This window comes from Alteromonas lipotrueae, assembly GCF_019249215.1.
GTDB classification, from domain to species: Bacteria; Pseudomonadota; Gammaproteobacteria; order Enterobacterales; family Alteromonadaceae; genus Alteromonas; species Alteromonas lipotrueae.
Window position 1 is genome coordinate 57,672 of record NZ_JAESDI010000014.1, and the last position, 57,671, is coordinate 115,342.

Below are 57,671 nucleotides of genomic sequence, written 5' to 3' on the forward strand. Positions count from 1 at the left end.
GCGCAGCATAAACAATACTGCCGTTGAATGTGTATTTTGATAATATTCGCGCAGCTTCCAGTGTGCCAGCTACGCCCGATGCATTATCGTTTGCGCCAGGTGAGTCTGATGTGAAATCCATCACATCAGATACGCGAGAATCTATATCACCAGACATCATCACGTAACGTTCTGGATCGGTACTGCCGCGTTGAATAGCAATAACGCTTACTACCTCGACAGGGTCGGGTATACGTTTTTCACCGCTAATGGTTTCAGACTGAAAATACACGTCTAAGCAACCACCACATTCGGCTGATATCTTTTCAAACTCAGCCTTAATCCAGCGCCTTGCGGCCCCTATGCCTCGGGTATCTGATTCGGTTTCCGATAAGGTATGTCGGGTTCCAAAATTCACAAGGGTGGTGATATCGCTTTCAATGCGCTTTGGGGAAATGTCTTCGGCTATTTTGTATAAGGCTTGTTGTTGTTCATTTTGCGCTTGCGCTGTAAAGGTCAAGGAAAGTGGTAATACTGCTAGCGCTGAAATTTTTACGAATGTCGGAATGCTTTTTATCATTGTTTTCTCCATCTCTTTTTTATCACCATACTGGATACGAGAGAAAGCAACAAATAGCCTTAACGTGTGGAGAAGTTAATTGTCGAATTAAAAGGTGTATTAAGAATAGCCTCTTCAAAAAGAGGCTATTGCCAAAGGTGAAAGTAATTTGCTAACTATCTTGCTATATAAAGGGCACCAAATGAAGAATTACTCCAATCAGATAAAGATTCAAGATAATCAGTTGTATTTAGTACGTCTTCTACTCGCAGATACAAGAACCCTGACTCTATTTCCTGTGTTATGTCTAAATCTAGTTCGAAAGGTAAAACAACATCATCAAAATTCAGCGTATCAAGAATGCTCATTGAACCTTGAGCGGGAGTGGTCAAGCTGAAAGAAAATTCACCACCTGAACTGAAATACAGGTAAACATTGTCGGCACCGGTATTGGAGAAATCATAATCGTCGCCTGAAAGCATATCTTGAGCGGCTTCAAGGAATGGGGTTGGTTCCATCACGGTAAAATCGACGACGCCTGCATAATCTGAATCGACCGAAACACCAGACACCATGTCCATCCAAACGAAACCTTCTATGTCATCAAAAAGTATCTCATCATAGGTTGTTTCTTGAAATGTAAGATAGGTTTCCAAGTTTTCGCTTTCGCTGTAAATAGGTAAACTTTGCGGTAAAAAGGCGAGTGAGTCAGCGCCTTTGTAAAAATCAAAAGAGTGTAAATCTTCAATCTGGCTAGAACTTGATACGCGGTAAACGCTTTCAGTAAATACAGGTGTATTGGTGACTAAATAAGGAACGTTTGTATTAAGGTGTGCATCTGATAGCGAAATAGTATTCGTGCTATCAACGTCATAATCAGATATCTGAGTGCTGTACACCTCTATTTCTTGGTACGGCTGGCCGTTAATGGGAGTTGAAATAACGACTGCTAAACTAGGCCATTCGCCATCAACCGTTCTACACACTTCGGCTTCAGCCACGTCGTCAATGCTAGATAAATACGTTTGCTCATTAGTATTGGCCGCAGATGCACGCACATTAACACTGCCTGATGCCGTAAATTCACTGATATCAAAAGTGACACTCTCGCATTCACATTGAGTCACATTATCATCGGCACCGGGAAAGGAGATCATATTAAGAATTTTATCGGCAGTAACCGACACGTAGGTTTTTACTTCAGGAAAGCGGCCATTGTCGCCGATTGAGAAAGTAATTGAGCTGAAAGTGGCTACATCACCATAGTCTATCGTAATATCGCCATTTTCATCGGCTTCATAGACTTCTACAGCGTCGCCTGATGCATCATGCCGTACGATAACCGCTTCAGGTTGGGGAGTAACAGTGCCGCACTTCGATGTGTAAGAGGCGTTAACAATATATTCAAATGATGAGTTTCCGCCACCAGAGCCGCCGGATGGAGGCGTTTGAGTGTCTGGGGTACTATCGCTACCACCGCAGCCAATCAAGCCCATCGCGGCTGAAGCAACAAGAAGATTTTTGGCGTTAAACATGATTTACTCCTACATACGTTAAGAAAAGGCGCAAGCAAAAGCAAAAACAAACAATTAAGGTGCCAATGCTTCTTGCTAGGCCAAAAAGGGCTATCCCGCCCTTTGGATACCGATTATAACAAAGCAACTCGTTGAGCAGTCAGTGGAAAGGTGCTCAACGCTTTGTTAATCAATTTTCATACTATCTCTATATGTACAGAGCCACCATTTTAAAATGTAACAATATGTATGTATGTTTAAATAAACGCGAAGGCATCGCCAAATAGATTTTCTACTTTTAAGCCGCGAACGGTAAAGTCTTCACGTACGGTTTTAGCCATTTCAAAACGTCCAGCAACATACACTTGCATGTGTTCGAAGTCTGTATGGTCGGCTAATACTGCATGGTGAACCCATCCTGTTCTACCTTTCCAGTCGTCTTCGGCAAATTCCACTACAGGTACAAAGGTAAAGTTATCGTGCTTGGCAGCGAGTGCATTTAGCGCTTCTGATAGATATAAATCACCGGCATGACGGCCTCCCCAATAAAGGGTAATAGGCGTTTTATCACCGCTGTTCAGATGCTGCTGTAAGATAGAGTAGGTATAGGAAAAGCCTGTGCCGCCAGCGATTAGTACCATCGGCAAGCCGTTTGATTGCAAAAAGGCTTCACCGTTATTTACGCTAAGACTAATTTCGCCTTCTTCTTTCATACGACTCAATACTTCACCGGCAAAAGTATTGCCAGGCTCTGCGCCAATGTGAAGTTCAATGCGTGAATTATCATAGGCGGCATTGGCAATAGAGAAGGGGCGCTTGTCTTTTTCGCCCATATCAATAAGTGCGTACTGGCCTGCTTGAAAGGCAACTGGCGCGGGAGGTGTTAATTCAATTTTGTATACTACGTCGGTTAACGGCGTGATGCTGGCAACCTTACATTTAATTTCTGACATGTAATCTCTTCTTACGTTTGCTGTTAGCGTTTCGCCGTTGGTAAGTCCATGATACCAAGTTCATCCCAGATATCATCCACCCGTTTTTTCACGTCTTCGTCCATCACAATGGGTTCGCCCCATTCACGGTCGGTTTCACCGGGCATTTTATTGGTGGCGTCCATCCCCATCTTCGACCCAAGGCCAGACACTGGCGAAGCAAAATCTAAATAGTCGATGGGAGTATTTTCAATCATAACCGTATCGCGGGCCGGATCCATACGCGTGGTAATCGCCCAAATTACGTCGTTCCAGTCGCGGGCGTTTACGTCGTCATCGCACACTATCACAAACTTGGTGTACATGAACTGTCGTAAAAACGACCATACACCCATCATTACGCGCTTAGCATGACCCGGATATTGTTTTTTCATGGTAACCACAGCCATGCGGTAAGAACACCCTTCTGGCGGTAGGTAAAAGTCTACAATTTCTGGAAACTGCTTTTGCAAAATAGGTACGAATACTTCGTTTAATGCTACGCCTAAAATAGCTGGCTCATCAGGCGGGCGACCGGTATACGTTGAATGGTAAATAGGATCTTTACGATGGGTAATATGGGTTACCGTAAACACAGGGAAGTCATCAACTTCGTTGTAGTAACCCGTATGATCGCCGTAAGGCCCTTCGGGCGCGACTTCGTCTTGTGCAATATAACCTTCCAGAACAATTTCAGCACTCGCGGGTACTTGCAGGTCGTTACTTATCGATTTAACCACTTCGGTTTTATCGCCTCGTAACAACCCTGCAAAGGCATATTCGGAAAGGGTGTCAGGCACAGGAGTAACGGCACCTAAAATAGTGGCCGGATCGGCCCCTAGTGCTACGCTTACTGGATAGGGCTTTCCTGGGTGAGTTTGGCACCATTCACGAAAATCGAGCGCACCACCACGGTGAGATAACCAACGCATAATAAGCTTGTTCTTACCGATAACCTGCTGGCGATAGATACCTAGGTTCTGGCGGTTTTTATGCGGGCCTTTGGTCACACTTAAACCCCACGTAATAAGCGGCGCGGCATCACCGGGCCAGCAACGCTGGATAGGCAGTTTACCTAAATCGACATCATCACCGGTTAGTACGACTTCTTGGCAAGGTGCTTTTTTTACGACCTTGGCGGGCATATTCAGTACCTGTTTAAAAACAGGCAATTTTTGCCATAAATCCTTTAGTCCTTTAGGTGGTTCGGGTTCTTTTAAATAGGCCAGTAATTCGCCCACTTCTCGAAGTGCCGCAACCGACTCTTGCCCCATTCCCATTGCCACACGTTCTGGTGTGCCAAATAAGTTGGCCAATACAGGCATGCTATGGTTTTTAGGGTTTTCAAATAATAGCGCAGGGCCACCGGCACGTAGTGTGCGGTCAGCTATTTCGGTCATTTCTAAATCGGTATCGATTGGCTGGCTAATGCGAACCAATTCACCTTTGGCTTCCAACTGGTGAATAAAGTCACGTAAATCTTTGTACTTCATTTGAACAGGGGGTATCCGCAGACTAAAGTTAGGAACAAGAATATACTATTTCGACACAAAGTCCGATCAGTTCAGTGGGCTAAAAGGGTGGCTTCTCAGATTTTAGCGGCGTATGTTGATAAAATAATCTGGACACCCTGAGTAAATGGTAGTCTGATAGCGTTAGTGCGGTTGAACTTCAAGTAGTTGAACTGTCTATACAAAAGAGTGAATAACAATAATACCCTTTTTTGCCTAAGGTGAGTGTATGACAATATTTGACCAGGACATGCTCGACGAACTTAACTTATTAGTTAAGTTTCCTACAGACAGTTTATTACAAGGCCTAAAAATACATCACGATGCCAGCCAATCAATGGTGAATGCCGCATCAAGACTTTATACAAAGGGTTTGATTACTCAGCCTGATGGCGGTTACCTTACCGATTTAGGAATAGATTTGGCCGATCACTCCCGCCATCTACAGTCCGCGCTGTGTAACCGCAAAAGCAGCCACTAGCGAATACGGGCTTGAAGCGGGGCTGCCACAAAGCCCCGTTAAATTACCATTAAGTATTCGCTGTAATGGCCGATAATTAAACATAGCCAATAAGGCCTAGATGCAATAGCGTTATATACATACCGTTATTTGTTTCCCCGCCTTTATATCTGAACGATTTAAAAGTGTTACTTTTAAACATTAATTTCTAAACAAAGAAGCCATTGATATGAAATTGTATTCACTGCCCACAATTTGTTTATTGCTTTCTTCGCTTTTCAGCGCAGCGGTGTTGGCTGAAGGGGAAACTATTGATGAAATTCGTGCGGTGCAGTTATACGATCAAAATGCGCTTATCGATATGATTAATGCCAATACCCACTTAGATAAAGTGGTCACTGATAGATGTCAGCTGGTGCAAGACATAGAAGCCCGTGCCGATATACTTAAAGTGCCCGCGTATCAGTTTTTATGGGGTGACATGTTAGCGTGGGGTGTGTGTGTCGACGCAGAGCCCGCTCGAGGTATGACTCACATTGAAGACGCAGCAAATCAAGGCTTTCCAGCTGCTTTAGAACAGCTTGGCCGTTATTACGCCAATGGTACATTGGTGCAACAAGACAAAGAAAGAGCGGTGGTGTATTTGCGAGAAGCCGCGGCAATGAAAAGCTTAAAGGCGCAATTGCAGTTAGTTGAATTGTTTCTAGACGGCTACGGTAGCCCCTATGATTATCAAGATGCTTACCAATGGCTGCACAATTCAGTCACTAACGACAAAGCGCAACATCAAAAAATAGCCAGTTACTTAAGCAAGCTTGAACAGCTAATGCACCCTAAAGCAGTACGCGCAGCAAAACGCCCATTGGACAGCTAATCCACTTAGGCTAGCAATCACTGGTAGCACGTTCGCTCGCCATTAAGCACGTTCGCTAAAAAGTATATGGCGCGCTCGAAAACTTCCCCCACTGCAACAATGCTTGAGCAAATTCACTTCGCCCGCAATTCATTTAAACTGCAATATAGTTCGTCCGCAATTCACTTAAACCGCAATATAGTGCGACTTTAATAAATTAAGATCGCAAGAAAAAACATCCAGTAGGCTATCAATAGCCTCTTACTCCAATCCAACACATTCATTGTGTACTTATATACGTGCATGATATTTATTGGGTTTTGAAACATGTTGTCATAAAACTGCCTCTTACCTGTCACCTTCGCTTCATCATTTCGTCTTATAACAAGATTAGATTCATCTGCTTTGCAGAGCTCTGACCACTACTGCAATAAACCATGAAAAAACACACTCAATCAAGCGCACAACACACTAACGAAATATTCATTAAGGGACAGACACATGTTTTCAAAAACCCTATTAGCCAGCGCTATTTTTAGTGCATTGGCCGCTCCAACATTTGCTAATACAGATTCACCAGCAGATGAGAAAGACTACATTGAAGAAATTACTGTTACTGCTCAAATGCGTGAGCAATCGATAATGGATGTTCCGGTAACCATGGATGTAATTTCAGGCGACTTTCTAGAACGCACTAACATTATGGAACTTGATGAGCTATCTCGCGTTTTGCCAAACGTGCAAATACAAGAACAAGCGGTAAGCCTGCCTTCATTTAATATTCGTGGCGTTACAGACGACGGATCTTCCGTTTCGGCCACGCCACGTATCTCCGTATATCAAGATGGCTTCGATATCAGTAAGAAAACCGTATCAAGTGTGGCGCTTTACGATATTGCTCGCGTTGAAGTATTAAAAGGCCCGCAGCCCACACTATTTGGTGTTGCCGCGGCTAACGGTGCTATCAGTATTCACTCTCACTTGCCTACCAATGAAAAGGAAGCAACGGTTCAGGTAGGTTACGACACTGAGTCGGGTAAAGAAGCCGAGTTCATGTTCAATACACCTATTAATGACAATCATAGCGTGCGTATTGCGGGCTTATATCGTGAGATGGACGGTATTGTAGAAAACAATGCGTGTTCTGAAGACAGTTATTATGGCAACGCCGACATGATTGACCATTTAGGCAATACCGTACCCTGTAACAGCGAAGACTTACAAGGCATATCAGTGCAGGCCCTTCGTGGTACATGGAAGGCCAGCTACGATAACTTTGAAATAATCGCCCGTGCTTCAATGGAATATAACGACCAACCGGGTATTGCCTTTAAATCAGGTTCAATTGCCCCTAATGGCGGCGATACCAGCCCGTTTACGGCTGCTGAATTTAGTATGGGGAGCGAGCTTGGCATTGAGCGTACGCTGCAGGCCTACGATATTTCACTAGATTACGATATTAGCAACAGCTTAATGTTTCATGGCGATGCGTATTATAAAGACGTAGAAGTGAGTGAAGGGTTTGATGCCGATGGTTCAGCCCTTAGAATTCAAGATGCATACTTCGATAACGATGCAACACTAAGCGGTGGATCTATGCGCTTGGTTTATGATTCGGGCGAAAAGCTGGTGGCTTTTGTGGGCGCCTCTGTAAGCCAAGATGATTCGATACTGCCGTATTACGTTATGGTAGACCCGTTTGTACGTGGCACCTTCGACGCGGTAAAAGCTCAACTAGAAGCCTCAACCAATATTCCGTTAAATCAAAATATTGCTACCGATGCCTCGCTTGAAGAAATTGAAGCTTTGCGTGCTATGTTAGTGTCTTCATTGTTTAATGCCGACGGCACGCCAATTTCAAGTGCAGACTTTCCCTCAACTATTATTCAAGGCCCTTATATTTTTGAGGCAGAGCTAGATATCACGTCTTATGTGGCTGAGGTATCTTACTTTGTGACTGACAAGGTGAATGTGACCGCTGGTGTACGTTATATTGATGAATCACGCTATACCAAAAACACCTATACATTAGATTCAGGCACATTTGAATTTGAGGGTGAAGGCGACTTCGACGATACGCTACCTCGCTTTGCCGTTAGTTATGACATGAACGATAGCTGGAATTTTTACGCAAACTACGCGCGCGGCCGTCGCTCACCCGTAGTTAATGCGGATTTTTCTGGGGTATCGACAACCAAAGCTGAAATTGTTGATAGCTACGATTTAGGGGTTAAATACCAAAGTAACAATTTCACTTTCTCAGGCGCGATTTTTACGTATGAATATAGTGATTATCAACAGTCTTATACTGATCCTGAAACTTTGCAATCCATTACCGTAACTGTGGGTGATTCAACCATGTCGGGCATTGAAGGCATGGGAACTTACCATTACAGCGATACGTTATCGATAACCGGTAGTATCGGCTTCCTAGACGCAGAGTTTGCTGATGAAACGGCTGATGGTAGTCCATTCCAGTATGCCGGAAATAAGTTTCGTCTAGCACCTGAGGTGAGTGGTGCTATTAATATTAATAAGGAATTTGAAGTTCAGAACTGGTTAGTGAATGTGAATTGGCTAACGAGCTTCCAGTCTGAAGTATTCTTTGAAAGCAGTAACTACCCTGGTTTGTCGCAAGATACTCATTCATTGACAGATATCTCTGTACAGTTTTCACAAGAAGCAAGCAGCTTTGCGTATGAAGTGTATTTAGAAAATGCCTTCGATAAAGAGTATGTGATTGATGCTGGTAATACCGGCGGTGGTTTAGGTATTCCTACTTATGTTCGCGGTATGCCGCGCATTGCAGGCGTGCGTTTCTACTATAGCTACTAATATCGGTAGCTTTTCAATAATAAAAAATCCCGTTTCGCTTTTGGCGGTAACGGGATTTTTTTTGTCTTGGTGCTAGGTGGCAAGTAACGCGGCTAGCGCTTTACTAGTCTCAATCCAGCCACTACTTACTTTTTTTACTTAGCCTCTACTCGGCCACTAAACAGGCCTTCGTCAGGCCTCAATGACAAACTCATGACTATTTACTGTGCTGGCAGACGTGGATTTAATGGAATCTACATAACGCCACGTGGCAACCGCCTGTTTTTCAGTAAAAGATACCGTTAAATATCCCCGCTGATGCAAATTGCAATATGCTAAATCATCGATAAGTACAGGAAGATCTTCCGCCATGGTTGTCGCAGCGTCAGCATCCATTTTCAAATAATGCTCCATACCCGGCGATGAGACACTGGATGTGGCCAGCTCTGTTGCCACCGCTGTGCCATCTTGCAAGGTTAAGGTGTTATGCCACGCATTGTGCGTGTCGCCTGCTAACGCGATCACAGGTTTATTTAATTGTTGCACTGCCGTTAGCAATTGTTCCCTTTCTACCGGATAGCCATCCCAGGCATCAAGGTTGTATGGCATGGCAGCGGCTAGCAGCTTTTCTTCTTGTGCTGAAATGGTTTCTCCGGCTAGCTTTCTGCGTTTGCTATTTGCAAGGGCGTGCACATGAGCAGGAATTTTTTCAAAAGGGACACCATTAAAGATAGAGGCAGGAAACATCATGCGGCCAATTAAAAGCTGCTGCCCTAATACTTGCCATTTCGCTTTGCTATTGTTCATGGCCGTATTAAGCCATGTTCGTTGAGCAGCACCCAGTAAGCCTCGTTCTGGCGCACTAATCGCCTTGGTAAATCCGGGTAAATCAAAAGCCTCGGAATCGGGCGCATCAGGGTCGCGAAAGTCGCTATAGGCTAATTGCTTGTCTCGCGCGAGAACACGGGTATCTAGCATGTATAGGTCAACTAAGTCGCCAAAGGTAAACTGGCGGTATATTTCTAATCTGCTTTCGCCAAAGGTAGGTCGAATGGGTAGCCACTCATAATAGGCCTGCACCGCCGCGGCCCTGCGCGCATAAAAATCCCCTTCATCTTCTTGATGATTTTCTGCGCCATCTTTGTAGGTGTCGTTAGTGATTTCATGATCGTCCCACACCACAATAAAAGGCTTAGCACGGTGTAAATCTAATAAACCTTGGTCGTTACGATAGAGCGCGTAGCGTTTACGGTAATCTTCAAGAGTATAAAGCTCGGTGTCGTTGTCTTTAGCAAACGTGCGGCCTAATTCTTTAGCATGCTCGGTGGCATAGCCTTCGCCATCATATTCGTAAATGTAGTCGCCTAGATGTAATACAAAATCAATATTCTGTTGTGTCGCAGCATCAGCATACGGCGTAAAAAAGCCCGCAGGGTAGTTAGAACATGAAAACACCCCGAACATTACCTGGCTTACGTTGTCTTTCGGCAAGGTTAATGTTGTACCTACTTCGCTCATGTTATTTGCGCTTTTAAAACGATAGTAATAGCGGGTGGCTGGATTCAAACCGGTGACATCAACTTTAACGGTATAGTCTCGTGATTGCTTGGCCTCGGCAATATCACTGGCAACAAGAGTACTAAAATCTTTTGAAGTTGATACTTCCCATAAAATGTTGGCGTTTGCTGCGCTTTTGTCGGGCAAAGCGCGGGTCCAAAGTATAACGCTATTATGCAGTGGGTCGCCGCTTGCAACCCCATGAGTGAAGCTGGCACTATCTTGAGGCTTTTTAGTAGAAACACAGCCGGCTAAGCCCGTTGAAATGGCAACACTGGCACCGGCGATAGAACTTAATTTAATAAAAGAACGTCTGTCCATAAGGCGTGTCCGTAAACGTTATTTTTTTAGTGATTGAGAACTAAAGATATATCGAAAGAGTATGACACTGGCATGGCAGTTTTATAACGCAATGTTTTGTGTAGATTGCTGTTATACTGTGCGTAAATCGAACGCTTTAAAATTGCCACCCCTTGAACAGGGCAACAGTGTTTGAAAAATGAATAAACTAACGAGGCGACAGAACAACTCTATGAGTGATGATCCGCATTATCAGCGCGAGAAAGAAAAGTACGAAAATCCGGTAGCAAGCCGGGAGTTTTTGATGAGTTTATTGAAAGAAGAAGACAGACCTATGTCTTTTCTTGAAATATGTACGGGAGTGAATGCCGAAGAAGAAGATGCTCGCATTGGCATTCAGCGCCGCCTTCGCGCTATGGAGCGAGAAGGGCAAGTTCAGTTCACCCGTCAAAAGAAGTATATTCTTCAAGATCAAGATGAGTTGTTCCGCGGTAAAGTGATTGGCCACCGAGATGGCTACGGCTTTTTGCGCCCCGAAGATAAAAGCGGTGATCTGTTCATTAGTGCAGGCCAAATGAAACTGTTTTTACATGACGATATTGTAGAAGCGCGAGTAAGCGGTACTGACCGTCGCGGTCGTAAAGAAGCCTTTATTACGCAAGTGGTAGAGCCGCGTTCAGAGCCTATTGTTGGTCGCTACTTTGTAGAGCAAGGGTTTGGCATGGTTGTGCCAGATGACAGCCGTCTACAGTATGAAATTGTTATTCCCCCTGAACATGTAAACGGCGCCCGTATGGGGCAAATAGTGGTGGTTGAGCTTACGCAGCGCCCACGTCGTAAAATGAGCCCAGTGGGTAAAATTGTTGAAGTACTAGGTGAACATATGGCGCCTGGTATGGAAATAGAGATGGCGCTTCGCACCTTTGATATTCCGCACCAATGGCCAAAAGGCGTTACCAAACAGGTTAAAAGCCTTACCGAGCAAGTGCCCGATGAAGCAAAAGAAGGGCGAATCGATTTACGTCAGCTTCCACTTGTTACCATCGATGGTGAAGACGCTCGTGATTTTGATGATGCCGTATATTGTGAACCGTTAGATGATGGTGGTTGGCAACTATGGGTAGCCATTGCGGATGTCAGTTACTACGTACGAAATGGTACTGCATTAGACGATGAAGCCCAGCAACGGGGCAACTCGGTGTATTTCCCCGAGCAAGTTATTCCTATGCTACCGGAAGTGCTGTCTAACGGCTTGTGTTCACTGAACCCAGAAGTTGATCGCTTGTGTATGGTGTGCGAGATGACCATTACCGCCCAAGGTAAGTTAGATACTTATCAGTTCTATGAAGCCGTAATGAACTCTCACGCTCGTTTAACTTACACCAAGGTATGGAAAATACTGCAAGGCGACAAAGACCTTCATCAACGATATGAAGCACAAGTGCCGCATTTGCGTGATCTTCACGACTTATATCGTTCGCTGAAAAAAGCCCGTCAGCACCGTGGTGCTATTGAGTTTGAAACCCAAGAAAGTAAGTTTGTATTTAACGCCCAGCGTAAAATTGAAAACATCGTGCCGCTTATCCGTAACGATGCCCACAAACTTATTGAAGAGTGCATGATTTTAGCTAACGTTAGTGCTGCACTAACACTGTCTGAAAATGAAGCACCTACACTATATCGTGTACACGATAAACCCGATGCCGATAGGCTGACAGCTTTCACCAGCTACTTAGCTGAAATAGGCGTGCCGCACAAAATTACCGATGAAGCCTTACCGGCAGATTTTACCGATGTGGTATTAAAAACCCGTGGTCGTCCTGACGAAGAGCTGATTCAAACCATGTTGCTTCGCTCAATGAAGCAGGCTATTTACGATGGCGATAACCTAGGTCACTTTGGCTTAGCCCTTGAAGCCTATGCGCACTTTACGTCGCCTATTCGTCGTTACCCAGACTTAGTGGTTCACCGTGCGCTGAAAGGTATTATTGCTAAGCAAAAAGGTAAAAATACGGTTTCAGGTGCGAAGAATTACACGGTTGAAGAAATTGAACAGCTAGGCGAACAATGCTCGATGACCGAACGTCGTGCCGACGACGCTACCCGTGATGTTGCTGATTGGCTTAAATGTGAATTCATGCTTGACCACGTTGGCGATACCTTTGAAGGCGTAGTCAGTTCAGTGACAAACTTTGGTTTGTTTATTCGCTTAACCGAATATCACATCGATGGCCTTGTGCATATCACCTCGCTAGATGATGATTTTTATCACTATGACCAAGTAAAGCAAATACTGGCAGGTGAGTCTGGACATCGTCAATTTAGACTAGGCGATACCGTAGAAGTGAAGGTGGCTGCGGTTAACCTTGATGAAAGAAAGATTGATTTATTGCTGGATAAGTCTATGCTGCGCGGCCCCGGCGGCAAGAAGGTTAAAGTAGCCAGTGCGAAGAAGCCGCCTAGAAATGCCAAGCGAGGCCCTAAAAAGGGCGCGCCAAAAGGCAAAGGGGCACCATCGCGTTCGAAGAAAGGGGATAAGCGTTAATGGCACAGCAAGAATGGTTATATGGTTTACATGCAATGCAGTCGGTTTTAGAACAAGAACCAGAGCGTGTAATGGAAGTTATGGTATTAAAAGGCCGTAACGACGAGCGTTTGACTAATATTGTTAATCAAGCACGTCGATTTGGTATATCAGTACAGTTTTGTCAGCGTAAAGCACTAGACGACAAAGTTAACGGCGAACAGCACCAAGGCGTGGTCGCCAGAGCGAAACCCGCTCGTGTAATGGATGAAGCTGACTTAGATAGAATCTTAGACAAAGAAAGTAAGCCCTTATTGCTTGTGCTTGACGGTATTACCGACCCGCATAACTTAGGTGCCTGTTTGCGTACCGCCGATGGCGCGGGTGTGCATGCAGTGGTAGTACCGAAAGATAAATCGGCCAGCCTTAACGGCACTGTGCGCAAAGTCGCGTGCGGAGCAGCGGAAGTTATCCCACTTATTCAAGTGACTAACTTGGCGCGTACGTTAAAGCACCTACAAGATAAAGGTTTATGGATTGTGGGCACAGCGGGCGAAACCGACAAAACCCTTTACGATATAAAACTAGATGGCCCAACCGCACTAGTAATGGGCGCTGAAGGTAAAGGCATGCGCAGGCTTACCAAAGAGACCTGTGATGAATTAGTGAAGTTACCAATGGCAGGTAGTGTAAGTAGCTTGAATGTATCGGTAGCTACTGGTGTTTGCTTGTACGAGATAGTGCGCCAACGTGGCTAATTAGCTCATTTCGTCGCTAAACAATTATTCATTACACATGTAAGCCGTTAACCTAACCGTAAGCGGCTTTTTCATTTCTGAAACACGTTAGGGCAGAGATAAGTTTGACTTAAGTTATTTTTAAGTTTTTCTAATTTCTGAATTAACATTTACTTACAAATTGGTGCTTTACACTTAAATATCACGCCCTGCCTGCATTTGCCAAAATTCCAACGCTACTAAAGCACAATCCAATCTGCAACTTACGTATATATTTTCAACATAAGGAACGTAACGTAATACTTAACTCGTTGATTCAATGCTTAATAGTTAATTGGTGCGTATTGGGTGTATTACCTAATGCCATGATAAAAGGCATGTGGGCCGTTGGCGAATTCGAGCATGGAGTGCTTTCGTAGGAAGTAGCGTTTGCCCTGAATGTCTATTAATAACAACGAAGTTTCAAAAACGCTGTAAAGCGTTGAAACACGACAAGACAGACAACAGGAAATAACAGTGAATATGAAACACACAAGTATATCAGCCATTGCCCTTGCAGTATCTGTAGGGTTGGTCAGTCACGCTGCAACAGCAGCAATAACAAAAAATGCGACAGCGATAAACACCACCAATGCACCAGTAAAAGTTGAAGAAAAAGCATCGCTTCAATCTTTACTCGGCAAAAGACTTGTAATAAAAGGTAAGTCTGCACAAGAAGAGCAGCGCTATATTATTAAATTCAAAGAAACATTAACTACAGATGTCATTAGCAATGCCAGTAGCAGTAAATCTGGCTCAGCTGAGCTAGTTCAAGCCACTAAATCTACTGTAAAGCGACCTTTTGAAGTGCAATCTGCCCGCAGTGAAATACAGAAGGTGGGGGGAGATGTTCGTAAAGAGCTTGGAAAACATCGCATGATGGCGGCGTCTTTAAGCCGAAATGCCCTGAATAAACTGCGTAACAATGCAAATGTAGAAAGTATTGAAGTAGATGTAAAACGCACACCTATGGCACAAACCACCCCTTACGGTTACACCATGGTACAAGCTAATCAGCTTTCGCAAGCAGATACTACCGCTCGACGTGTATGTGTTATCGACACGGGATACAACCTAGGGCATCCAGATTTACCTGGTACCAACGATGGTGTAACCGGCCAGGCGAATAATAGTGCCGTAGGGAATTGGTATAACGATGGTAACGGTCACGGTACTCATGTTGCCGGTACCATTGCCGCTTATGACAATAGTGAAGGGGTTGTTGGTGTTTATCCTGGCGTGAATCTACATATCGTTAAGATATTCAATGACAATGGCGATTGGACCTACGCCTCTGATCTTATTGACGCTATTTCACAGTGTCAAAGTGCCGGGGCTAACGTGGTAAATATGAGTTTAGGCGGTGGCAGCGCTTCAACGACAGAGCAAAACGCGATGCAAGATTTCACTGATGATGGCTTACTTCTGGTTGCCGCTGCAGGTAATGCAGGTACAAGCGCTAAGTCATATCCAGCCTCTTACGACGCAGTAATGTCGGTAGCCGCGGTTGATTCAAACGAAAATAGAGCAAGCTACAGTCAGTACAACGACCAAGTTGAAATAGCTGCACCGGGTAGTGCTGTTTATTCAACATACCCCACCGACACATATGCTTCTTTAAGTGGAACTTCAATGGCTACGCCTCACGTAGCGGGTGGTGCGGCCTTAGTGTGGAGTTATTTCCCTCAGTGCTCAAACACCCAAATACGTAATGCGTTGACATCTGCTGCCGAAGATAAGGGGGCAAATGGACGTGATAACTTATATGGTTTTGGCCTTATGCAACTTGAGGATGCTTACAGCTACCTGAATACTAACGGATGCGACGGCAGTGGCGGTTCAGATCCAGGTACCGACCCAACTGTTGAGCCGGTATCAGGTCAACTGACGGGACTATCTGCATCACAAAGTAATTGGAATCGTTATACGTGGACTATTCCTGAAGGCGTGACGACCATGACGGTACAAACGTCTGGCGGTAGTGGTGATGCAGACTTGTACATGAAGTTTGGGTCGCAGCCAGAAACCAGTGACTTTGATTGCCGCCCTTACGAGAATGGTAATAACGAAGTGTGTACGTTCCAAGCACCCGCTGCGGGTACGTGGCATATCGGAATTCGTGCTTACTCGACTTACAGTGGCGTAACGTTATCGTATTCCTATGAATAGTTAACCCACAAATAAAAAGCTCGCCCCTATTACCTTATGAACAGGTAATAGGGGCTTTTTTGTATAGAAAGACAAAAATACTTTTGTAGTGAATTGTCAGCTTTGTAAAGGCTGCGTAAAGGTGTGAACTATAACAAGCTTTGTAGTGCCATACGGCAGTATAGTTCACGCCTTTCTGGGCAGTGTAACTCCCTTCAAACAATCACGAATTTAGTAAGGACGTTCAGTATATGCAATTTCAATTTCCGGCTTGGTTACGAAACGTAGCTATCGGTCTGGTGGCAATTTCAGGGTTAGCTGCTTGTGGTGGCTCTGACAGCAGCTCCGATTACTCGTATGCTTATATACAATTCTATAATGCTTCGCCAAATGGTGCGAATGTAGAAATGCGAGAAGTCGATGGAGATAGCTTTGGCTCTGCGCAATTTGGTGATACTACTGCGATGTACTCAATGGACAACGGTGAAATTGAACTTGAGTTCATTCGCACCGACTCAGATGACCAAGAAGTGCTTATCGATACTTACACCGTTAATCTTAAGAACGGTGACAAGCACCTTATCGTTATGAGTGGCGATTTTGCATCACCGATTCTCAGCGATTACAGCTATACCCGTGAAACGCTAGAAGATCACTTCAGGTTATTCGCATTGTCTGTAACCATTGATGAAGGTTCTTACGACTTTTATTTAGCTGAGTCTGGCGACCCGTTTGAAGCTGCAAACTTCTTAGGTACGGTAACTGCATCTGAAATGATTGAGTTTGACTACTGGGATCCAGATGACGACAGCGACTACTTTGATGAAGATGAGTACACCATTTATTTAACCGAGCCAGGAAGCACTGAGGTGCTATTTGAATCACAGACACTAGACTTTGCGTACGAAACTGAATATCTACTCACAATGCGTGATGTAAGTGGCGCAATCCAGTCAGGTTTGGTTGTAGATACTATCTTGAATTCATCATCAGTGACAGCGTTAACCGACGTTGAAGCAGATTCACAGTACCGTATTTATAACTCGACAAATATTACCACTGCACTTGATGTGACCTTTGGTGGTAACACTGATGAAGAGGATGTTGCTTTTTCTCTGGATGCGGGGGAATTATCTGAATTCACTGAGATTGGGTATGGCGATTACCGCGTAACAGTAACGGATACATCTGGTGAGGCCACAACGCTAAGTAATAAGCTTATCACCTTGAACCAAGGTGAAAGTAAAGCAATTCTAATCTACGAAAAAGCGGGTGCACTTGGCGCGGTAACATTCGTAGAAAGTGGGCTGCCTCAAGCGTACGATAAAACAGTAAACTTCATTAACTTGGTTGAAGACTTTGATGATGTGGACTTCTATCTAGTGCGTAACGATGAAACTATCGATACCGCAGAATACGACCTGCAAAATCTAGAGTTTGGCGAAACGGACAGTGAAGTATTACCGTCTGATTACTACGAAATCATTGCCGTTTACGAAGATGATAATGAAGAACAAATTCTGCTAGATCGTACAGCCTTGTTCGGATTTAACGAAGAAGAGAACTATATTGTTACGGTAGAACCAGCAGATACCGCAACTGGCTATGAAATTAACATTTTGTATTAATCACTTATGTGCAAACAATACTAATTGTTAATGCTGGTCTGCTTTAAATACCGAGAGTTTCAGTTACCTTTAGAAAAGACTATTACTTTCCCGTAATGGTCTTTTTTGTCTCTAGGGCTTTTTAAGGGAGGGCTGAAAACCTCATGAGTGTAATTAAAGATCTTCACAAAATTACCACTGATGGTGCTTTGTCTTTCAGTGAAAAAGTGGCTCGATTACTCGAAATTGGCACTGAAGTTTTAGGCCTCGAAACCGGCATTGTTAGCTACGTGCATAACGGGACCTATACGGTGGTGCAGGCTATTTCTCCATTAAATGAAATTGTAAGCGGCGCTGAATTTCCGTTATCTAATACCTATTGTGCTGATACTGTAAATGCAAATGGTATCGTGGCCTACAACGACGTTGACGTTATGCCAGGCAATAGACATCCGTGCTATTCCCTCTACACATTAAAAAGCTACTTAGCCACCCCTATACATGTGAATGCTGCCTTATATGGCACACTGAACTTTTCTTCCACTACGTCGAAGACCGATGGGTTCACCGCTGTAGATTATGATTATTTGCTGTTACTTGCCGACTGGATAGGGGCAGAGGTGACACGTGAAGAAGCGTTAAGCGAAATCATTTCTCAGAAAGACGCATTAGAAGAACAAAACGCACTGCTTAATCAAATTACTGAATTGGCGGGGGTAGGTACGTGGGAGCTCGATTTAGAGACAGGTGCACTTACGTGGTCAGCGTCTTTGAAGCGCATGTTTCAAATCAACGACAAACAAGAAGTCACACCAGCACATGCACTTAAGTTTGTGGCAAATACAAAAGTGCGAAATGTCTACGAATCTAAAATGGAGGAAATTGCCAGAACCGGGAGCGACTGGGCTTACGAGTTCGAAATTATTACCGATGGCGGAGAAAAGCGGTGGTTAGAAAGTCGAGCACACCCCATCATGAAAAATGGAACCTGCCTTAAAATCATTGGCGCGACCCGAGATATAACTGAGCGTTTTAACACCACCCAATCTTTGAAACAAAAAACCGCTATTGCAGAACAAGCACTAAAAGCACGTAGTGAGTTTCTTGCGAACATGAGTCATGAAATACGAACCCCTATTCATGGTGTACAAGGCATGCTCGAAACCCTTTGCAGCACGTCTCTTAATGAAAAACAGAAAGAATATACACATGTCGCAATGCGTAGCTCGGAATCGTTGCTCAACATCGTGAATGATATTTTAGATTTTTCAAAAATTGATTCAGGCCATATGACCTATGATGTTGAGCCTGTAAACTTGAAAGAATTAATTGAGCAACAAGTTCCCATGTTTAGCCGCTTAGCCGATAAAAAGGGGATTGAATTTATCACCGAAACGGCGGCTGTTTCAGATACATTATTTCTCGCTGATTCATTAAGGCTAAGTCAGATACTGATGAACCTTTTGAATAATGCGGTGAAGTTCACTGAGAAAGGGTCAATTAAAATTAGTACGCGATGTACTAAGTATGGTGTGGGGCGCTTTAAGGTTAAGCTAATCGTTACCGATACGGGTATTGGTATTAGCGATGAACAGCAAAAAGTTATCTTTTCGCCATTCCTTCAGGCTGAAGAGTCGACACAGCGACGCTTTGGCGGCACAGGTTTAGGCTTGGCCATTGTGAATAATATTGTTGAGCATTATGACGGCAATGTAGAAGTATCAAGCGCGCTTGGGGAAGGGGCGCGATTTATCGTTACCATGACTCTCGATTGTGCAAATGCCGGCGTGTTGAAAGAAAAGACTATCGCAGCAAACAAGGCAAAGCCGCTTTGCAAAAAAGTGTTGTCAGAATCACGAGTGTTAGTCGTGGAAGATAACGAAATAAATCAGATAGTCATTAAAGAGCAATTAAAAGAAATTGGCGTGTCGGTAGAGCTAGCCAACAATGGTGCCTTAGGCCTAGCAAAGGTGAAAAGTGCGATAGCGCGGAAGAAGCCATACGATCTTATCTTCATGGATTGCCACATGCCGGTGATGGATGGGCTAGCTGCCACGAAAGAAATAAGGGCGCTAGGTGAAACAGTCCCTATCATTGCACTTACTGCAAACGCGATGAGTGGCGAAAAAGAAAAGTGTTTGAGAGCAGGAATGGATGACTTTATATCGAAACCTGCAGGCGTTACGCGGCTAGGTGACTGTATTAACTACCACTTGTCTCATAAACAGGAGAGGTTCAGAAATCCTGCTTGATAGCCAACATTTGGTTATCAGCCCCGACAATGCTGAGGCTTTTTTATGTGTACCTATAAAACCACAAGACAAACGATAAAATTCTGAGTATAATGCGCACAAGTTTCCGGCACATTTCGTGCGCCCCTCGCGCTTTTCATAAGCGATTTACTCAAATTCCCCATCGATTAAAAATAATCCAATTTAACGCTATCTCTAGCTCAAAATTTCTGTTATAGTTTCGCGCCCTTTTTATGGGGGTATGTATATAAATTCAACAATGTTTGTTGGGTTTAGCAGCAATAACGACTCGGCAGAGTCTCATAATAGAGCGGAGCACTAACATGATCCAAATGCAAACTAACCTGGACGTTGCAGATAACAGCGGCGCTCGCAGGGTTCAGTGTATTAAGGTTCTTGGTGGCTCGCATCGCCGTTATGCAGGTATCGGTGACATCATCAAAGTTACTGTGAAGGAAGCAATTCCTCGCGGTAAAGTTAAAAAAGGTGACGTACTGAATGCAGTGGTGGTGCGTACTAGAAAAGGCGTTCGTCGTGCAGATGGTTCATCCATTCGTTTTGACGGCAACGCAGCTGTTTTGCTTAACGCAAACAAGCAACCAATTGGTACGCGTATCTTTGGACCGGTAACCCGTGAGTTGAGAAGTGAAAACTTCATGAAAATCATCTCATTGGCCCCAGAGGTACTATAAGGAGTCACGATAATGGCTAATAAAATTCGTCGTGATGATGAAGTAGTCGTATTAGCGGGTAAAGACAAAGGCAAACAAGGCAAAGTCCTTAAAGTGCTTATTGCTGATAACCGTGTAATTATAGAAGGTGTTAATCTTATCAAGAAGCACACTAAGCCAAACCCACAATTGGGTGTAGCTGGTGGGATTGTTGAGAAAGAAGCTTCTATTCACGTTTCTAATGTTGCGATTGTTAACCCGGCAACGGGCAAAGCAGATCGCGTTGGTTTCCGTTTCGAAGATGAGAAGAAAGTTCGTTTCTTCAAATCTAACGGCGAACTTGTTTAATTATATTGGAGAGTACGATGGCGAAACTGCATGATTTCTATAAAGAAACAGTAGTAGCTGAACTTGCTAAGCAGTTCGGGTACAAAAGCGTCATGCAAGTCCCTCGGATTGAAAAAATCACTCTAAACATGGGTTTAGGTGAAGCAATTGCTGACAAGAAGGTGCTTGAGAATGCTCAAGCTGACATGGCGGCTATCGCCGGTCAGAAGCCGATTGTTACAGTTGCTAGAAGATCAGTAGCGGGCTTTAAAATCCGTGAAGGTTATCCGATTGGCTGTAAAGTAACCTTACGCGGCGAGCGTATGTGGGAATTCCTTGAGCGTTTGATTTCAATCGCTATCCCACGTGTTCGCGACTTCCGTGGTTTGAACCCTAAGTCATTCGACGGTCGTGGTAACTACAGCATGGGCGTGCGTGAGCAAATCATTTTCCCTGAAATCGATTTCGATAAAGTGGATAAAGTTCGTGGTATGGATATTACTATCACTACCAGTGCGGACTCAAATGAAGAAGCACGTGCTCTGCTGGACGCGTTCAACTTCCCATTTAAAAAGTAGGGTGTAGGGTTATGGCAAAAGAATCAATGAAGGCCCGTGAATTAAAGCGCGCTAAGCTAGTAGCTAAGTACGCAGAAAAACGTGCCGCACTTAAAGCGACTATCAGCGATGTTAACGTATCTGAAGAAGAGCGTTGGGACGCTGTTCTTAAGCTACAACAACTGCCACGTGACTCAAGTTCTTCACGTCAGCGTAACCGCTGCCGCGTAACTGGTCGTCCACATGGTTACCTTCGCAAATTCGGTCTTAGCCGTATCAAACTGCGTGAAGCAGCGATGCGCGGCGAAGTCCCTGGCCTTAAAAAAGCCAGCTGGTAAGGAGTAGCTGATAATGAGCATGCAAGATCCTATCGCGGATATGTTTACCCGCATCCGTAACGGCCAAATGGCAGAAAAAGTTTCTGTAGTTATGCCTTCTTCTAAACTTCGCGTAGCAATTTGTGAAGTATTAAAGTCTGAAGGTTATATTACTGACTTCGCTGCATCTGGTGACGTTAAGCCTGTTTTAGAAGTTACGCTTAAGTACTTCGAAGGCAAGCAAGTAATTGACACTATTGAGCGTGTAAGCCGCCCAGGTCTGCGAATCTATAAGAAAAAAGATGAGCTTCCTAAAGTAATGGGTGGATTGGGTGTCGCGATCGTGTCGACTTCTAAAGGTGTGATGACTGACCGTGCAGCGCGTAACGCTGGCATGGGCGGTGAGATCATCGGTTATGTAGCATAACGGAGGAGTTGAAATGTCACGAGTAGCAAAAGCCCCAGTAGACTTGGTTTCAGGTGTAGATATTTCTATCGCTGGCCAAGAAATTACCGCAAAAGGTAGTAAAGGCACTTTGACCCGCGTTTTTAACGACGCTGTAGAAGTTGTACAAGAAGAAAACCAACTGAAAGCACTTCCTCGTGAAGGTTTCGCTGACAGCTGGGCGCAAGCAGGTACTGCTCGCTCTCTTCTTAACGCAATGGTTCAAGGTGTTTCACAAGGTTTTGAGAAAAAGCTTCAGTTAAATGGTGTTGGTTACCGTGCGCAAGCACAAGGTAGCAAACTAAACCTGACGCTTGGTTTCTCTCACCCAGTAGTATACGAGATGCCTGAAGGCATTACCGTTGAAACGCCTACGCAAACTGAAATCGTCGTGAAAGGCGCCGATAAGCAGGTTGTAGGACAGGTTGCGGCGAACATTCGCGCTTACCGTCCACCAGAGCCTTACAAAGGCAAAGGTGTACGTTACGCTGACGAACATGTACGTCGTAAAGAAGCTAAGAAAAAGTAGGTGGGTGATACGATGGATAAGAAAACAGCTCGCATTCGTCGCGCTACACGCGCACGAGCAAAAATTCGTGAACTGGCCGCGCATCGCTTGGTAATTAACCGTACACCTCGCCACATCTATGCTCAGTTAATCGCTCCTAGCGGTTCTGAAGTATTAGCAGCGGCTTCTACTGTAGATAAAGAACTTGCAAAAGATCTTAAGTCAACAGGTAACGCTGAAGCAGCGGCGATAGTCGGTAAAGCAATTGCAGAACGCGCTAAAGAGAAAGGCATTGAAAAAGTGGCTTTCGATCGTAGTGGTTTTAAATACCACGGTCGCGTTAAGGCATTAGCTGATGCAGCTCGCGAAGCTGGCCTTCAGTTCTAGGAGTTTATAATGGCTAAACAAGAAGTTCAGAACGGTGAACTATTAGAGAAATTGATTGCTGTTAACCGCGTATCTAAAGTGGTTAAAGGTGGTCGTATCTTTAGTTTTACTGCATTGACAGTAGTGGGTGACGGTAATGGTCGCGTAGGTTTTGGTTACGGTAAAGCACGTGAAGTGCCTGCTGCAATTCAGAAAGCTATGGAAAAGGCACGTCGCAACATGGTTGACGTTGACCTTAACGGCCACACGTTACAGCACCCAATTAAAGGTCGTCACTCTGGCTCTAAAGTCTACATGCAACCAGCATCAGAAGGTACCGGTATCATCGCCGGCGGTGCAATGCGTGCAGTACTTGAAGTAGCTGGTGTACAGAACGTACTTTCAAAATGTTACGGTTCTACGAACCCAATCAACGTTGTTCGTGCAACAATCAACGCGCTGACAGAGATGAATTCTCCAGCGAAAGTTGCTGCGAAACGTGGATTGTCTGTATCAGAAATTTTGGGGTAATCAGACATGGCAACGATTAAAGTAAAGCAAACTAAAAGTGCGATTGGCCGTCTGCCAAAGCACAGAGCTACGCTTAAAGGTTTAGGCCTTCGTAAAATCAACCATGTTCGTGAACTGGAAGATACGCCAAGTGTACGCGGCATGATTCACCGTGTTAATTACATGGTCGAAATAGTCGAGGAGTAAGTTATGCGTTTAAATACTATTGCTCCTGCTCCAGGAGCTAAACATTCTGGTAAGCGTACTGGTCGTGGTATCGGTTCAGGTCTAGGTAAAACAGGTGGCGCAGGTCACAAAGGTCAAAAAAGCCGTTCAGGTGGCCGTGTTAAGCCAGGATTTGAAGGTGGTCAGATGCCACTTCAGCGTCGTCTTCCGAAATTCGGTTTCACATCACGTAAGAGCTTCGTTACTGACGAAGTAACTCTTGCAGAAATCGCAAAGGTTGATGGTGATACAGCATCTCTAGAAACTTTAAAAGCAGCTGGTCTTGTGAAAAAAGAGATTCAGTTCGTTAAAGTTATCAAGAGCGGTGAAGTATCACGCGCTGTTACAGTAAGCGGTTTAAAGGTTACTAAAGGCGCTAAAGAAGCGATTGAAGCTGCTGGCGGTAAAGTAGAGGAATAAGCTAGATGGCTAAACCAGGATTGGATTCAGGCGCGAAAAGCGGCTTGAGTGAGCTTAAAGCAAGATTGTTGTTCGTACTCGGTGCGATTGTTGTATTCAGATTAGGTTCTTATGTTCCTATTCCGGGCATCGATCCAGCTGTACTTGCTGACTTGTTCGAGCAACAGAAAGGTACCATTGTAGAAATGTTTAACATGTTCTCCGGTGGTGCGCTTGAGCGTGCATCCGTTCTGGCTTTGGGCATCATGCCATACATTACTGCATCAATTATTATGCAGTTGCTCTCGGTGGTTCATCCACCGATGATAGAGCTTAAAAAAGAAGGCGAAGCAGGTCGTCGTAAAATTAGTCAGTACACACGTTATCTAACGTTGGTATTGGCTATCTTCCAATCAATTGGAATATCGACGGGTCTGCCTAACCTAATTAATGGACTGGTATTGAACCCTGGCTTCGGATTCTACTTTACGGCAGTAGTGAGCTTGGTCACAGGAACGATGTTCCTAATGTGGTTAGGTGAGCAAATTACTGAACGAGGTATCGGTAACGGTATTTCTATATTGATATTTGCTGGTATTGTTGCCGGTCTACCAACAGCGATAGGTCAGACGGCAGAACAAGCAAGACAAGGCGACATTAACCTGTTGTTCTTGTTGTTGATGGCTGTGATTGTTATTGCGCTTACATACCTTGTGGTATTTGTAGAGCGCGGACAGCGCAGAATTGTGGTAAACTACGCAAAGCGTCAGCAAGGCCGTCAGGTTTTTGCCGCGCAAAGCACGCATTTACCACTGAAAGTCAACATGGCTGGTGTTATTCCACCCATCTTTGCTTCCAGCATCATTTTGTTTCCGGGTACTATCGCAGGATGGTTCGGACAGAATGAATCTACGGCGTGGTTGCAGGACGTAGCACTTATGCTATCTCCAGGTCAGCCCCTGTATGTGATGTTATACGCAACAGCGATAATCTTCTTCTGCTTCTTCTACACGGCGTTGGTTTTCAACCCGCGTGAAACAGCGGATAACTTGAAGAAGTCTGGTGCGTTTGTACCAGGTATCCGTCCTGGTGAGCAAACATCACGTTATATCGATAAGGTAATGACTCGTCTGACTCTGGCAGGCGCGCTGTACATAACCTTTATTTGTTTGGTGCCTGAATTCATGCTAATTGCCTGGAATGTTCCGTTCTACTTCGGTGGTACGTCGCTTCTAATTATTGTGGTGGTTATCATGGACTTTATGGCACAGGTGCAGACACATTTGATGAGTAGTCAATATGAGTCTGTTCTGAAGAAAGCTAATCTTAAAGGCTACGGCCGTTAAGTTAGCCCCTTAATTTATAAGATAGGGGAGTGATGTAATGAAAGTTCGTGCATCAGTTAAAAAGATTTGCCGTAACTGTAAAGTTATCAAACGCAACGGTGTTGTGCGCGTAATTTGTACAGAGCCGAAGCATAAGCAAAGGCAAGGTTAATCTACGCGGTACTGAATACTCGCAAAGCCAATAAGCAGGGCCTGACTTATACTTATCAGGTTCTGCTGGTTTTGTTTAAAGTGTTCAGAACCTAAATATTTGCAATTTAGTTGACGGGTAAGTATCCTATCGGGCTTTTTAGGTCGTCAACAATAAATTAGAGGAGTGCTGTTAATGGCCCGTATCGCTGGCATTAACATTCCTGAGCACAAGCATGCTGTAATCGCTATCCAAGCGATCTATGGCGTTGGTCCTACACGTGCTAAAAGCATTTGTGTAGGTGCTGGTGTTGCAGAAGATACAAAGATCAAAGAGCTAGACGAAGCGACTATTGATAAGCTTCGTGACGAAGTGGCTAAATTTACCGTTGAAGGTGATTTACGCCGTGAAGTCTCTATGAGCATCAAACGTTTGATGGACCTGGGTTGCTTCCGTGGTATTCGCCACCGTCGTAGCTTGCCTCTACGTGGTCAGCGCACTAAAACAAATGCGCGTACCCGTAAAGGTCCTCGTAAGCCAATTAAGAAGTAAACGGGGAATAAGTTATGGCTAAAGCACCAGCTCGTAGTACGCGTAAGCGCGCTAAACGTCAGGTTGCAGACGGTATGGCTCATATCCATGCGTCTTTCAACAACACAATTGTGACTATTACAGACCGTCAAGGCAATGCATTAGCATGGGCGACATCTGGTGGTTCAGGTTTCCGTGGTTCACGTAAATCTACCCCATTTGCTGCACAGGTTGCTGCAGAGCGTGCAGGTGTTGCTGCACAAGAATACGGTCTTAAAAACCTAGAAGTGTTTGTAAAAGGTCCAGGTCCAGGCCGTGAGTCTGCGATCCGTGCTCTTAACGCTACTGGTTATAAGATCACAAATATTACCGATGTGACACCAATTCCTCACAACGGTTGTCGTCCACCGAAAAAACGTCGCGTTTAATCGACGGACAGTTGGAGAAAGATCATGGCAAGATATTTGGGTCCAAAACTCAAACTTAGCCGTCGCGAAGGAACTGATTTGTTCCTTAAGAGCGGCGTTCGCGCAATCGATTCTAAATGTAAAATCGATACAGCGCCTGGTCAGCATGGAGCCCGTCGTGGCCGTTTGTCTGACTACGGTGTTCAGCTGCGTGAAAAACAAAAAGTTCGTCGTATGTATGGCGTTCTTGAAAAGCAATTCCGTAACTACTATAAAGAAGCTGCACGTCTAAAAGGGAACACAGGTGAAAACTTGTTACAACTTTTAGAAAAGCGTCTTGATAACGTAGTTTATCGTATGGGATTTGCTAGCACACGTGCAGAAGCACGTCAGCTAGTTAGCCACAAGGCGATCATGGTAAATGGTCAAGTTGTGAACATTCCATCATTCAACGTTTCTGCCGAAGACGTGGTTTCTGTTCGTGAAAAAGCTAAGAAGCAAGCTCGTATCGTAGCTGCTTTGGAACTGGCTGACCAACGCGAGAAGCCAACTTGGATTGAAGTAGACAGCACTAAAATGGAAGGTACTTTTAAGCGCCTACCAGAAAGAACTGATTTGTCTGCGGAAATTAACGAACAGTTGATCGTTGAACTTTACTCTAAGTAAAGCTAACTAAAGAGGAAGCATTGTGGGTTCTGTGACTGAATTCCTTAAACCGAGATTAGTTGAGATCGAAAACGTTTCTCCTACTCGTGCCAAAGTAACTTTGGAACCACTAGAGCGCGGCTTTGGCCACACTCTAGGTAACGCCCTACGTCGTATCTTGTTGTCATCCATGCCAGGATGCGCAGTTACTGAAGTAGAAATTGATGGCGTTCTTCACGAGTACAGCACCAAAGAAGGTGTGCAAGAAGACGTAATTGAAATCTTGCTAAATCTTAAAGGTTTAGCGGTTCGCCTTGAAGGTAAAACTGAGGCAACCCTAACTCTAGTGAAATCTGGCGCTGGCCCTGTTGTTGCTGGTGACATTCAGCATGATGGCGACGTAGAAATTGTTAACCCCGACCACTTAGTTTGTACTTTAACTGGCGAAGCTGAAATCAGCATGCGCATTAAAGTAGAAATGGGTCGCGGTTATGTACCAGCTTCTACCCGTCGCTCCTCTGAAGAAGATGATCGTCCAATTGGTCGTTTATTAGTTGATGCTTCATACAGCCCAGTAGAGCGTATAGCTTATAGTGTAGAGTCTGCCCGTGTTGAACAACGCACAGACCTAGACAAATTGATTATCGATATGGAAACGAACGGTACTTTAGATCCTGAAGAAGCGATCCGCCGTTCTGCGACTATCCTAGCTGAACAGCTTGATGCATTCGTAGATTTACGTGATGTGTCTGAGCCAGAAGCGAAAGAAGAGAAGCCGGAATTTGATCCGATTCTACTTCGCCCAGTTGATGACCTAGAGCTAACTGTACGTTCTGCTAACTGTTTAAAAGCAGAAGCTATCCAGTACATTGGTGACCTGGTTCAGCGTACTGAGGTTGAGCTACTTAAAACGCCAAACCTTGGTAAAAAATCGCTAACTGAAATCAAAGATGTTCTAGCATCTCGTGGACTTTCTCTAGGTATGCGCCTAGAAAACTGGCCGCCTGAGAGCATCGCTGAAAAAGATTAATCAGGTTTTTAATAAACTGATTTGTAGAGAAGGATAAAACTATGCGCCATCGTAAGAGTGGTCGTCAGTTGAATCGCAACAGCAGCCATCGTCAAGCTATGTTCAAGAACATGGCCGGCTCTTTGGTCAAGCACGAAGTGATCAAAACGACGTTACCAAAAGCGAAAGAATTACGTCGCGTTATTGAGCCTCTTATCACTATGGCTAAGCAAGACAGCGTTGCAAATCGCCGTTTAGCTTTCGCCCGCACTGGTGATAAAGAAGTTGTTGGTAAACTATTCAACGAGCTTGGTCCTCGTTACGAAGCTCGCCCAGGCGGATACACTCGCATTCTTAAATGCGGACTCCGTGCTGGCGACAATGCCCCTATGGCATACGTTGAACTAGTAGACCGTCCAGTTGTTGAAGCTGAAGAAGAAGCAGTAGAAGCAACTGAAGAGTAATAAATACTCTTAATTCTGATAATTCAGAATTATTAAAAAACCCGGCTTAGGCCGGGTTTTTTGTTTATGAAAATTAATATCCACATCAAGTAATAATTAATCCGGTTAATTGCAGGAAGCCCCGTTTCATACCTAAACAAATCTTTGTATACTTAAAGGATAATAAAGTATCAGGACGTGAGAGTTCTCTCACCCATTAAGGAAGTTAATATGAAACCAGTAGTACTTGCAGGCGGCACTGGAAGCCGCTTATGGCCAAAATCAAGAGCGGCGTTACCTAAACAGTTTCTGTCACTTACATCCGATAACACCATGTTGCAAGACACTATCGTTCGGTTGAATGGCACTAAAGCCCAAAGCCCCATTTTCATATGTAATGATGCCCATCGCTTTTTGGTTGCAGAACAATTACGTCAAAAAGATATTAACCACGGCGGTATTTTGTTAGAGCCAGTTGGCCGTAATACTGCACCTGCTATTGCACTAGCGGCGTTGCATGCAACGATGAATGGCGAAGACCCTGTTTTACTCGTGCTAGCAGCTGATCACTTAATCAAAGATGAGCCTGCATTCCATACTGCAATCGAAAAAGCAGAAAAGTTAGCTGAGCAAGGTAAATTAGTGACGTTTGGTATAGTGCCAGATCAACCACATACGGGTTACGGCTACATCAAAGCTGGGAGTACACTCGGTGATGGTTATGAAGTTGCTGAGTTCGTTGAAAAGCCAGCGCTTGAAACTGCAAAAGGATATGTAGATTCTGGCGACTATTATTGGAATAGTGGCATGTTTATGTTCAAAGCTAGCAGGTATTTAGAAGAGCTAGAAAAATACAGCCCTGAAATGCTAGACGTATGTAAACGCGCCATCGATACAGAAGCCCCAGACCTAGATTTTATCCGGGTTGATCATGATATTTTTGCTACCTGCCCAGATGATTCTATCGATTACGCAGTAATGGAAAAAACTGACAGTGCTGCTATGGTACCGCTTGATGCACAGTGGAGTGATGTAGGCAGCTGGACGTCATTATGGGAAACTGCGGAAAAAGACCAAAATGGTAACGTTTCTGTTGGTGATACCATTCTAGAGAATACAAAAAGCAGTTACGTGAATGCTGAGCAGCGCTTAGTATCAGTTATTGGTTTAGAAGACGTTATTGTAGTTGAAACCAAAGATGCGGTGATGGTCGCTCACAAAGACGATGCACAGAGCATCAAGAATGTAGTCAATAAACTTAAAGCTGAGAAACGTCCAGAATTTCAATTCCATCGTGAAGTTTTTCGCCCATGGGGAAGTTACGATTCAATTGATAACGGTGCCCGTTTCCAAGTTAAGCGTATTACTGTAAAACCTGGCGAAAAGCTTTCGGTCCAAATGCACCACCATCGCGCTGAGCACTGGATAGTAGTATCGGGCAGTGCCAATGTCACCATTGATGATAAAACCACATTAGTCACCGAGAACCAATCGGTTTACATTCCTATAGGTGCGGTTCACGCTCTAGAAAATCCGGGTAAGATCCAATTAGAGCTTATTGAAGTTCAGTCAGGCGCCTACTTAGGTGAAGACGATATTGTGCGTTTTTCTGATAGGTATGGGCGTGTAGCTAAGTAAAAAAGACAGTTAAAATATTTAAAAAGGCACCCATTGGTGCCTTTTTCTTTTTGTGCAATTATGTCATCGCTTAATATCATCATTCTCGTGTGTTTCAATTTTATTAAATGCGGTATGATTAGCGCCGTAAAGGTATGTAGTAAACCTTCTACGTAACAAATGAAGTTTAAGGAAAGCATTCTAAGCTTTATATAGGAAAAGGTGTCCACCCGTTTTGTTATCTAAAATTCTCAAGCCTGCAACTTTAAAACGATTAGCCTATCGGCTAGCCAAAAAGTTAATCATTGTTCCCCATCATGAGTTAGCGCCAGTCAAGGCAGACAATAGTGGTTCCAGTTGGGTATCAACGGGAGATGACCCGCAATTCATTATTCATCCTGCGCGACGCATTCCCACTCGTAGCTTTAGTAAAGGGTGGTACCTTTTGCGTATAAAGATTAACGAGGCAAATCATCAGTCGCACATAGGAAAGCTTTATTCTAACCTTCAAAAGGGTGAATTGGTGTCTATCGATGTGCCTTGGCATAGCACTAAGTTCGTGAATAGAGTTTTCTACCTTGAAAGTGCAAACGCTATGCTCAGGTTCGACCCTTGTGATGCAGAAACAGAGTTCACAATAAATACTTTCATGATTTCAAAAGTGCCCTCCTTCATTGCAATGAGGCACATGAAACAGCGCTTGTACAAGTTACTTAGTCATGTAGATAACATTGAGGAATACTTGGCCGCGAACTGCAGGCTGAACGGTGGGCGGTTAGTAGATACCGTTTACCAAGAATACAATAATACATTTACTCATGGTGCAATGGAGAAAAGCTATCCGTTTTGGGTAGAGTTTGATGAGCCGCGTGCCATAGAGAAGATGAAGCAAGCTTTCACTGCAAATCAGTCTGAAGTAAAGTTTTCTATCATATTGCCGACGTACAATACCGACCCTGTGTATTTAAAAGCATGTATCGATTCTGTAGTTCAACAAACGCATCAAAACTGGGAACTTTGTATAGCAGACGATGCATCAACTAACATGGAAACCATCGAAGTATTAAAGGCATATGAACAGAAGTATCCTAATATAAAAGTGAAATTGCTCAGTGAAAATGGGCATATTTCCAAAGCAAGTAACGAAGCATTAGCCTTAGTGGCTAATGATTACGTTCTCTTACTTGATCACGATGACACTTTACCTGCACATACGTTATCGTTCTTTGCAAAGGCCATTACAGAGAATGCATCAGCGCAAGTTCTGTATGCCGACGAAGATAAAATAGACGAGCAAGGAAATCGGCACCAACCGCATTTCAAGCCAGACTGGAATCCAGATTTACTGCTAAGTCAAAATTACATATGCCACCCAGCAGTTTATAAAACCAGCTTACTTAAAAAGGTTGGTGGTTTTAGAGTTGGTGTTGAAGGTTCACAAGATCACGATTTACTATTAAGAGCTACAGCTAATCTTAGTTGTGAAGAAGTGGTGCATTTACCCTTCATTCTTTATCACTGGCGAGTTATCGAAAACTCAACAGCGTCGAATGCATCAGCTAAATCGTACACAACCGATGCAGGAATTGAGTCGATAAAGCATTTCCTTTCGCAGACAAAGCAAAGTGCATCTGTTGAAAAAGGGGCATACCCCAACACCTATAAAGTTAATTGGGCTTTGCCTGCTAAACCACCTTTGGTGAGCTTGGTTATACCCACAAGAGACGGCTACGACATTCTGAAGCAATGCTTAGAATCTATCTACAATAAGACATCATACGAAAACTTTGAAATTATTGTTGTAGACAATCAAACGAGCTGTGAGAAAACATTAGCCCTCTTTAATGACTATTTAGACGGAAAAAGTAACTTTAGCGTGTTGAAGTGGGATAAGCCTTTTAACTATTCAGCAATTAATAACTTTGCGGTATCACAAGCAAGCGGAGACGTCGTTGGCTTAGTAAACAACGACATCGAAGTTATCAGCGAGCATTGGCTAACAGAAATGGTCTCCCATGCTTTAAGACCTGAAATTGGCTGTGTAGGGGCCAAGCTCTATTATCCTAATGATACTATTCAGCATGCTGGCGTTGTTTTAGGAATAGGCGGCGTTGCTGGCCACTCACACAAATACTTCCACAAGAGTGAACCCGGTTATTTTACGCGGTTGCATCTAGTCCAGAATATGTCTGCCGTTACCGCAGCTTGTTTACTAGTGCGTAAGTCTGTTTTTGAAGAGGTAGGCGGGCTAAATGAAGAAGACCTCACCATAGCCTTTAACGATGTGGATTTTTGTTTGAAGGTACATACCGCAGGCTATCGAAACCTGTTTACACCTTGGGCAGAGCTTTACCACCATGAGTCGATAAGCCGTGGTGAAGAAGATACCCCAGAAAAAATCGCCAGATTTAATAAAGAAAGCGAATATATGAAGGAAAAGTGGATGAAGGTGTTATCGAATGACACTGCCTATAATCCTAACTTATCTATTACCCATGAAAATTTTTCGCTGCGATAGTGATTGAATATTTAGAAGTATTATGAACAATTTCCCCCTATTTTTTATACATATCCCTAAGACCGCCGGTTCTAGTTTTCGAGTGGCGGCTGAGCAATATTTTGGTTCTGACGCTACATATTTTGACTATGGAAAAGGCTCAAAAGAAACGCATCCCGATATAGTAAAGTATGAATACGAGTTGAAGGACAGATATCTTGCTGCAAAATGTATCAAGAGCAGCGCAAAGCTTTTGTCTGGGCATGTCATTTACCCCAAGTATGCACCGTTTTTTCAGCCTAAGAGCGTAGTAACTTTTGTTCGTGACCCTGCTCAACAAGTACGCTCTCATTTCGAGCACTTCTCAAGGCTCCACGGGTATAAAGGAAGTTTCAAAGATTTCATTAAAGAAAATCGATTTGCCAATATGCAATCTAAAGCATTAAATGGTGTATGGGCCGATGCTATAGGGTTTATTGGTATAACTGAAAGATACAACGAGTCAATCGCGCTATTTAATCAGTATTATGGTACTGACATTAAAGTACTTGATATAAACAAAAATACTGCGAAACCTTCAGGTGCTTATACGTTCAGTGAGGACGAGATTACATTAATTCGTGAAATGAACTCCCAAGACTTTGCATTTTATGACTATGCCTTGAAGCGATTTGACGTACATAAAAATCTTTTGAACAAAGGGCTTCCATTGGTTAGATTCGGTGAAATGAACTTGGCACCTAAAGACAAAGGAAAGCAGCTTAATATGTGGGGCTGTTGCTACGAGCAAGAAGAAGCTTTAGAAGCTTATATTTTACTAGACGACGAAGTTGTAGACCAACTGAAATTATCCGACTACAGGGCGCAGGGCGCTGAACGAAACATGCATCGCAGTGGCTTTGTGGGTAAGGTCTATAGATATCCAGCGACCTTTGAAAAAGGACAAATTGTAAAAGTCAGAGAAAAACAAACTCAGTTAATAATGTTTAGAGACGTAGTTAGCTAATATGTTTTTCAATCTATTACATAATATGAAACACGCGCTTACAAAGCGCTCGTCTGATTCGAAAATCAAGCTGGTTGCAATAGCAAAAAACGAAGCCGCATATTTAGCTGAATGGATTTTTCATCACCTCTATTTGGGAGTCGATGAGATTGAAATACACTTTAACCGCTGTAGCGACAATACGCTTGACTATATCGAAATATTTGAAAAGGACAGTCGAGTTAATCTCGTTAATGCAGATGATCTTTTTGAAAGCCACAAAGGAAACCCGCAAACTAAAGTTTACCAGGATGCTCTAGCGTCTAGCAGGATCCAAGGGTTCACACACTGCCTATTTTTGGACATCGATGAATTTTTGGTGCCTCCCGATATAGGCATGAACATTAAAAGCTTGATCCAGACATTAGATGAGCCAGAAGTTGTCAGCTTCCAATGGGGAAATAAATGTGAATCGGCTGAAGCGTTTACTCGGGCGATAGCACAACAGATTGATATATCGCGCTCCCTCCATGTTAAGAGCCTCATATCAACTTCTCTTAATAAGCCATTCCTGACCCCCCATGGCCCTCGAGACGATAAGTTTGAAAGAATATTGCCTAATGGAGACAAATTCGTATCAGATGGGAAAACTGGCGCAATCTTGTCGCATGAATTTCTTAATAGGCCTATAGATTCTTGGTTTGTGATGCATCGGATGTTTCGCAGCCAACGAGAATATGTAGCCCTACTAGCTAGAGGAAGACCAAACATCATACATAAAGGTGATGGAGTTTCTTCTCTAAAAAGTAACCGAAATGGCTATGGTCCATTTCCGCATCGTCAAAGTGTGAACTTTACGAGCTCTTCACTTAAGAAATACGAAAGCTATATGAATAAAAATTTAGAGCGACCAGCTCTTCAGCGCGCTATCGTAAAAGGAAGGCGCTATGTATCTAGCAACTTCGAGCTCGTTTTGCAGATAATAGAGAATTCGTCATCAGAAGATTTTGACCTAATCAAAAAGGTTACTCAAAGAGTGACGCTATCTGAAGTTCAAAATGCGCTTATTAATAGAGGTGTAAGGACTGAGTAGCTAACTTTTAACTTTATTGACAAAGGTTTCAACCCAATTCAATAATGGTCTAATTTTTCTTTATAACCACTAAGCCTTATTCGGAATAAAAAGTATGGATGCGATAAAACTGTTGGGCTTGTCCTTCTTAGTCCTAATATCTGTGTTTTCCTGTGGTGGCGAATCGCAACCGTCTTCACAGCAACCACCCTCAGACCAAAATCGACTAGGAAGCTCTTATTCAATAGACTTGGCGCAAGAGATTACCTCTGATGCAACGGTCTTTTTAACTTTAAACTCATCGCAAGCCAATAATACTCAGAATGTGACTGTCGAATCGTGGAGCTCATCGTTGAATGAGCCCCTAGATGTAGTAAATACAAGCGAGGGAATATTCAACTTTACCGTGCCTCAGGTAAGGAAAACTACCCCTTTTACAATTACTGCAACCTTAGTCGACGAATCTGGCAGTAAATTTACTGTCAGTGCACAGTCTTTGATTGTTCCTTCTAAACCAAATCTTATTGTAATTTTTACCGATGATCAGGGGTATGCCGACGTAGGAGCCCACAATGTTGTTAACGACATCGAAACTCCGAATATAGATAAACTAGCCGCTAACGGCGTACTGTTTTCTAATGGTTATATTACGGCTCCGCAATGTACCCCCTCAAGGGCGGGAATGATTACAGGCATGTACCAGCAACGATTTGGGGTAGATGATAATAGGTACACTCCAATCCCCAAAAACGTGGTCACAATGGGTGAGCGTTTTTCAGATTTGGGTTATACCACTGGGTTAGTGGGGAAATGGCATCTTGAGATCGATCAAAATTCAAAACCATGGTTTAGGGAAAATTTTCCGGATACTCCTATTGAAGAGTTTAATCCAGGAAAGTTACCATCATCACTAAAAGAGCAATTTTATCCTTCATCGTTGGGCTATAAATATAACTATTTCGGTTATGCAAATCGCTATTGGACTAACTACGATTTGGAAGGCAATAAAACACAGTTAGGGTGGGTGAACAATTCAGACTACAGGCTGGATGTTGTTTCAGATGCGGCATCCCAATTTATTGATATAAACCACAACGAGCCGTTTTATCTTCACGTAGCTCACTACGCTCCTCATGTTCCCTTAGAAGCTACTGAAGATTACTTATCCTTATTCCCGGAACAAACTTCAAATCGCCGCAGGTATGCGTTAGCAATGATGTACGCCGTAGACTCTGGAGTTGGCAGCATAGTATCAAAGCTTGAAGAACACGGAATTTTAGATAATACGATCATCGCGTTTATTAGCGACAACGGCGCACCGATAGGTCTTGATTTTACCGATGCCCCTATTAGTGAGAAAAAAGAAGCATGGAATGGGTCGCTTAATACGCCTTTGCTAGGTGAAAAAGGCATGTTGACTGACGGCGGTATAAAAGTCCCCTTTATCGTACACTGGCCAGACAAGCTGCAAACTAACACTGTTATCGAAGAGCCAGTTATTAGTCTGGATGTTCTATATTCGGCAATAAAAGTTGCTGGGGCGACTGAAGATACATTGTCTGAGCTAGATGGCGTCGATATTTTCCCAACAGAAGGATTTAATAAAAACTACCTATCAGAAAGACCACTTTTTTGGCGGTTTTGGAATCAGTCAGCGGTTAGGCTAGGGAAGTATAAATATCTAAGAATGGGCCCAGATTATGAGTTTCTATTCGATTTATCCTCTGAAGAGTCGAGTTCAAACAACTTAATTTCCAACATGCCAGAGAAAGCCGCAGAGCTCAGAAGTTTGTATGAACAGTGGAATGCAGAAATGCTAAGACAACCTCAGCAAGATAGTCTAAATTCTCAAGAACGAGATTGGTTGTCTTTTTATTTAACACCTTGATACTTTGCAAGTGCTGTTGAGACAGGTAGCTTTTTTGATACTTAACAGTATTCATGAATTTTAAGTGCAAAATTCCAGTGCAAAGTTAATTCATGGAAAAAGAATTGAAGTCGCATGTTAAACTGAAGCCCAGCGTACAATGCTAATCTTTCAATCTCCCATGAAATTTTTCTATTAGATAGGACAAAATGGAAGCAATAAATTACCCATTATTTTTTATTCATATATCTAAAACAGCAGGTTCTAGTTTTCGCGTTGCGGCAGAGCAGTACTTTGGGAAAGAGCATGTTTTCTATGATTATGGGCCCAAAGCGAAAGAGACTAATCCAGAAATTCGAGCGTTAGAATATGAAAAGCGTGACAGGTATGCTTCTGGGATAAACATAGTGGAGAAAGCAAAGTTTGTTACAGGGCATGTGAATCATCCCAAATACGCTCCATTTATTCCTGCGAAGAATGCTATTACCTTCGTCCGAGACCCTCTCCAACAAGTCCGTTCCCACTACGAGCACTTTACGCGGCACCATCGTTATAAGGGCTCTTTTAGTGATTTTGTTAAAGAACCTCGGTTTAGAAATGCTCAAAACAAAGCGCTACAAGGAACTTGGCCTGATGCTATTGGCTTTATTGGTTTGACTGAGCGTTACAGCGAATCACTAGCGCTAATTAACAAGATGTATTCTATTGATATCCAGGGGCTCGATATCAATAAAAATAAAGAAAAAAAATCATCTGAATATCTATTATCAGAAGAAGATGCTGCACTCATTAAGAAATACAATGAACCAGATTTCGAATTGTATGAATACGCTCTTAACCGGTTCGAGCGACAGAAATTAGCTGCCGAGTCAGAGCTCCCCTTCATTCGCTATGGCAAAACACACATGACTAAAGGTGTCGAAGGGAAAATAATGAAAGGCTGGGCGGCCGATTACGCTAGCCAATCTCCAGTAGCGTTAGAAGCACGTGTAGGTAAGAAAAAAATCGCTGACATTCTAGCAAGCGAGTACAGAAGCACCGCGAACGAGAGAAATATCCATCGAAATGGCTTTGTTGGGTTTAGTTTCCCTTATCCTAAAAAGCTTAAAGATGGTACCCAAGTAGATTTCGTAGTTAAAGGGACTGGGGAGTTACTTATAAGGGATATAGTGAATCGCTAAAAACTTAGATTAAGTGCTCTCTACTTAAATGCCCTAACATCCTAGTAATAAAGAAATGTACTCTAACTCTGAACGATACATGCGATGTGAAATGTATGCAACGTAGTGGTCCTTTAATGCTTTGTTTTGAAGCCTTTGTCGTTCTTTAGAGGAATGTAAAAAAGGCTTACCGTTGAAGAGCATCTTAATTCCTAAATTACTTTCAACAGAGGTAGATGAAGCTGAATTTTTTCTATTTTGGTGGATGGGTTGATAATAGACTTAACCGAAAATGTAGGTTACACGTGAACTTCCCTTGCTAGTTGGCTAACCTCTTAATCATTTAAAATATTCAACCAATGAAAGGACAAGGTGTCGAATGGTGAGGCTTGTTTTAAAATATCGCTAATAGAGCTTTTGAAGTCACTAGGGACTAAAAGCTCATTGATGTATAAAAAGCATAGGTGAGACAGAGTGAATCGACCAGACTTTCGTTTGAATTCTTCTAGCTTTTCATAAGCCAGTGAGGCATATTATTCGCTTCATCATGGGAATACTTAACAAAGCATAAAATGGCCGAAACCTCTAATTATGGATGTAACTAATTAGGGGCGTTTTACATTATGAATAAGGCTTGTCGCTGCATTTTTCAAATCTTCACTACCTCCAGAAACTAACTCCTCAACATAATTTGAGAATTGCTTATTTGTAATAAAAAGTTCTCCATGTGATTTAAGCATAAGAATGATGTCTTTATCTTTTCTGTGCTTTAAGAAACCTATTAGACGATTACAATGCTTAGCGTCTTTAGGCATAGCAAATTGGTTGTAGGACATCCCTTCTAAAATTCCGAAAGCTTGTTGGTATTTCCAAGATGTGCCTGTGTTAGAGTCAATCGATTTAAATACACACCCTGTACCAGAAAAGTATTCGTTGAAATCTAGCGTGTTATCTTTAGTGATCCCATATAGATTCGTATAAGCTGTAATTGCTCCAGGCCCGGTACAACTCCATACATCGTACATGAGAGTTTCAGTTTGAAAGCATCGGTCAATAAATTTCAACACATCAAGTGCTAGTTCGTGCTTTTCGGTGAGGTAAAACGCCATATTAGTATGCCAATAGCCACCAAACTTGTCCTTCCTATGAAACATCACGAAATCTTGATTATTACTTAGGTAAGCTAGGTGCCGCTTTATCTGTAAGTCACAATCGAGATACCAACCTCCATACAGATAAAGTGCCATCAATCTGACAATGTCGGATTTTGCAGCAGGGATATTTATAATATCTAAATTAATCCGAATACCTGTATCAGTATGAAATTCTTTACATATCCTTTTGGCTTTTTCAGCATCAATTAACTCAATGTTAGCGTCGTAATGTATAGCTTTCGCAGTTTTTATATTATTGGAATATGCATTTGGGAAATTAGCAGGATTATCCCAGTAAAAAAATATATTCAATTGTCACCTCTTTCTCACTAATGAGCTTACTAATTTTTGTATGTGGATCTCGCGGATGTACAAAGAATCAACTAAGTGATGGTCATCAATGGAAGGTATATGGTACTTGTTAACCGCTAACGTACTCAGATCACTCGTTTCCTTTACCACATCAAAATAGCCAAAATTATTATTTTCACATTCTTTTTCTAGCATTTGGTTGAAGTAAAGATGCGCGCCATTTCTTTCAATATTCGAAGCAAGCAAGTCTTTTAGTTTTTGACTTGCATATTTCCTCTGTTCGGGGTCTGAAATATTTTCTGATATGATACGGCTAGTGTAGTTTATGGCTTTGTTTCGTGATTCAGTTAACGTTGATAGATTAATTCCTTTAAATGTAATACTCAATTTTGGATGGGATTCAACAAAATCAAGCGTTCGATTGATGTAGTTTTTAATTAAATCTTGAATAAAGTCAGTATAATTAACGTCATCATCTTTAAAGACTTTACGATAATAGTAACCCAATTCTATATCAACCTGGCCGAACGCGAAGCAAATATGATCAGGGGAAAACTCCTCAATTTCAGATACTAAAGTACCGTAAGAGTCTAAGCTAGAACGCCGGCGTCCAAATCCTGTTATCGTAGCTCCTGAAAGTGGGATGACCTTTATAGACAGGCCTCTCGTGTTCGGTACGCAGTCTCTTAACTCTGGTGTTATGTTGAAATACTTAGAATGGCTGTCACCTATAACGAGAATTTTCATAAGTATGCTTCTACTACCTTTTTATATTTATCAATTTCTATACTTTTGTTTTGCTTTGCTTCGTTTAGTATTTCTAATGTGATTTCTGCAATCGCACGTGCTGGCTCCGTATAAGTGTGAACGCTAGGGCTGTTTAAACAAGCTAACAGATCTTTATCTAAATCTAACATTGTATTGTCTTCATAGAATTTTGAAAGAATATTTGGTAGCCTCAATTCCTTATTTACGAGAGTATAGTTACTGTCATTAAAGCTTAGTTCATCGACATAGCTGACAATTTCTCGCGGTGCCTTAGTTTCTAAGAGGAAATGTTTAACTTTTGTTTTAACCACGCCTAGCCCCTCGTTTATCTTAAGTGACTTGAGCGGCTGTTTTAATCGTAAGATGGATGAAAAGTCTTTGCATACACAGCCATCAACAAGAACTTTCTTGTCATATATTCTTAGGACAACGTTCTGGTTACCGAATATTGCCCGCCACTTCTCTATTTTACTTTTAAAATCAAGGTAATTTAACAATGTAAATGTGAATTTAGGCATTACGGAGTCAGAGTCGTGACCGCAAATGGCGCTACTGGGTGATGCCCCATAGAAGGGTTGCTTAGCTGCTTGTTGTTTTAGGGAAATCGCCAGCTTATCTTGACGTCGCAAATAACAAATAATTTTAACGTCATCGAAATATTTTTTGGAGAAGTTAAAGAGTTCTTCAATCTCTTTTTCATCCTCTATGAAAGATAAGTGTTCTGCTGATATTACAGCATTTCCTTGCTTTGCATTAGCGATTAACTCATAAAAAGATTTTTGTGGTTTGGCAACAATATGGCTTCTGTGAGCGGTCACGGAAATCAATTCAGAAGAGTTACCGCTTCCATTTGAAGTCAAAAAGTTAACACCTGCATCAGCAAGCTGGTGTTCTGATTGTTTCAAAGACCATTGAAGTGATGTCGTTCCCGTTTTGTGATGTCCCATGTGAATGTAGAGAGTTCGTGATCCTTTTAACAAATATGCTTTATTTGCGGTTGCATCGGGTCTACCTTTCCCTGCCCAACCATCAAATATAGAGCCTATATCTATACCAATACCACCTTTCTTTTTGATAATGTTGCAGTAGTGTTTTCCCAAATATCCTGCTGCGACTAAAAACACATCCCCTCTTCTCTTTACATTTATTTTAGATTCTATTTCTGGATATAGTGTAGGGTAGTGAAACTCTCCACTTTGCATGAATGATTGGTGCCCAGGGATCTTTATATGATCACACTTAGGTAAGTTAAAGTGTGATGCTATTTGGTCAGTTATGTCAGTATGGGATATAACTGTTAGTTGATCTAAACCTTTTAAAAGCTGGTTGAAAAGGCCTTCTTTGTGAAAAGGTTTAAATATGAAATGATCAAATATGGGTACGCTTTTTTCGACTGACGCCTCAATGGTTGTAAGACACACTGATTGTGCCGCTTGTGGAATTATATTGGTGTCATTGGTGCTATCTCTGAAATGAAGCCAACTAGGAGCACCGATAATATCTGCATTTTTTACTGCGTCTAAAATTAACGATTGAAGATGAGTCATACTAGGTTGGAGATAGTCGTCACCAAAGATTCGTTTTAGCTCTTCTACAACACTTCTGCCAAACTGGTATGTTAGAACTTGATTGAGAAAAATGTCTTTATTGAACAGATTGGGGTAAGCTAAAACTCTTCCTTCACCATCTCCCAACCTAACCATCGAAAATGGCTCTTTTTTGGTTATCGCATGTTTTAGTAGTTCATATAGCTCGTTAGTACAGTGAAAAGGGTTTTTGTCGGTACTGTAGAATAGTGAACGTTGAAGTTTTTCGGTCTTTCGTATCTGCTCTAGAAGTATGTCTTTCATTCAAATCCAATAATCTTGTATAAACTTGTCAGCCGTGACAATGATGCAATTGCGTTAATTGATATAATACCCAAAACGCACTGTATGTTCTATTTCATTATTCCAGTTTAAGATAGCTACTTCGAAGCGGACCTCACTGGTCACTATTAAGCTTACTGTGGTAGCATACCTCTATAAAATAAAATATATACTCAACTTAAATTGAGTATAGAGGTTGTTATGGATATAAAGAAATTAAAGCTCAACCGAAAGCCTTCTACGCTTTCTCCTAAGGGATCTATTGATGGCCTGCAAGGTGGTAATCTTGAAGGGTGGGCGGCACAGATTGGAGTCAACGAGCCGTTAGTTGTGGCAGCATATACGAGTGAGGGTGAACTACTCGGTTATGGTAAAGCTGACCAAATGAGGGAGGATTTATTGGAGCATGGAGTTAATGAAGGCTACCATGGATTCAGTATCGCTATAAACGAGGACAACCTATCGCCAGGAAGTGAAATAGTATTAAAGGACTATGTTACCCATAAAACTATACAAACAAACAGTTACATCACCCCAACCTACGATAAGCAGTTATCAGTAAGTGTGGATAGTGTTATTAAAAACCGTCTGAACTTCACGGTAACAAGTAGCGTTGCTATTGGCACCGCTGTACTAAGGTTTTCCCACAAAGGAATAGCTTTCTGTGACCACGCGATAGAGAGCGATGGTACATATATAAACGATCATATTTGGTTACCTGCTGTTTTACTAAACGGGCATGAAAATCAAGTTGACATTCATGTTATCGGTGCACACGATCGTGCAGGATGGGGAATAGTCAACAGCGACCCAATATTAACGCCGTCAGAATATCTAACCCATAGTAATACTTCACAGTCTTTTATCTCCCGACAAGCAGGCGCGGATTGGAGATATGAATCTCTGGTCTTACAATTGGATAGTTGTGGAGGAGATGCATCGGCGATTGATCGTATAACAACTGCCCACCGCGTGTTAGTAGAGTCGCATGAAGGGCGGAAATATTATCCGAAGCTCTCTTTGCCGTTTCATAAACAGCCTCAGTTTAGCATTATCATTCCTGGCTATAATAAGTTTGAGCTGACGTATCATGCCATCGCGTCAATAATATTGTCTTACAATGAATGTTCCTATGAGGTGATTATCGCAGATGACTGTTCTACAGATGAAACGTCAGAAGCGGAGAATCTAATAGAGAATATCGTGATCTCTCGTAATGAAGATAATTTACGGTTTCTGCGGAGTTGCAACAAAGCTTCAAGCTTGGCAAAAGGCAACTTTATTGTTTTTCTCAATAACGACACAGAAGTTAAGTCTCATTGGCTTGATGCTCTATACGAGCAACATGCAATAGATGAAAGTATTGGCTTAACCGGAAGCAAGCTGCTAAACCTAGATGGAACTTTGCAGGAAGCCGGCGGCATTGTTTGGGGGAATGGTGAGCCATGGAATGCCGGGCGAAATGAAAACCCTTTTGCTCCTGAATGGAACTACGCTCGCGAAGTAGATTATCTCACCGGCGCTGCTATGTGTATCAAAGCAGATGTATGGAATGAGGTGGGTGGCTTTAGTGATGAGTTTGCGCCTTGCTATTATGAAGATGCCGACTTGGCTTTTAAAGTCAGAGAGGCTGGCTACAGGACAGTTTATGTTCCTCATTCCGAAGTAATTCATTTCGAAGGGCAGAGCCATGGTACCGACCTCAAAAAGGGCTTAAAGTCTTACCAAAAGGTAAATGAAAAGACTTTCCGAGCGAAGTGGTTCAAGCAATTTCGTAACCGGCTAAAACCCTCTTTAACTGACCTTCAACTGGAAAAAGACCGGAATATTGAGCAGCGGGTTCTGGTTCTTGATTATGCAATCCCCCAGCCTAACCAAGATGCAGGCAGTTATGCGGCGGTTGAAGAAATGAAGCTCATGCGTGCTTTGGGCTTTAAAGTAACATTCGTGCCGGATAACCTAGCGCATATGGGGAAGTTTAATCGCCAACTAGAAGCATTAGGTATAGAGGTACTGACGGTGCCATTTTATGTATCAGTCAGGGACGTTTTGGAACGTAGACTGGATGAAATGGATGCAGTGTATATAACCAGATACAGTGTCGCTGAAAAGTACATAGACGTAATCAAGGCCAAAGGGAAGCCTGTAATATTCAATAACGCTGACTTGCATTTTCTTAGAGAAATTCGAGCAGCGATTACCGCAGATGATGAAGGCCTGCTAATTAGTGCGCTACAGACTAAAAAAGCCGAACTCGCTGTTTGTAAAAAGGCGGACGCAATTCTCTGCTATAACGACAAAGAACATGCGGTTATTACGAGTCATATCTACGAAAGCGATAAGCTATTTATAACGCCTTGGGTATTAGGAGAGCGTCAGTTTAAAACTCCAATAGATGAACGAGAAGGAATAACTTTCTTGGGAGGATTTAACCACATGCCTAATATTGAAGCAGTGCTATTTCTGGTAGAGGAAGTTATGCCTAAAGTATTGGCATCGAACCCAAATATTAAGTTATATGTTTACGGTAGCAAGATGCCAGAATCTATTAGTAAGCTAGAGACTGAAAATATCAAGATGGTAGGCTTTGCTGAAAGTTTAGATGATGTCTTTAACAATCACAAACTGTTTGTAGCTCCATTGCTTTCTGGGGCAGGTATTAAAGGAAAAGTTCTTGAAGCGATGGCTTATGGTACGCCCTCAGTGGTAACAGATGTTGCCGCAGAAGGGACTGGCTTAGTAAGCAATGTCAATGCTGTGATATCCAATAATGCAAGTGACTTTGCTGCGGCTATTGTTGACTTATATTCAGACAATGAAAAATGCCAAAACTTTTCTGAAGCAACAAGAAACTTATCCGCTGATAAGTTCTCAAGAAGCTCAGGGCTAGCGAAATTTAAAGAAATATTCGAAAGTGTCGGGCTATATACTACGCGTTAACTTTCGAAACTTTTACAAGGCCCAAAGCGAAAATGTATGTCAAAAATACATAACAATGAATTTTATAATTTACAAAGTGAGGAAAGTTATTAGAGTGCTCTAATAATATTAGGGCGCTCAAGAGAAAGCTAGAGGTTAAAATTAGACTAGATAGTATTATTGATTTTGGATGTGGGGTTGGGAGCTGGCTTGCTGCTGCAAAAAAGTGTGAGGTACAGGCGGAGAGTACGTCCCGAAAGCTCGTCTGATGATAGAACAGGATGAGTATCATACCTAATGACTTATCATTGACTCTAAAGATTAATGTTGTTGAAGATCAATTTGACCTAGCAATATCACTTACGCCAACTGTTCGACAATAAGTTCGTTAAACTTCTGCAAGAAGTATAAAGTTGATTTTGAAACTTACAACGAAATTTTCGAAGTGAAAAAATTTATACAATCTAAGAAAGTTGATAACTACCATTTCTCGGTCACATCCAAAAACGATGAGGCGCACTCTGCTCAGCCAATTAGTTTATTGAGGGGCAATTGGCGGCACGCTTTCTTACAACCAAATACTTGTAGTTATTGTGATGCTTGGTTACCAGAGCTTAATGATGAATGGCGTAACACCAACATTTTTTGAAGAGGGTGACCAAGCTGCTTAGATTGTCACGGAGAACTTAAGTTTGGAGGAATTTCACATAGAAGGCATGGGGGATAGTTCGAACGAGTGATGATAAAAGGACGATCGTAATTTTCCAAGCAAGAGGATTTACTCGCTATGGTTAACCTACCGTTTTGGCGAGTTAAGCTTCTCAAACAAAGAAGAAAAATGTCTAACTTGAGTTCGAAGGTATTTGCCGAGGCAAAGACAGTAAATAACCTTAAGCATTCTATTTATCGAATGACAAGCGAAATTGCAGTTTATAGTTGTATTGGAAGTATAAAGAAAAAGAATCTATGGTGATCCTTTTTGAAGGTTAGTAAACTTGAATTAGCTCCATTTAGTGACAACGCTGATTGGTTCAATAAAAAGCAATGTTAAAGCTGTACACAAATAATTATAGAATTAGGATAGGTATATGAAATTTGGTTTTATTGGCTTTGGTAAGATGGGAAAAATACGAGCCGAAGCTTTTTCTGCGTCGAGTAAAGTAAGTGTTTATAAAATTTATGAGCCAAATCTAGAGGGAACAGTTGATTGTCTAATTGCTGATAGTGCAGAAGAAATCATTGACGATAACAATATTGATGTAATTTGTATCAGTGTTCCAAATTATTTCAACCACGAATATACAATTGGTGCTTTAAAAAGCGGCAAACATGTATTTTGTGAGAAGCCTCCTGCATTTACTGCAAAACAAGTAAAAGAAATTAGAGCTGCAGAAAAAGAAAGTGGTAAGAAGTTAATGTATGGCTTCAATCACCGTCATCATGACGCTGTGATAAAAATGAAATCACTCATTGATTCAGGAGACTATGGAAAAGTTCTTTGGATGCGTGGACGCTATGGCAAAAGTGTTGATGAGACATACTTCGATACATGGAGAGCGAAAAAAGAGCTTGCTGGTGGAGGTATTTTATTTGACCAAGGTATTCACATGCTAGATCTGTTCTTACATATGGGTGGTACTTTTGATGAAGTACACGCATTTGTTTCAAGCCTATACTGGAAAATGGAAGGCCTCGAAGATAATGTGTTTGCCATCATGAAACAGTCTAAAACTGGTGTTGTAGCGTCATTACATTCAACAATGACGCAATGGAGACATCTATTCTCCTTGGAAGTTTTTTTAGAATCAGGGTATATGGTTCTAAATGGCCTTAAAACTGGATCGGGTACCTATGGAGATGAGGTACTGACTGTAGCGAAAAATAGATCTACGGCACCAGCTGCAACTTGGGATGACGAAGAGTTATTTCGCTTTGAAACAGATAACTCTTGGAATTACGAAGCTGAACACTTTCTTAATGCAATTTCGAATGATAAGCCAGTGCAAATCGGTACATCTAACGATGCTTTAGAAGTTATGGAACTCATTGAAGCTATATATGAAAATGAACGCCATGAATCAAAAGAATTAAATACAACTTTAAAAAATATTAGGGAAAAATCATGAGTGATAATCAATTTTTAAACGACTACTTTGCGGAATATGAGAAGTTAGCTTTTTCTGAAGACGTATATGCTGAATTAATTGCATTTAAAGAGTTAGCTTTGGAAGTAAAGGCAAGCGGTAAGAAGTTAATGCTTGCTGGAAATGGAGCTAGCGCGGCAATTTCTGCTCATGGTGCGGTTGATTTCACAAAGCAAGGAGGTATCAGAGGAATAACATTTAATGAGGCAGACTTAATAACGTGCTTTGCGAATGATTATGGATATGATAAATGGATGGCAAAGGCTGTAGAGTTTTATGGCGATTCAGGTGATGTGGTCGTTTTGACGAGTGTAAGCGGGACTAGCCCTAGTGTTGTTGAAGCAGCAAAGTATGCAAAGGCGAGCGGCATGAAAGTAGTTACCTTCACAGGTAAAACGGCAGATAACGCATTACGTACTCTAGGAGATATAAACTTCTGGGTGGATAGCAGAGCATATAACATAGTTGAAGGAATTCACATGATGTGGCTGACAACTGTAATCGACTTAGTCATTGGTAAAGCCGAGTACTCTGTTTGATTAGTTGTCAAGGGGCTACATAGCCCCTAAACCTTCTCAAAATATAGGTAATCAGTTTCTGTTTGTTCAGATATATTTAAAGGAAATAAAATGAGTTTAAGCTTGATAGCGAAGAAAATTAGCAAATCACGCCTTAATAAAATTATTGAAAAATCTGCAATATCCGAACTTTCAGATCATGACCCATACCATGTTCAACAAGCGGTTGCCAATCTACTCCCCCCAACTGGTGCATGGAAAGCTGGTGGTACAAATAAAAAAACTCAAGAGTATTTTGGTACTGCAAATCCCTACTATGGCCCCATTGAAAAAAGTAAGGTCCATGTTGGAAGTCACTTGGTAGTTGACACGAAATCTTTAGCTCAACCTTTGAAAGGCGAATTAGAGATAGGCTTTCTAATACCACCAGAAGTTTTCACGAATGAGAATAAATTGGCGGATTTGATGACGGGAGGTGACATAAGCGCATTTGTTTGTGTAGAGCTTCCATGGACGATATTTGAGCAGCCCGATACGGGCTTGAGTCATCTTATTGCCGACGTGTGTGGCGCAAATGCTCTTTTGTGCGGGCCAGAAATCCCGACGAGAATGCTTTATGGAAATAACAAGATAGAGTTGTCATTACAGTCGGGCGACGAAACGGTCACACGCGGCTTGATAACTGATGCAATAATACCGCCTCTAGACGTGCTCGTTGATTTTATAGCGTTTATCTATAAGCAAGAAATTGAGATAATAGAACCTATCTATTTAGCCACAGGAGGAATTTCAGCGTGCGTTTCTTTAAATAAAAATACGAAATATTCAGTGGTGATAGATGGCACAAAGAACTTTCATTTTACCCTTGGTTAAAGGAACAATATGAGTACAGTTATTGTTACGGGTGGTACAAGAGGAATTGGTTTAGCGATTTGTGAAAAATTGCTAGAAGATGGTTACAAAGTTATTGCAACAGGCAGGAATCCTTCTGAGGATGACAAACTGTCCTCTCCAAATATTAGCTATCAATCACTTGAATTAACAAGCGAAGCATCAATACGTAAGTTTTGTGAAGTTATATCTAACGTATCATCACTATCTGGCTTAGTAAATAATGCAGGTATCAACATCATTAAGCCTTATGCTGAAATCACAGATGAAAACTTTGACCAGGTAATTAGTACCAATCTAAAAGCAAGTTTTGTAATAAGCAGAGCCGTAGTAAAAAAATTACAATCTTCTCAGAGTCATGGGCGTATTGTGCATATCGGCTCGATTTGGAGCGTAATCTCTAAGAGTGGTCGAGCTAGTTATAGTGCTTCTAAATCTGCATTAATTGGCTTGACGCGAGCGATGTCGGCAGAATTGGCGTCGCAAGGCATCTTGGTCAATATGGTTTCCCCTGGTTTTGTTAATACCGAGTTGACCGCAAGAAGTTTAACCCCTGAAGAAACCAAATCGCTTACATCTCAGGTGCCTATTAATCGAATGGCTGAACCGAGAGAAATTGCTGAGGTAGTTGAGTTCCTCCTAAGTAAAAGGAATTCTTATATATCAGGTCAGAATATTGTTGTTGATGGTGGTTTTTCTCATGTTTAAAAATTTTTTAGTTCAGTCGTTCAAAGGTGAGTACACAGTAGAATTCACCGAGCATTTAGATGCGTTAAAAAGTAATTTACTAGAAGGTGATGTTGTTATCTTGGACAGCAACATTCAAAAGTTGTATCCCAACATATGCGATTTATTGGATGAGCACTATATAGAAGTGGTAGAAGCTAATGAAAACGCAAAAACTTATGAAAAAATAGGTGAGCTGATCAATCGTGTTATTGGCTTTGGTTTTTCTAAAAATAACCGTTTAGTGGGGATTGGTGGGGGAGTTGTTCAAGATATTACGGCGTTTAGTGCTTCGATAATGTTCCGAGGCGTGGATTGGGTATTTTTCCCGACTAATTTGCTGACGCAGTGTGATAGTTGCATCGGTTCAAAAACTTCAGTGAACATAGGTGACTATAAGAATCAACTTGGTGGTTTTCACCCTCCTCGCCAAATATTTATTGATTTCTCTTTCATTGAAACTTTATCAAACTTAGAAATTTGCTCTGGATTGGGCGAGATGATGCATTATTTTTTGTTACAAAAGGATACAAATTTAGAGGATTTGGGGAGCGAAATTGTAGCCGCCCAAAGCGACAAAATAGTTTTGGCAAAATTGATTGAGCGCAGTTTAGGCATTAAGAAATCAATGATTGAAATAGATGAATTTGACACTGGTCCAAGGAATATATTCAACTACGGACATTCGTTCGGTCATGCTATAGAGGCTTGTACTAATTTTGAAGTACCGCACGGTGTGGCAGTGGCTTATGGGATAGATCTAGCTAACAGTATCTCGGTTCAACTTGGCTTAGTTGACAAAGAATTTAGAAACAAAGTTAGAACGATATTAGCTTGTATATGGAAGAGCAAAGCACTACCTGCAGTGGATATATCTGACTACTTTACTGCACTATCAAAAGATAAAAAGAATGTTGGAAAGCAAATCAAAGTTATTTTAACTGAAGGGATAGGCAATATGTATAAAACTACATTGCCCGTAAATGATGATATCGAAGCGCTAATATCGTCATTCTTTAACAACAGAACATATGAGCGAGATCTATGAGAGATTTAGGTAAAGTAGTTGCACATATTCCCGCGAGAGCTGGTAGCAAACGTGTAAAGGCAAAAAATTTAAGGTACATCGATGGCAAGCCACTATTGGCTTACTCAGTAGAGTGTGCTATTGCTGCAGAAGTGTGCGATGAAGTATATGTAAATTCTGACTCTGAAGATATGCTCGCATTAGCGGAGTCTCTAGGCGCTAAAGGCTACAGAAGAAATGGGCAGTTGGCTTCAGATACTGCCTCAGGTGATGACTTCACATACGATTTTATAAAAACAATGGAGCCAGATACTCTGGTGATGATTAGTCCGGTATGTCCCTTAATTACGGTTGTAGAAGTGAAAGCGGCGCTAGAGAAATTCCAAAATTCAGACTGCGATACAGTAATTACTTGTGAGTCCACGCAAATGCAAACGTTTTGTGATGGTAAAGAAGTCAATATAGACTTGTCTGGTCAACTAGCCCCAACTCAAGAAAACCCTAGTGTCCAAATATTGAACTGGGCTGTCACGGTATGGGATGCAAAGAAATTTGTTGAAAACTATGAAATTCTTGGATCTGCATATATTGGCAAGAAGCGTGAATTGTTGACAATTGACCCAATAAAAGCCGTGAAAATTAGTAAGGAAAGTGATTTTGAATTGGCAGAGTCTCTGTTAAAAATTAAAAAATTAGAAAAAGAATCAGAAGTTAAATATTGGACCAACAAGTAGGGTATAAAATAATGGAGCCAAAAGTAGCCGTTTGTTCTCGCTCATTTTCTCAGAACAAAATACTTCGTGAAGAGCTGATAAAACAATTTCCGAATACAAAATTTAATGACGCAGGTATTAGCCTAAATGGCGATTCATTAGTCGAATTCTTAAAGGGGATGGAACGAGCTGTTCTTGCCTTAGAATACTTAACTGAAGAAGTTATCCAGCAGCTTCCAGAACTAAAAGTGGTGGGTAAATATGGAGTTGGTCTGGATAAACTTGACTTACATGCTATGTCTAAATCGAATATAAAACTTGGTTGGACAGCTGGCGTTAATTCTATCGCCGTTGCCGAGCTGACAATTGCTCTGGCCCTAGATATTGTTAGAAAAGTATCCGAATCTCAAGCAGTAGTTGCTGGTGGAGAATGGACACAAGTTAAGGGGCTGCAATTGTCATCGTTAAAAGTGGGCGTGGTTGGATATGGGCACGTTGGTTCTAAGGTTTCGCGTTTGTTTAAGGCTTTTGGCTCAGATGTCGTTGCTTATGATATTAAAGGGTTAGAGCAAGAAATGGAAAATGATGGTGTCACTCCTTCTTCTTGGAACAAAATAGTTGAAGAGTGTGATTTGATTACAGTACATGTACCTTATCATAAGCAAAACCATCACCTTATAAGTGATAAGGTGATGTCTTCAATGAAGCCTGGTTCTTATATATTAAATACAGCTAGAGGTGGGTTGATCGATGAGTTTAGCTTGCTTCAGCATTTGGAGTCCGGCCATATTCATGCCGCTGGATTAGATGTATTCGAAATTGAACCGCCTAAGAATAATGCACTAGTGAGACGAAGTGACGTAGTTGTAACAAGTCATATTGGCGGAAGCTCAAAAGAGGCAATTTTGGCGATGGGCAGAGCTGCCATTGCCGGATTATCTGACTTTACTGATCCACTTGATTACTTATAGTTTTGAATAGGTTAAAGAATGAAGTTGATTGGAAGAGTAGACGAAAACACGATTAAATTAGAGACAGAAGAGAGTGATTTACCGGGCCTTAATATTAACTTCATAGGGCAAGGAAATAAGCTGGTTATAGGTAGAAATTTTAAATGCTCTAGACTAGACATTAACTTTTTTAAGGATAATTGTACTCTTTTCATCGGGCAAAATGTGGTTTTGGCAGGTAGTTTGAACTTCAAAGGTAAAAATACTCAAATGTCTATTGGGTCGGGGACTAAATGTAATGCTAGTCTATTCGCCAATCTAGGTGAGGATAATGATAAAATTTCTATAGGTGAAAATTGTTTATTTGCTCAAGTGAAATTTAGAACCTCTGACTCCCACAAAATTATGGATATTGAAACAGGTGCTCGTATCAACAGAAGCAAAGATATCGTTTTAGAAGATAGAGTATGGATTGCTGAGGATACCCTAGTAAAAGGGGGCGCACATATAGGGAGCGGAACTGTGGTAGGAGCAAAATCGTTTGTCTCTAAAGAACTAAAACAGAATTGCATTTATGCTGGGGCCCCAGTTCGTTTGATTCGTGAAAATATACGCTGGGAAGAATAAGGGTCGTAAAATGCAGATATTAATTGTAAAAAGAAAGAGTCATCTATTTTTTTTTGAAAATTTAGTTAACTCAGCCGAAGTTGAGTTATATTCCGAAGATCCTGAGTTGATTTCGCTTAGCAAATCCCGATTCAAGAAGAGTGTATTACTCCCACATCAAATTGAGTTGTTCGTTGAACAAATAGGCGCTGAAAATTGTCAAGTTCTTATCCCCTTAGATACTTCTAATTGTTTTAATTCTTGGTATTCAGACCCCATTTTAAGAAGTCTGCCCTCAATTGGCCTTTCATCAGGTGTTTTGGATACTGAATGGGTTTATGATCTGACAATAGAGGGACGTAGGGAAAAACTGGCTTCGCTAACTGGTCTTCTGAAGGGAATCTATACCCCAGATAATGATCCTGAACTAAATATATCAGATACTCCGTTAGTAAGCTCAGGTATATTTGTCGCCAAAGAAGACTTAATGTCTGAACCTAGTAATCAAGCTTTGATCGTTCCAGATTTTGCTGATTACCTTGACCCAGATAAAGAGCGCTGGTTAAAAGATGTTAGCAGTTCTCTAGATAATCTTGGAATAGCTTACTTAATTGCTGATTATGATTCAGCTTATGCTAGTCCAGATGAATTTTATGAGCTAAAGACTAAAGTCGCATCATCCCAATATTTAATTACACCAAGGTCTTATTTGTATTACCTCGCTAGAGGTTGGGGGGGGAATGCTATTGTTTACGACGTAGATAACTACGTCAGTCTATCATTCGATCGGGAATTAAGGCCTCCAGCTGCTCTAATTCGCCACAAGCGTGACTTTAGTCGATTATTTGAAAATCAAGACTCTCAATTTGATGATTCGAAACTTGACGTAACGTACAACGCCAGTGGTACGTTACAAGAATTTGGTGGTTGCACCTCACTTCAGATAACTAAGTCCCATATTGTATTGTGGGGTCGAATGCCGCCGCACAATTATTCTGGGGGAAGGTATCATGGATGGCTACTGGCTGAAGGTTTCGCAGCCCTAGGCTACCAAGTGACAGTTATGACAGATAATCGTCCGTACTTTATTGATGATTTTTCTCATATGCCAGGTCATCGAAATATCCATGTAAAAACCACTAGTAATTTCCTAGATCCAACTAGCTATCCAAGTTACACCGCTGAAAACATCATTGTTATACCGGGTATGGATAAGAATGGTGATATGTATAAAGGAGCGATTGACTACGCAACGAATTGTGGCGCGAGGTTGGGGCTTGTCAATTTTGAGTCTCCCAATTGGTTCAATTCTATGGTATTCCCCAATCGTGACCCTGAATTATGGAAATACTGGGAGGTGACTTCTAAATTTTCCAGTTTAATTTTGTCAACTACAGATGTTAGTCGGGGATATGCCCAAGAATACTACTTGAATAGTCGTGATTCTTGTTTGTTTGAATCGCTCTATGCCCCTATTAATTCGACATACGCCGAACGCTACTGTGAATTAAAAAACAAAGAAAAGCGAGTTATTGTTTTTTTTCCTCGTCACGGTTACTCCGCGCACAAAGGCTGGCAAAACATCGTTGATACGTTGGGGGATGGTTTCAAAAATCATACTGTAGTTTTTCTGTGCGGTGAGTCTGACCTCCCTAAAGATGTAATAGGTTTACTAAACAATTTAGCGACTGAAATTGGTTTTGAAATTGAATATAAGATCAAAATTAATGATCAAGAAAAGTTTGAAGAGCTAGCTCGAGCCTGCTTACTATTGTTTCCGTCTCAATTTGAAGGTTATGGCTACCCGCCTATAGAAGCTTTAGCGGTAGGAACTCCAACGGTAGCTTTTGACTTACCAGTTTTACGAGAGACCTGTGAAGAGCACTTGATATATGCTCCTAATGGCGATTGGGAGAGTTTCAAGCACCTAGCTAACAAAGCACTTGCAACAAATTATCGACTACAACCAGAAGCAGTTGAGCGAGCATTATATGTAGCAAGTTTTACTCGATTTACGGAAAGATTATCGTCGATAACAGACAAATGGATAGATGTCAAAAACGCTGAACTTAAGGCTTGTAGCGAAGATATTACAAAAGCATTTTTCGACTTGAACTCTTTGGTCAGTAAGTTCATCGGTCAGCGCAGTAAAAATATTGAGTCGAAGGCAATAATTAAAGAGTTATTGTATGGTGTAGGGTTTGATCCTAAGACTGATATTCGTATCAATAGCGCAAGTCGAGTATTGATAACTGTACAAAATACATCTGTAATCGATGTTGAACTAGGCTCAAATACTTTATTAGATCTAATTGTTCACCTAAATAAAAAAGGTATTGGTGTTGATGTTCTGTCTCAGGATTTTGCGATTGAAACGTTTGCACAGCGTTTTAAGTTCAGCCTTAATAGATTCATCAGTATTGGGAAGTCGGAGCTAAATGCCCCACAGGTTCGTGGCGAAGTTGGTATTTTGCTACTCAAAATGTTACATCAATATAGTTATTTCGAAATCATCTGTGTTGATGAATTTTTATATCCTGAACTCATCGAAATAGCCAATGTCTCAGTATGCCCCCAAGTTGCTAGTTTGGACTTGACGAGAAAAGTGCGGACAAGTAATAAGATATTTTCTCGTAATTATGTTGGGGAATTAGAAGGGGGGACTGGTGATAGTACCTTCATTGTTCCAAATAGTTTGTTAGTAAGTCGAGACAGAAAGGCATGGTTAGTCAATGGACCAAATCAGCTTGTAACTATCGTTGTTGATAATTTTTGTACTAAAACAATTCGTTTATTGGCTAACTTTGAGCAGGTGATGCAAAGCCTTCAAAAACAAGGGCTCTCAATAGACGTGCGGTTGGCGTCAAAATCTCCAATGACTTCCCTCCCTTATTTCGCAAGTTCAGTTATATACCAAAATAACGATGACCTTTATAAATTCATGCGACAAAGTATGTTTAGCGTAAATTTGTTAGAGGGGCAACTTGAATCTTATCTAAGTACGATGAATCGCTTAGTTGGCGTTATTGAATTGAGCAGTGAACTGAGTTCACGAGAGCTAGAAGCTATAATAGTGAAACTTTCTTCTGATTCTGAAGTGTGGAAGAAAGTTCGTCGAACCGCGTTTAATGATGAAATTAATAAAGCTGCATCATTAAACTACTATCGAGGTGTTCTCACTAATACCGGGTCTAAAGATGCTAATTTAATGAATAAGTTTGAAGCTGGTAAAAAGACTTTCATTCAAGACTTTGAAAAGCTGCAACCAAGGCTATTTCTGCAGTTCAAAGAAAAGTTAAACCTGGGGCTTATCGCTCAAGCTTGTGAGATTTTAAAACGTTATACATTAACTTCCGAAGATGATGTCGTCGCAAAAGCTTTACTGATAAAGCTATCGCTACTGGCTGGAATGCCGAGCTTTGCAGAGGCGCTCAACAGGGAACTTATAGCCAAGTATCCGGTCGAGTCGTTAGTGTATTCTTTAGGAGCTAAAGTCAAACAATACCTTAACCAAACAGCTTCTGCATCACAGTATGACTACTTTGGTCTAATGCTCGACTCTACTAGTATTGAAACTATCTTATGTGCGTCACAATCTAGTATAAAAGCGGGCCGCAGTATCGACATCGAAATTCATAAAACGATAGTACAAAACGTCGCTAGTTTTCAACTAGATGAAAATTTAGAAGGATTTAACTGTGAACGACAATCTCACTTATATAAAGCGTTAATCGAGGAGTATGCAAACAATGGAACATATTGATCTAATCAAGTTTGATAAGTCATTCCATGGTTCTGGTTGGTATGATCCTGAGCATTATTCCAGTGAGAATGGAGATGTTTTTTATCGCTGGATGGCTTCTGGGGAGGACTGTTCGGTATCATTGCTCTCAAATAACGAAAGCTGTTGTATTGTCTATTGTGATGTTATGTCAATGGTCAGTAGTGAAGTACTAGAGTACTTAGAAATACATGTTGATGGGCAAGCCGTAATTTGGTCGGCAAACGGCCAAGATGGTAATGGTGTTCGTTTGCAGTTTTTGTTGCCGGTAAAAACTGATTTACAAGCTTGCGAAGTTACTTTTAGGGTCACTAAGTCTTTTAAGGCAGGAGGACAAGACTTGAGACATTTAAGTTTCGCATTCAGAGAAATTTCTGTAACTAGAGTTCGCTTTGAGGCGTTAATGGAATTACTTGAGGTTGGGTGCTAATGGAAAAGCTTTTTGAAAACTTAAGTATGAAAGAGCTTAAAGCAATTAGGCGGAAAACAGGTGTAACTAACGCGGTTGTTTATTATCCGAAGTTTAAATCTAGTGAAGAATTAACCAATCATTATCATCGGGCTCGCTGGTATTTACCTTATGAAAAAAACGTGATTGAAAAGGTGAAACTGTTCTCAGATGATGATGCTAGTATTCAGGAGCGGCCTGAATATATGGCCCCCCCAATTTCATCTTCCGAGCATATCTGCGATCTTAAAGATATGGATATTGAATCATTGGTTGCAGCTAAATGTGTTTTATTATGGGATTATCCTAGTGAAATGCTAATACAAAAATTCCAGAAACTCGGTATAAGGTCTTTTAATATAACAACTAATGACTTAGATACTGCTGAATATGGTAATTACTGTAAAGTTTTATGGCAGTTAACTTCAAACGCCGATAAAGATAAAATTATAGAGTCTAGCCACTCTCGATTTAAAAATTATTTAAAAAGGCTTTCCAATAAAGAGTACAAAGCAGCAGCTGTATTTGGAACCGGCCCTAGTATAGATTTAGCGTCTGAATTTGACTTCTCTCGATGTTTTACACACGCTTGTAATACAATTATTCTGAGTGAAGAGCTCATGGATGCGATAAAGCCAGATTTTTTATCTGCTGGCGACGTTGTAAGCCACTTCGGTATCTCTGAATATGCACACCAATATCGGGAAAGATTGCACTCAACTCTACAAAGCACTGATTGTATGTTTTTGACAACATCTCAATTCGGTTATTTGTTTATGGTGCAATATCCGGATGTGGCAGATAAAGTGTTAGTTAGTGATCAACGGGGCTTTTTACCTAACTATGATTTAAATAGTGATTGGAACTTACCGTGTTTAGATAGTGTCTTTAATATTCATATGGCGCCGACGGCTTCGACATTTTCAGATACTGTGTTTGTTCTTGGCTGTGATGGTAAAAATCCCGATGAAAGCTTAAATGAGGATT

The 57,671-nt window shown here is 41.8% G+C and carries 51 protein-coding genes (2 of these 51 cut by a window edge); 43 read left to right on the top strand and 8 right to left on the bottom strand.

The window, feature by feature from the left end; genetic code table 11:
- From JKP82_RS16270 to ubiD, 4 genes are all read right to left on the bottom strand, one after another.
- Window positions 1–559, bottom strand: the 5' portion of a protein-coding gene (locus tag JKP82_RS16270; protein WP_258544418.1) for a M28 family metallopeptidase. The gene continues 824 nt to the left of window position 1, outside the view; only the first 559 of its 1,383 coding nucleotides appear in the window; it begins with the start codon at window positions 557–559; the stop codon falls past the left edge of the window.
- 155 nt (window positions 560–714) lie between these two features.
- Window positions 715–2,073 carry a hypothetical protein gene (locus JKP82_RS16275; protein ID WP_218397850.1) on the bottom strand — a complete coding sequence of 453 codons (1,359 nt, stop codon included), beginning with the start codon at window positions 2,071–2,073 and terminating at the stop codon, window positions 715–717.
- 236 nt (window positions 2,074–2,309) lie between these two features.
- Window positions 2,310–3,005: an NAD(P)H-flavin reductase gene (gene fre, locus JKP82_RS16280; protein ID WP_159533499.1), complete on the bottom strand. Its 696-nt coding sequence runs from the start codon at window positions 3,003–3,005 to the stop codon at window positions 2,310–2,312.
- Window positions 3,006–3,028: 23 nt separating this feature from the next.
- Window positions 3,029–4,516, bottom strand: coding sequence for a 4-hydroxy-3-polyprenylbenzoate decarboxylase (gene ubiD, locus JKP82_RS16285; protein ID WP_013786238.1), 1,488 nt, complete (start codon window positions 4,514–4,516; stop codon window positions 3,029–3,031).
- Between the two features lie 247 nt (window positions 4,517–4,763).
- On the opposite strand from ubiD, the gene JKP82_RS16290 reads away from it, so the two are divergent.
- From JKP82_RS16290 to JKP82_RS16300, 3 genes are all read left to right on the top strand, one after another.
- A complete protein-coding gene (locus JKP82_RS16290; RefSeq protein WP_126871752.1) occupies window positions 4,764–5,015 on the top strand; it encodes a TIGR02647 family protein in 252 nt (83 codons plus the stop codon).
- A gap of 208 nt (window positions 5,016–5,223) precedes the next feature.
- Window positions 5,224–5,868: a tetratricopeptide repeat protein gene (locus JKP82_RS16295; RefSeq protein ID WP_159533495.1), complete on the top strand. Its 645-nt coding sequence runs from the start codon at window positions 5,224–5,226 to the stop codon at window positions 5,866–5,868.
- Window positions 5,869–6,348: 480 nt separating this feature from the next.
- Complete coding sequence (locus tag JKP82_RS16300) at window positions 6,349–8,682, top strand: TonB-dependent receptor (protein WP_159533493.1); 2,334 nt, start codon at window positions 6,349–6,351, stop codon at window positions 8,680–8,682.
- Window positions 8,683–8,853: 171 nt separating this feature from the next.
- Here JKP82_RS16300 and JKP82_RS16305 read toward each other — a convergent pair whose 3' ends face one another.
- Complete coding sequence (locus JKP82_RS16305) at window positions 8,854–10,539, bottom strand: alkaline phosphatase D family protein (RefSeq protein WP_218397852.1); 1,686 nt, start codon at window positions 10,537–10,539, stop codon at window positions 8,854–8,856.
- Between the two features lie 211 nt (window positions 10,540–10,750).
- Between JKP82_RS16305 and rnr the strand changes: the two genes are divergently transcribed.
- The 28 genes from rnr (at window position 10,751) to JKP82_RS16445 (ending at window position 37,880) form a co-directional block, all read left to right on the top strand.
- Window positions 10,751–13,063 carry a ribonuclease R gene (gene rnr / locus JKP82_RS16310; protein WP_218397883.1) on the top strand — a complete coding sequence of 771 codons (2,313 nt, stop codon included), beginning with the start codon at window positions 10,751–10,753 and terminating at the stop codon, window positions 13,061–13,063.
- Window positions 13,063–13,800, top strand: coding sequence for a 23S rRNA (guanosine(2251)-2'-O)-methyltransferase RlmB (gene rlmB, locus JKP82_RS16315; RefSeq protein ID WP_013786232.1), 738 nt, complete (start codon window positions 13,063–13,065; stop codon window positions 13,798–13,800). The genes rnr and rlmB overlap by 1 nt, the downstream gene beginning before the upstream one ends.
- Before the next feature lie 501 nt (window positions 13,801–14,301).
- Window positions 14,302–15,987: a S8 family serine peptidase gene (locus tag JKP82_RS16320; RefSeq protein ID WP_159533489.1), complete on the top strand. Its 1,686-nt coding sequence runs from the start codon at window positions 14,302–14,304 to the stop codon at window positions 15,985–15,987.
- 230 nt (window positions 15,988–16,217) lie between these two features.
- Window positions 16,218–17,594, top strand: coding sequence for a DUF4397 domain-containing protein (locus JKP82_RS16325; protein WP_159533487.1), 1,377 nt, complete (start codon window positions 16,218–16,220; stop codon window positions 17,592–17,594).
- 143 nt (window positions 17,595–17,737) lie between these two features.
- Window positions 17,738–19,825 (top strand): GAF domain-containing hybrid sensor histidine kinase/response regulator, encoded by a 2,088-nt coding sequence (locus tag JKP82_RS16330; RefSeq protein WP_218397854.1) that lies wholly within the window; start codon window positions 17,738–17,740, stop codon window positions 19,823–19,825.
- 323 nt (window positions 19,826–20,148) lie between these two features.
- On the top strand, window positions 20,149–20,517 hold the full coding sequence (gene rplN, locus JKP82_RS16335; RefSeq protein ID WP_013786228.1) for a 50S ribosomal protein L14: 369 nt from the start codon (window positions 20,149–20,151) through the stop codon (window positions 20,515–20,517).
- Between the two features lie 12 nt (window positions 20,518–20,529).
- Window positions 20,530–20,844, top strand: coding sequence for a 50S ribosomal protein L24 (rplX, locus tag JKP82_RS16340; protein WP_013786227.1), 315 nt, complete (start codon window positions 20,530–20,532; stop codon window positions 20,842–20,844).
- Between the two features lie 17 nt (window positions 20,845–20,861).
- The gene (gene rplE / locus JKP82_RS16345; protein ID WP_013786226.1) at window positions 20,862–21,401 is read left to right on the top strand and encodes a 50S ribosomal protein L5; all 540 of its coding nucleotides are present in this window, start codon (window positions 20,862–20,864) and stop codon (window positions 21,399–21,401) included.
- A gap of 11 nt (window positions 21,402–21,412) precedes the next feature.
- Window positions 21,413–21,718, top strand: coding sequence for a 30S ribosomal protein S14 (gene rpsN, locus JKP82_RS16350; protein ID WP_126871760.1), 306 nt, complete (start codon window positions 21,413–21,415; stop codon window positions 21,716–21,718).
- Window positions 21,719–21,731: 13 nt separating this feature from the next.
- Complete coding sequence (gene rpsH, locus JKP82_RS16355) at window positions 21,732–22,124, top strand: 30S ribosomal protein S8 (protein ID WP_013786224.1); 393 nt, start codon at window positions 21,732–21,734, stop codon at window positions 22,122–22,124.
- Between the two features lie 13 nt (window positions 22,125–22,137).
- The gene (gene rplF, locus JKP82_RS16360; RefSeq protein ID WP_057795824.1) at window positions 22,138–22,671 is read left to right on the top strand and encodes a 50S ribosomal protein L6; all 534 of its coding nucleotides are present in this window, start codon (window positions 22,138–22,140) and stop codon (window positions 22,669–22,671) included.
- Window positions 22,672–22,683: 12 nt separating this feature from the next.
- Window positions 22,684–23,037 (top strand): 50S ribosomal protein L18, encoded by a 354-nt coding sequence (gene rplR, locus JKP82_RS16365; RefSeq protein WP_041453128.1) that lies wholly within the window; start codon window positions 22,684–22,686, stop codon window positions 23,035–23,037.
- A gap of 9 nt (window positions 23,038–23,046) precedes the next feature.
- On the top strand, window positions 23,047–23,547 hold the full coding sequence (rpsE, locus tag JKP82_RS16370) for a 30S ribosomal protein S5 (RefSeq protein WP_013786221.1): 501 nt from the start codon (window positions 23,047–23,049) through the stop codon (window positions 23,545–23,547).
- Window positions 23,548–23,553: 6 nt separating this feature from the next.
- A complete protein-coding gene (gene rpmD / locus JKP82_RS16375; RefSeq protein ID WP_013786220.1) occupies window positions 23,554–23,733 on the top strand; it encodes a 50S ribosomal protein L30 in 180 nt (59 codons plus the stop codon).
- Window positions 23,734–23,736: 3 nt separating this feature from the next.
- Window positions 23,737–24,171 carry a 50S ribosomal protein L15 gene (gene rplO / locus JKP82_RS16380; RefSeq protein ID WP_013786219.1) on the top strand — a complete coding sequence of 145 codons (435 nt, stop codon included), beginning with the start codon at window positions 23,737–23,739 and terminating at the stop codon, window positions 24,169–24,171.
- Window positions 24,172–24,176: 5 nt separating this feature from the next.
- The gene (secY, locus tag JKP82_RS16385) at window positions 24,177–25,496 is read left to right on the top strand and encodes a preprotein translocase subunit SecY (RefSeq protein ID WP_013786218.1); all 1,320 of its coding nucleotides are present in this window, start codon (window positions 24,177–24,179) and stop codon (window positions 25,494–25,496) included.
- A 37-nt stretch (window positions 25,497–25,533) separates the two neighbouring features.
- Window positions 25,534–25,647, top strand: a complete 114-nt coding sequence (rpmJ, locus tag JKP82_RS16390) for a 50S ribosomal protein L36 (protein WP_013786217.1) — start codon at window positions 25,534–25,536, stop codon at window positions 25,645–25,647.
- A gap of 174 nt (window positions 25,648–25,821) precedes the next feature.
- Window positions 25,822–26,178 (top strand): 30S ribosomal protein S13, encoded by a 357-nt coding sequence (gene rpsM / locus JKP82_RS16395; RefSeq protein ID WP_013786216.1) that lies wholly within the window; start codon window positions 25,822–25,824, stop codon window positions 26,176–26,178.
- Window positions 26,179–26,192: 14 nt separating this feature from the next.
- The gene (rpsK, locus tag JKP82_RS16400) at window positions 26,193–26,585 is read left to right on the top strand and encodes a 30S ribosomal protein S11 (RefSeq protein WP_013786215.1); all 393 of its coding nucleotides are present in this window, start codon (window positions 26,193–26,195) and stop codon (window positions 26,583–26,585) included.
- A 24-nt stretch (window positions 26,586–26,609) separates the two neighbouring features.
- A complete protein-coding gene (gene rpsD, locus JKP82_RS16405; protein WP_013786214.1) occupies window positions 26,610–27,230 on the top strand; it encodes a 30S ribosomal protein S4 in 621 nt (206 codons plus the stop codon).
- 19 nt (window positions 27,231–27,249) lie between these two features.
- A complete protein-coding gene (locus tag JKP82_RS16410; protein ID WP_041452624.1) occupies window positions 27,250–28,239 on the top strand; it encodes a DNA-directed RNA polymerase subunit alpha in 990 nt (329 codons plus the stop codon).
- Between the two features lie 41 nt (window positions 28,240–28,280).
- The gene (rplQ, locus tag JKP82_RS16415) at window positions 28,281–28,682 is read left to right on the top strand and encodes a 50S ribosomal protein L17 (protein ID WP_013786212.1); all 402 of its coding nucleotides are present in this window, start codon (window positions 28,281–28,283) and stop codon (window positions 28,680–28,682) included.
- Between the two features lie 210 nt (window positions 28,683–28,892).
- Window positions 28,893–30,299 (top strand): mannose-1-phosphate guanylyltransferase/mannose-6-phosphate isomerase, encoded by a 1,407-nt coding sequence (locus JKP82_RS16420; protein WP_159533483.1) that lies wholly within the window; start codon window positions 28,893–28,895, stop codon window positions 30,297–30,299.
- Between the two features lie 214 nt (window positions 30,300–30,513).
- Window positions 30,514–32,796 carry a glycosyltransferase family 2 protein gene (locus JKP82_RS16425; protein WP_218397856.1) on the top strand — a complete coding sequence of 761 codons (2,283 nt, stop codon included), beginning with the start codon at window positions 30,514–30,516 and terminating at the stop codon, window positions 32,794–32,796.
- Between the two features lie 22 nt (window positions 32,797–32,818).
- On the top strand, window positions 32,819–33,781 hold the full coding sequence (locus JKP82_RS16430; protein ID WP_159533479.1) for a hypothetical protein: 963 nt from the start codon (window positions 32,819–32,821) through the stop codon (window positions 33,779–33,781).
- Between the two features lies 1 nt (window position 33,782).
- Window positions 33,783–34,853: a glycosyltransferase family 2 protein gene (locus JKP82_RS16435; protein WP_159533477.1), complete on the top strand. Its 1,071-nt coding sequence runs from the start codon at window positions 33,783–33,785 to the stop codon at window positions 34,851–34,853.
- Between the two features lie 94 nt (window positions 34,854–34,947).
- Window positions 34,948–36,720, top strand: coding sequence for a sulfatase-like hydrolase/transferase (locus JKP82_RS16440; protein WP_159533475.1), 1,773 nt, complete (start codon window positions 34,948–34,950; stop codon window positions 36,718–36,720).
- Between the two features lie 188 nt (window positions 36,721–36,908).
- Window positions 36,909–37,880: a hypothetical protein gene (locus JKP82_RS16445; RefSeq protein WP_159533473.1), complete on the top strand. Its 972-nt coding sequence runs from the start codon at window positions 36,909–36,911 to the stop codon at window positions 37,878–37,880.
- 584 nt (window positions 37,881–38,464) lie between these two features.
- Here the strand turns inward: JKP82_RS16445 and JKP82_RS16450 are convergent.
- From JKP82_RS16450 to JKP82_RS16460, 3 genes are read right to left on the bottom strand one after another with little or no spacing between them, the layout of a single operon-like run.
- Window positions 38,465–39,325: a glycosyltransferase gene (locus JKP82_RS16450; protein ID WP_159533471.1), complete on the bottom strand. Its 861-nt coding sequence runs from the start codon at window positions 39,323–39,325 to the stop codon at window positions 38,465–38,467.
- Window positions 39,326–39,328: 3 nt separating this feature from the next.
- Window positions 39,329–40,072, bottom strand: a complete 744-nt coding sequence (locus tag JKP82_RS16455; protein ID WP_159533469.1) for a hypothetical protein — start codon at window positions 40,070–40,072, stop codon at window positions 39,329–39,331.
- On the bottom strand, window positions 40,069–41,943 hold the full coding sequence (locus JKP82_RS16460) for a GT-D fold domain-containing protein (protein WP_159533467.1): 1,875 nt from the start codon (window positions 41,941–41,943) through the stop codon (window positions 40,069–40,071). Before JKP82_RS16460 ends, JKP82_RS16455 begins: the two co-directional genes overlap by 4 nt.
- 219 nt (window positions 41,944–42,162) lie before the next feature.
- Between JKP82_RS16460 and JKP82_RS16465 the strand changes: the two genes are divergently transcribed.
- From JKP82_RS16465 to JKP82_RS16520, 12 genes are all read left to right on the top strand, one after another.
- On the top strand, window positions 42,163–44,901 hold the full coding sequence (locus JKP82_RS16465; protein WP_159533465.1) for a glycosyltransferase: 2,739 nt from the start codon (window positions 42,163–42,165) through the stop codon (window positions 44,899–44,901).
- A 1,067-nt stretch (window positions 44,902–45,968) separates the two neighbouring features.
- Complete coding sequence (locus tag JKP82_RS16470) at window positions 45,969–47,006, top strand: Gfo/Idh/MocA family protein (RefSeq protein WP_159533463.1); 1,038 nt, start codon at window positions 45,969–45,971, stop codon at window positions 47,004–47,006.
- Entirely contained in the window at window positions 47,003–47,563 is a 561-nt protein-coding gene (locus JKP82_RS16475; RefSeq protein WP_218397858.1) for a D-sedoheptulose-7-phosphate isomerase, read from the top strand. The genes JKP82_RS16470 and JKP82_RS16475 overlap by 4 nt, the downstream gene beginning before the upstream one ends.
- 90 nt (window positions 47,564–47,653) lie before the next feature.
- A complete protein-coding gene (locus tag JKP82_RS16480) occupies window positions 47,654–48,415 on the top strand; it encodes a hypothetical protein (RefSeq protein WP_218397861.1) in 762 nt (253 codons plus the stop codon).
- A 9-nt stretch (window positions 48,416–48,424) separates the two neighbouring features.
- Window positions 48,425–49,141 carry an SDR family NAD(P)-dependent oxidoreductase gene (locus tag JKP82_RS16485; protein WP_159533457.1) on the top strand — a complete coding sequence of 239 codons (717 nt, stop codon included), beginning with the start codon at window positions 48,425–48,427 and terminating at the stop codon, window positions 49,139–49,141.
- Complete coding sequence (locus JKP82_RS16490) at window positions 49,134–50,207, top strand: AroB-related putative sugar phosphate phospholyase (cyclizing) (protein WP_159533455.1); 1,074 nt, start codon at window positions 49,134–49,136, stop codon at window positions 50,205–50,207. Before JKP82_RS16485 ends, JKP82_RS16490 begins: the two co-directional genes overlap by 8 nt.
- On the top strand, window positions 50,204–50,920 hold the full coding sequence (locus JKP82_RS16495; protein ID WP_159533453.1) for an acylneuraminate cytidylyltransferase family protein: 717 nt from the start codon (window positions 50,204–50,206) through the stop codon (window positions 50,918–50,920). The genes JKP82_RS16490 and JKP82_RS16495 overlap by 4 nt, the downstream gene beginning before the upstream one ends.
- A complete protein-coding gene (locus tag JKP82_RS16500) occupies window positions 50,905–51,870 on the top strand; it encodes an NAD(P)-dependent oxidoreductase (protein WP_218397863.1) in 966 nt (321 codons plus the stop codon). The genes JKP82_RS16495 and JKP82_RS16500 overlap by 16 nt, the downstream gene beginning before the upstream one ends.
- Window positions 51,871–51,888: 18 nt before the next feature.
- Complete coding sequence (locus tag JKP82_RS16505; RefSeq protein WP_159533449.1) at window positions 51,889–52,476, top strand: acyltransferase; 588 nt, start codon at window positions 51,889–51,891, stop codon at window positions 52,474–52,476.
- Window positions 52,477–52,486: 10 nt separating this feature from the next.
- Window positions 52,487–56,218, top strand: coding sequence for a glycosyltransferase (locus JKP82_RS16510; protein WP_218397865.1), 3,732 nt, complete (start codon window positions 52,487–52,489; stop codon window positions 56,216–56,218).
- On the top strand, window positions 56,205–56,666 hold the full coding sequence (locus tag JKP82_RS16515; RefSeq protein WP_159533445.1) for a hypothetical protein: 462 nt from the start codon (window positions 56,205–56,207) through the stop codon (window positions 56,664–56,666). Before JKP82_RS16510 ends, JKP82_RS16515 begins: the two co-directional genes overlap by 14 nt.
- Window positions 56,666–57,671, top strand: the 5' portion of a protein-coding gene (locus JKP82_RS16520; protein ID WP_159533443.1) for a hypothetical protein. It continues 272 nt past the right edge of the window; 1,006 of the gene's 1,278 nt are visible here — the first part of the coding sequence; it begins with the start codon at window positions 56,666–56,668; the stop codon falls past the right edge of the window. Before JKP82_RS16515 ends, JKP82_RS16520 begins: the two co-directional genes overlap by 1 nt.

Coding starts and splice junctions, on each gene's coding strand:
- JKP82_RS16275 (WP_218397850.1), bottom strand. CDS start 2,073: ATGTTTAACGCCAAAAATCTTCTTGTTGCTTCAGCCGCGATGGGCTTG.
- fre (WP_159533499.1), bottom strand. CDS start 3,005: ATGTCAGAAATTAAATGTAAGGTTGCCAGCATCACGCCGTTAACCGAC.
- ubiD (WP_013786238.1), bottom strand. CDS start 4,516: ATGAAGTACAAAGATTTACGTGACTTTATTCACCAGTTGGAAGCCAAA.
- JKP82_RS16290 (WP_126871752.1), top strand. CDS start 4,764: ATGACAATATTTGACCAGGACATGCTCGACGAACTTAACTTATTAGTT.
- JKP82_RS16295 (WP_159533495.1), top strand. CDS start 5,224: ATGAAATTGTATTCACTGCCCACAATTTGTTTATTGCTTTCTTCGCTT.
- JKP82_RS16300 (WP_159533493.1), top strand. CDS start 6,349: ATGTTTTCAAAAACCCTATTAGCCAGCGCTATTTTTAGTGCATTGGCC.
- JKP82_RS16305 (WP_218397852.1), bottom strand. CDS start 10,539: ATGGACAGACGTTCTTTTATTAAATTAAGTTCTATCGCCGGTGCCAGT.
- rnr (WP_218397883.1), top strand. CDS start 10,751: ATGAGTGATGATCCGCATTATCAGCGCGAGAAAGAAAAGTACGAAAAT.
- rlmB (WP_013786232.1), top strand. CDS start 13,063: ATGGCACAGCAAGAATGGTTATATGGTTTACATGCAATGCAGTCGGTT.
- JKP82_RS16320 (WP_159533489.1), top strand. CDS start 14,302: ATGAAACACACAAGTATATCAGCCATTGCCCTTGCAGTATCTGTAGGG.
- JKP82_RS16325 (WP_159533487.1), top strand. CDS start 16,218: ATGCAATTTCAATTTCCGGCTTGGTTACGAAACGTAGCTATCGGTCTG.
- JKP82_RS16330 (WP_218397854.1), top strand. CDS start 17,738: ATGAGTGTAATTAAAGATCTTCACAAAATTACCACTGATGGTGCTTTG.
- rplN (WP_013786228.1), top strand. CDS start 20,149: ATGATCCAAATGCAAACTAACCTGGACGTTGCAGATAACAGCGGCGCT.
- rplX (WP_013786227.1), top strand. CDS start 20,530: ATGGCTAATAAAATTCGTCGTGATGATGAAGTAGTCGTATTAGCGGGT.
- rplE (WP_013786226.1), top strand. CDS start 20,862: ATGGCGAAACTGCATGATTTCTATAAAGAAACAGTAGTAGCTGAACTT.
- rpsN (WP_126871760.1), top strand. CDS start 21,413: ATGGCAAAAGAATCAATGAAGGCCCGTGAATTAAAGCGCGCTAAGCTA.
- rpsH (WP_013786224.1), top strand. CDS start 21,732: ATGAGCATGCAAGATCCTATCGCGGATATGTTTACCCGCATCCGTAAC.
- rplF (WP_057795824.1), top strand. CDS start 22,138: ATGTCACGAGTAGCAAAAGCCCCAGTAGACTTGGTTTCAGGTGTAGAT.
- rplR (WP_041453128.1), top strand. CDS start 22,684: ATGGATAAGAAAACAGCTCGCATTCGTCGCGCTACACGCGCACGAGCA.
- rpsE (WP_013786221.1), top strand. CDS start 23,047: ATGGCTAAACAAGAAGTTCAGAACGGTGAACTATTAGAGAAATTGATT.
- rpmD (WP_013786220.1), top strand. CDS start 23,554: ATGGCAACGATTAAAGTAAAGCAAACTAAAAGTGCGATTGGCCGTCTG.
- rplO (WP_013786219.1), top strand. CDS start 23,737: ATGCGTTTAAATACTATTGCTCCTGCTCCAGGAGCTAAACATTCTGGT.
- secY (WP_013786218.1), top strand. CDS start 24,177: ATGGCTAAACCAGGATTGGATTCAGGCGCGAAAAGCGGCTTGAGTGAG.
- rpmJ (WP_013786217.1), top strand. CDS start 25,534: ATGAAAGTTCGTGCATCAGTTAAAAAGATTTGCCGTAACTGTAAAGTT.
- rpsM (WP_013786216.1), top strand. CDS start 25,822: ATGGCCCGTATCGCTGGCATTAACATTCCTGAGCACAAGCATGCTGTA.
- rpsK (WP_013786215.1), top strand. CDS start 26,193: ATGGCTAAAGCACCAGCTCGTAGTACGCGTAAGCGCGCTAAACGTCAG.
- rpsD (WP_013786214.1), top strand. CDS start 26,610: ATGGCAAGATATTTGGGTCCAAAACTCAAACTTAGCCGTCGCGAAGGA.
- rplQ (WP_013786212.1), top strand. CDS start 28,281: ATGCGCCATCGTAAGAGTGGTCGTCAGTTGAATCGCAACAGCAGCCAT.
- JKP82_RS16420 (WP_159533483.1), top strand. CDS start 28,893: ATGAAACCAGTAGTACTTGCAGGCGGCACTGGAAGCCGCTTATGGCCA.
- JKP82_RS16430 (WP_159533479.1), top strand. CDS start 32,819: ATGAACAATTTCCCCCTATTTTTTATACATATCCCTAAGACCGCCGGT.
- JKP82_RS16435 (WP_159533477.1), top strand. CDS start 33,783: ATGTTTTTCAATCTATTACATAATATGAAACACGCGCTTACAAAGCGC.
- JKP82_RS16440 (WP_159533475.1), top strand. CDS start 34,948: ATGGATGCGATAAAACTGTTGGGCTTGTCCTTCTTAGTCCTAATATCT.
- JKP82_RS16445 (WP_159533473.1), top strand. CDS start 36,909: ATGGAAGCAATAAATTACCCATTATTTTTTATTCATATATCTAAAACA.
- JKP82_RS16455 (WP_159533469.1), bottom strand. CDS start 40,072: ATGAAAATTCTCGTTATAGGTGACAGCCATTCTAAGTATTTCAACATA.
- JKP82_RS16460 (WP_159533467.1), bottom strand. CDS start 41,943: ATGAAAGACATACTTCTAGAGCAGATACGAAAGACCGAAAAACTTCAA.
- JKP82_RS16465 (WP_159533465.1), top strand. CDS start 42,163: ATGGATATAAAGAAATTAAAGCTCAACCGAAAGCCTTCTACGCTTTCT.
- JKP82_RS16470 (WP_159533463.1), top strand. CDS start 45,969: ATGAAATTTGGTTTTATTGGCTTTGGTAAGATGGGAAAAATACGAGCC.
- JKP82_RS16475 (WP_218397858.1), top strand. CDS start 47,003: ATGAGTGATAATCAATTTTTAAACGACTACTTTGCGGAATATGAGAAG.
- JKP82_RS16480 (WP_218397861.1), top strand. CDS start 47,654: ATGAGTTTAAGCTTGATAGCGAAGAAAATTAGCAAATCACGCCTTAAT.
- JKP82_RS16485 (WP_159533457.1), top strand. CDS start 48,425: ATGAGTACAGTTATTGTTACGGGTGGTACAAGAGGAATTGGTTTAGCG.
- JKP82_RS16490 (WP_159533455.1), top strand. CDS start 49,134: ATGTTTAAAAATTTTTTAGTTCAGTCGTTCAAAGGTGAGTACACAGTA.
- JKP82_RS16495 (WP_159533453.1), top strand. CDS start 50,204: ATGAGAGATTTAGGTAAAGTAGTTGCACATATTCCCGCGAGAGCTGGT.
- JKP82_RS16505 (WP_159533449.1), top strand. CDS start 51,889: ATGAAGTTGATTGGAAGAGTAGACGAAAACACGATTAAATTAGAGACA.
- JKP82_RS16510 (WP_218397865.1), top strand. CDS start 52,487: ATGCAGATATTAATTGTAAAAAGAAAGAGTCATCTATTTTTTTTTGAA.
- JKP82_RS16515 (WP_159533445.1), top strand. CDS start 56,205: ATGGAACATATTGATCTAATCAAGTTTGATAAGTCATTCCATGGTTCT.